Source organism: Streptomyces sp. NPDC002788 (assembly GCF_053592115.1).
Genome location: NZ_JBSFVB010000021.1, coordinates 1 through 55532 on the forward strand (window position 1 = coordinate 1; position 55532 = coordinate 55532).

Below are 55532 nucleotides of genomic sequence, written 5' to 3' on the forward strand. Positions count from 1 at the left end.
GCGGCGGCCGAGCGCCGACTCCTTGGCGCCCTGCTTGAAGTCCGCGAAGACCTTCTCGCGGACCTCGGGCGACGCCTCGATCGGGCCCGGGCCCGTGACCACCGCCCCTCTTGGCCGCCACCGTGCGTGCCTCAGCGGCGGTCCCCGTCCAGCGGCTCCAGATCCTCGTCCTCGTCCAGGTCGGTGTCGAGCTCGTCCTCCAGGTCCTCCCCCTCGTCGTCATCGTCGTCTTCGAGGTCGTCGAAGACGGCACTGACGTCGAAGCGGCAGACCACCTGCTGCGGATCGACCTGCTCGAACGGCGCCTCCAGCCACTCGCCGGGCTCGGCCGGTTCGTCCGCCGCCGTCACCCAGAGCGTGGAATCGCCCTCCTCCAGCCCGAACTCCTTGTGCCGGGAAGCGATCTCGTCGGGCTCGAACTCGCCGAAGAGCAGGCCGAGCGCGCCGTGGACCGTCCCGGAGGCCGGGGAGCCTTCGTCGCCGTCGGCCGCCTCGATCCGCTGTGCCTGCGCCAGCAGCCGCTGCGGTTCGGCGACGGCGTAGTCGCGGCGGATCAGTACGCTCAGTGCGTTCGGTTCCTCGGGGCCCTTGTACGGGGGCAACGCGTCCTCTGTACCGGGGATCTCGAAGGGCGTGACCTCGTCATAACGGTCGTAGAGCAGTTCGTCGTACACCTCTGCGGCCGCGGCCAGCTGGTTGAACGCCTCGTAGACGGCCGGGTCGTCCTCCCCCGACCTGCGTTCGACCGCGGCCAGGTGGCGGTCGAGCGCGGTCTTGACCGCCTCGGCGGCGGCGCGTACCTCGGCAGCGGTGGGCTGCGCAGCATCAGACATAGTGCAGACGCTATCCGTACCAGGCCCCAGCCCGCACAATAGATGCGATGCCGGAATACGAATTTGTCGACGTGTACGTACCTCGCGGGGTCTCCCGCAAGGAGACGGCACGTCTGCTGACGGACCATGCGGAGTACGGACACTGGGAGTTGCACCGTCTGAGCCTGCTGCGCGACGGCAGCCGCAAGGTGCGGTTGCGCCGACGGATCATCCGCCAGGTGCGGGCCACGTGGTGAGCTGAGACGGCGCACCGGAGAAGGCACATACGGGAGCGGGCCCCGCGTCGACGGGGCCCGCTCCGTGCACCTCGGGCTCGTATGGCCGGCGGTGTCAGGCCGAGGCGCGCGCCTTGCGGTACAGAATCGCGCCCGCCAGCAGAGCGCCCGCACCGGCCGGGATGGCGAGGCCGAGCGGCAGCTCGCTGCCCGTGCTCGCGAGCTGGGCGTCGCCCTTGGTCTCGGTGATGAAGTTGGCGCCCGGCTGGTTGCCGTGCGAGGAGCCGCCCGGCGGGTCGACGTGCGCGCCGGGCGGCGTGCCCGGGGTACCCGGACGGCCAGGCCCCTCCGGGTTGCCGGGATCGCCCGGGTTACCGGGATCCCCCGGGTTACCGGGGTTGCCGGGGTTGCCGGGATCCCCCGGGTTACCGGGGTTACCGGGACCACCCGGACCGCCCGGACCGCCCGGGTTGCCCGGGTTGCCCGGGTTGCCCGGCTGCCCGGGCGTCTCGCCGCCGCCGGGCGGGTTCGTGGGGTGACCGCCGGAGCCGCCGTTACCGCAGTCGTTGCCGGTGCTGGGGTTGCCGATGCCGATGATGTCGACGCTGTTGCCGCAGACGTTCACCGGGGCGTGGATCGGGGCCTGGATGTGGTTGCCCGATCCGACGCCGGGCGAGTCGGCGGCGTGGCCGCCCGCGTGCGAGCCGCCGTGGCCGCCTGAACCGCCGGACCCCCCCGGCGACGATCCACCGCCCTGGTTGGCGCAGGAGTTGCCCATCGAGGGGTTGAGCACGCCGATGACGTTGACCGTGTTCCCGCAGACGTTGACCGGCGCGTGCACCGGCGCCTGCACCGAGTTCCCGGACAGCACGCCGGGCGATCGCGAAGCGGAACCCTGTGCGCCCGAGTCGGCGTGCGCGGAGCCGCCCGCGGCGGCGATCACGCCGGTCGCGGCCGCCACGGTCATGAGACCCTTGCGGGTGACTTGTCGCATTCTTGAATACCTGCCTTCGACCCTGTTTCGAATTCTTCTCGAATTCCCCGAAAGAAGCGTTCGGTCCCGGAGCGCATGGCACGCGCTCCGGGACCGGTGGCTTTGAACTCCCTCTTACAGAGAGGGGAGCGTCACTTGTTGACGCAGGTGTTGCCGAAGGCGGGGTTCAGCAGCCCGATCACGGAGACCGTGTTGCCGCAGGCGTTCACCGGGACGTGAACGGGCACCTGAATGACGTTGCCGGACACGACACCCGGGGAGTGCGCGGCGACACCATGGGCACCCGAGTCGGCGACGGCCATGCCCGCGCCCGCGAGGACCAGCCCACCGGTGGCAGCCGCAGCAGCGACGACCTTCTTGATCATTATTCCTCCTAGTTGGCAAAGCGACCCATCTTGCGATCGCATTACCTGTAACGAGGAGGGAGTAATGAGGCTACGAGCTTATCGTCGCATTCACTCTTCTCAGTCGATCTCGCACGCGTGACCGAATGCTGGTGATTCGGGGCGGATGGTTTCAGGACGCGTCGATGAACCGGTCGAGCACCCGCACGCCGAACTTCAGGCCCTCCACCGGAACCCGCTCGTCCACGCCGTGGAACATGCCGGCGAAGTCCAGCTCCGGGGGCAGCTTCAGCGGCGCGAAGCCGAAGCCCCGGATGCCCAGGTCGTCGAAGGACTTCGCGTCCGTCCCGCCGGAGAGCATGTAGGGGATCGCCTTGGCGGTCGGGTCCTCGGCCAGCAGCGAGGACTGCATCGCCTCCACGAGCGCCCCGTCGAAGGTGGTCTCGACGGCCTTGTCGGCGTGGACGTCCTCGCGCCGCACCTTGGGGCCGAGGATGCGGTCGAGATCGGCGAGGAACTCGTCCTCGAACCCGGGCAGGAACCGGCCGTCGACGTGGGCGGTCGCCTCGCCCGGGATGACGTTGACCTTGTAGCCGGCACCGAGCTGCGTGGGATTGGCCGTGTTGCTCAGGGTCGCGCCGATGAGCTTGGCGATGCCGCCGAGCTTGGCCAGGGTCGACTCCATGTCCTCAGGGTCGAGCTCCGTGCCGAACGCGTCACCGAGCTCGTCGAGGAAGGCGCGGGTGGTCTTGGTGACCCGTACCGGGAACTTGTGCCGGCCCAGCCTCGCGACGGCCTCCGACAGCTCGGTGATCGCGTTGTCCCGGTGGATCATCGACCCGTGCCCGGCCGTGCCGGCCACGGTGAGCTTCATCCAGTGCATGCCCTTCTCGGCCGTCTGGATCAGGTACAGCCGCCGCTCCTCGCTCACGGTGAACGAGAATCCGCCCACCTCGCTGATCGCCTCGGTGACACCCTCGAAGAGGTCCCGGTGGTTGTCGACGAGGTGGCGGGCCCCGTACGTGCCGCCCGCCTCCTCGTCGGCGAGGAACGCGAGGACGATGTCGCGCGGGGGCTTGCGTCCGCTGCGCAGCCGGTCGCGTACGACCGCGAGGGTCATCGCGTCCATGTCCTTCATGTCGACGGCCCCGCGGCCCCACACGCATCCGTCGGCGATCTCGCCGGAGAAGGGGTGGTGGGTCCAGTCGTCCGCGTTGGCCGGTACGACGTCGGTGTGGCCGTGGATGAGGAGCGCGGGCCGGGAGGGGTCCTCGCCCTCGATCCGGGCCACGGTCGAGGCGCGGCCCGGGTGGGACTCGAAGATCCGCGGTTCGAGCCCGACCTCGGCGAGCTTCTCGGCGACGTACTCGGCCGCCTTGCGCTCGCCCGGACCCGAGTGGTCGCCGTAGTTGCTGGTGTCGATCTGGATCAGCTCGCGGCAGAGGTCCACGACCTCGTCCTCGCCGGTGACGCTCCTGGCCGTGTCCGTCTCGCTCACGTGCTTCCTCCCGGTGTCACTGCTGGTGGGTCCCCCTCATCCTCCCTCTCCCCGGCCCGCTCCCCAAGAGCGCTCCCGGCCCGTCACCCGGCGTTCACGCCCTGCCGGGGTGTCGGCGGGGGGTGATCGGCCACCCCGGAAAGCCTGGTAATGTTTACGTCGTCGCCGCGGGGAGAACCCACGCGACAGACACCTTGTCCGGGTGGCGGAATGGCAGACGCGCTAGCTTGAGGTGCTAGTGCCCTTTATCGGGCGTGGGGGTTCAAGTCCCCCCTCGGACACATGAAGCTGAGGGCCGTGACCGCGAGGTCACGGCCCTCAGGCGTTGCCGTGGAAAGGTGACCATGACCAGGCGTTCCTGCCTCTGCGGACTCCCCGCGGCCTACGAGGCATGTTGCGGCCGCTACCACTCCGGGTCCGCCGCCGCACCGACCGCCGAGGCCCTGATGCGGTCGCGGTACTGCGCCTTCGTGAAGGGGGACCCCGAGTACCTGCTGCGGACGTGGCATCCGCGGACGCGGCCCGGGACGCTGGAGCTGGATCCGGGGACGCGGTGGACCGGGCTGGAGATCCTGGGCACCAGTGAGGGGTCCGCCTTCCACTCCCTCGGAACCGTGGAGTTCCGCGCCTCGTACCGGGGCGGATCGCTGCACGAGCGGAGCCGGTTCGAGCGGGTCGACGGGGCCTGGGTGTACGTCGACGGGGAGTTCCTGCCGTAGCTATGGCGCCAGGATGTCCAGTTCCTGGAGGGCGCCGACCGTGATCTCGCGGGTCAGTTCCTCGGCGCGGGTCGCGTCACCGGCGCGTACCGCCTCCGCGACCTGGACATGCAGGGTGACGGCGGCCGGATCGGGATCCTCGAACATCACGTCGTGATGCGTGCGGCCGGCCAGGACCTCGGCGACGACATCGCCGAGGCGGGCGAACATCTCGTTGCCGGAGGCGTCGAGGATGACGCGGTGGAAGGCCATGTCGTGGACGAGGTAGCCCTCCAGCTTGTGGCCGCGCGAGTGGGCGACCATGCCGAGGGCGCACTCGGTGAGAGCGGCGCACTGCTCGGACGTGGCGTGCCGGGCGGCGAGGCCGGCCGCGACCGGTTCGATCGCCGAGCGCAGCACCGTGAGGGAGCGCAGTTGCTGCGGGCGATCGGCACCGGCCAGGCGCCAGCGGATGACCTGCGGGTCGTAGACGTTCCACTCGGACTTCGGGCGAACCGTGACGCCGACGCGACGGCGGGACTCCACCAGGTGCATGGACTCCAGAACGCGGACCGCCTCGCGCATCACGGAGCGTGACACGTCGAAACGCTGGGCGAGCTCGTCCGTGCGCAGGACGCTGCCCGGCGGGTACTCCCCCGCGGTGATCGCGGGGCCGAGGGTGTCCAGTACACGGCCGTGCAGCCCCCGGCCCGGTGTGCTCATGCACTCAGCGTACGGGGTAGATCACGGAGACGAAAAGTCAGACTTAATCGCCACAGGCTCTTGAATTAGTCCTACCTAATGGGTTTCAGTTGCGTCGACATCACGTGTCGACGAAGACAGCAGACAGTGAGGCAGCGATGAACACCCCCCACGTCGTCGTGGTCATGGGCGTCGCCGGCACCGGCAAGACGACCATCGGTCCCCTGCTCGCGGCCCGGCTCGGCGTTCCGTACGCCGAGGGCGACGACTTCCACCCGCCGGCCAACATCGTCAAGATGTCGGCCGGTACGCCGCTCACCGACGAGGACCGCCTGCCCTGGCTGGACGCCATCGGTGACTGGGCGCACGGGCGGGCCGGGATCGGCGGGGTGGTCAGCTGCTCGGCGCTGAAGCGGTCGTACCGCGACCGGCTGCGGATCGCCGCACCCGGCGTGGTCTTCGTGCACCTCACGGGCGACCGCGCGCTGATCGAGGACCGGATGTCGCACCGGCAGGGGCACTTCATGCCCACGGCGCTGCTCGACTCCCAGTTCGCCACGCTCCAGCCGCTGGAGGCGGACGAGGCCGGGGTCGGTGTGGATGTCGCGGGCAGCCCGGAGGAGATCACCGAGCGGGCGGCGCACGCCCTGGAGCACCTCCCCGAGCCCGTCCTGTAGCCCCTGCCGGCCCCGTCTCCCCCCTCTCCCCTCGACACAAGGGAACCCACCGTGACCAGACTCAGCGTCGAGATGCTGGCAGCGGACGCACCCGAGCCGATCACCTCGGCCGGCCACGCTCAGCTGGGCATCGCCGTCCTGGCGGGCATCGCCGTCATCGTCCTGCTCATCACCAAGTTCAAGCTGCACGCCTTCCTGGCGTTGACCATCGGGTCGCTGGCGCTCGGCGCGATCGCCGGGGCGCCTCTGGACAAGGTCCTCACCAGCTTCAGCGCCGGCCTCGGCACCACGGTCGCCGGCGTCGGCGTGCTGATCGCCCTCGGAGCGATCCTGGGCAAGATGCTCGCCGACTCCGGGGGCGCCGACCAGATCGTCGACACCGTCCTCGCGAAGGCCGGCGGGCGGTCCATGCCGTGGGCGATGGTGCTCATCGCCTCGGTGATCGGGCTGCCGCTGTTCTTCGAGGTCGGCATCGTGCTGCTGATCCCGGTGGTTCTGATGGTCGCCAAGCGCGGCAACTACTCGCTGATGCGCATCGGCATCCCGGCGCTCGCGGGCCTGTCCGTGATGCACGGCCTCGTGCCGCCGCACCCCGGTCCGCTGGTCGCGATCGACGCGGTCAAGGCCGACCTCGGGGTGACGCTGGCCCTCGGTGTCCTCGTCGCCATACCCACGGTGATCATCGCCGGGCCGGTGTTCTCCAAGTACGCGGCCCGCTGGGTGGACGTCCCCGCCCCGGACCGGATGATTCCGCAGCGCGCCTCGGAGGAGCTCGACAAGCGGCCCGGCTTCGGCGCCACGCTGTTCACGGTCCTGCTCCCGGTGATCCTGATGCTGGCCAAGGCGCTGGTCGACATCGTCGTGGACGACCCCGAGAACCTGATCCAGCGCGTCTTCGACGTCGTCGGCGCGCCGATGATCGCCCTGCTCGCCTCGGTGCTGGTCGGCATCTTCACGCTGCTGCGGCCGGCCGGGTTCTCCAAGGAGCGCATCTCGCCGCTCGTCGAGAAGAGCCTCGGGCCGATCGCGGGCATCCTGCTGATCGTCGGCGCGGGCGGCGGCTTCAAGCAGACGCTGATCGACACCGGGGTGGGGCAGATGGTCCTGGACATCTCCAGGGACTGGGCGGTCCCCGCACTGCTGCTCGCCTGGCTGATCGCGGTGGCGATCCGGCTGGCGACCGGTTCGGCGACGGTGGCGACGGTCTCGGCCGCCGGTCTGGTCGCCCCGCTCGCGGCCGACATGTCGACCACGCACGCGGCCCTGCTGGTCCTCGCCATCGGTGCCGGCTCGCTGTTCTTCAGCCATGTCAACGACGCCGGGTTCTGGATGGTGAAGGAGTACTTCGGGCTGAGCGTCGGTCAGAACATCAAGAGCTGGTCGGTCATGGAGACGATCATCTCGGTGGTCGCCGGCGGCATCGTCCTGCTGCTGTCCCTCGTGATCTAGGAGTGTCGCTGCGATGACGGCTCACCCTCTCTTCGACATCGGCGGCCGTACGGCCCTGGTCACCGGCTCCAGCCGGGGCATCGGACTCGCCCTGGCGCGCGGTCTGGCGGAGGCCGGCTGCACGGTCGTCCTGAACGGACGCGCCGATGACCGGCTCGCCGAGGCGGCCGCCGGTCTGCCGGGCGACCGGGTGCACACGGCGGCGTTCGACGTGACCGACGGAGCCTCGGTGGCCTCGGGGGTCGCCGAGGTCGAGGAGCGGGTGGGCCCGCTCGACATCCTCGTCAACAACGCGGGCATGCAACTGCGCGCCCCGCTGCTGGAGTTCACCGACTCCGACTGGCACCGGATCCTGGGCACCAACCTGACCAGTGCCTTCCTGGTCGGACGGGAGGTCGCGCGAGGGATGACGGAACGCGGCCACGGGAAGATCATCAATATCTGTTCGCTGCAGAGCGAGGTGGTACGGCCCGGGATCGCGCCGTACGCAGCCACCAAGGGCGCGCTGAAGATGCTCACCAAGGGCATGTGCGCGGACTGGGGGCCGTACGGGGTGCAGGTCAACGGGCTGGGCCCGGGTTACATCGAGACGGAGCTGACCCGGCCCCTGGTCGAGGACGAGGAGTTCAGCGCCTGGGTGCGCGGGCGTACGCCGGCCGGGCGCTGGGGGCGTACGCAGGACCTGGTGGGCGGGGTGCTGTTCCTCGCCTCCCCCGCCGCGGACTTCGTCAGCGGGCAGGTGCTGTACGTCGACGGCGGTATGACGAGCGTGCTGTGACCACCGCGGAGGCTGTGATGCTGGGTTGCGTGATCCATGGTCAGGGCGACCTGCGGGTGGCCACGTTGCCGGTTCCGGAGCCCGGGCCGGGGCAGGTGCTGGTCGCCGTGCGGTACGGCGGGGTGTGCGGGTCCGATCTGCACTACTGGCGGCACGGCGGGGTCGGCGACTTCCGGCTCCGCGAGCCGATGGTGCTGGGACACGAGGTCGTCGGGACCGTGCTCGGGTACGGTGCCGGCGCGTCCGGGCCCGCGCCGGGTGCCGCCGTCGCGGTGCATCCGGCGAGCCCGTGCGGGGTGTGCCCGCAGTGCTCGGACGGGCGGCGGAACGTCTGCCGGGACACGCGGTACCTCGGCAGTGCGGCGCGCTTTCCGCATGTGCAGGGAGGTTTCGCGGCTCGGATGGTCGTGCCGTGCGAGCAGCTGCGGGCCCTGCCGGAGGGGCTCGGGCTGCGGCGGGCCGCGCTGGCCGAGCCGCTGTCCGTCGCGTTGCACGCGGTGCGCCGGGCCGGGGAGGTGGCCGGCCGGCATGTCCTGGTGACCGGCGCCGGGCCCATCGGGTGCCTGGTCGTCGCGGCGGCGAAGGCGGCCGGGGCCGCGCGGGTGACGGTCACGGATCTGCTGCCCGAGCCGCTGGAGTACGGGCGGATCGCCGGGGCCGGGGCGGTCGTGCGGGCGGACGATCCCGACGACCGCGGCTGGCCGGCCGAAGTGGACGTGGCGATCGAGGCGTCCGGGGTGGCTGCGGGGCTCGACGCGTGTCTCCGGCGGGTGCGGCGGGGTGGGGTCGTCGTGCAGTTGGGCATGCTGCCGGCCGGGCACAGTCCGTTCGCGGGGAACTTGGTGGTGAGCCGGGAACTGGAGGTGCGCGGGGCGTTCCGGTTCGACGGGGAGTTCGACCAGGCGCTGGCTCTGCTGGCGGTGGAGCCGGGGTTGGACGGGCTGATCAGTGCGGTGGTTCCCGTGGCGGAGGCCGAGGCCGCCTTTGCTCTGGCCGCTGATCGGAGCCGGTCGTGCAAGGTGCTGTTGGATTTCGCCCCGGCGCCGTAGGGGTTGTCGGTCGCGGGCGGGTGCGGGTGCGTGGTGGCTGGTCGCGCGGTTCCCCGCGCCCCCGAGGGCGTGCACCTACGGGCGCCACAGCGGGTGCTCTCGGTCCGCCCAGTCCCGGCTCACCCTGCCCGTGCGCATGCCTCTCCTGGACTCCGGGTCCGCCAGGGCCATGCCGATGTGGCCCGCCAGGACGATGCCGATGGTGAGGGCCAGCCAGTCGTGGACGAAGGTCGCGCTGGTGCGCCAGAGGAGCGGGGTGAGGTGGGTGAACCACATCATCAGGCCGGTGCCGAGCATGACGAGGGTGGCTCCGGCGATCCAGGAGGCGTAGAGCTTCTGGCCCGCGTTGAACTTGCCCGCGGGGCGGGACGCGGGGCGCTTGTCGCGGCGCAGGGCGGCGCGCAGCCAGGTGCGGTCGTGCGGGTGGAAGCGGTTGAGGTGGCCGAGGTCGGCACGGAAGACGCGGGACGCGAGGCCCGCCAGGACGGGAACGGGCAGAGCCAGTCCCGACCACTGGTGCAGGGTGACGATCAGGGCGCGGCGCCCCACGAGTTCGGCGAGCTGGGGGACGTAGAGGCAGGCCGCCGTGACGACGCAGACGCCCATGAGCGCGGCCGTGGTGCGGTGGACCCAGCGCTGCACCCTGCTGAAGCGCCGGATCCCGACCGTCATTGACGGCGTGTCAGCTCGTAGGCTCATCGTCCCGTCCGTTCGAGCGGCCCACCCAGGCGTCGATGTCGTAGCCGCGTTCCTCCCAGTAGCCCGGCCGGACCTCGTCGGTGACGGTGATGCCGGAGAGCCACTTGGCGGACTTGTAGAAGTACATGGGTGCCACGTAGAGGCGGACCGGGCCGCCGTGGGAGTGGCCGAGGTCTTTGTCCTGCATGCGCAGGGCGACCAGGACGTCCGCGCGGCGGGCCTGGTCGAGGGTGAGGCTCTCGGTGTAGGTGCCGTCGAAGCAGGTGAAGCGGATCGCCCGGGCCGTGCGGCGGACCCCGGCCGCGTCCAGGAGCCGGGACAGGCGTACGCCCTCGAAGGGGGTGTCGGGGACGCGCCAGCCGGTGACGCACTGGACGTCGCGGACCAAACGGGTCTGCGGGAGGGCCTTGAGGGCGGCCAGGGTGTAGGTGGTGGGGCGGTCGACCAGGCCGTCGATCGTGAGGCGGTAGGTGTCGGCGTCCTTGCGGGGGACGGACGAGGCGACCGAGTAGTAGCGGAAGCCGCCGCCGTTCGGGAGCAGGCCGGTCAGGCCCGTCGGGTCCTTGTCGGCGGCGCTGCCGAGGAAGCCCTCCAGGCCGCGTTGCAGAGGGGGCGCGGCGACGATGCCGACGGCGCCCAGCGCGAGGGTGCCGAGGAAGACGCGGCGGCCGACCGGGGTGCCCCGTTCCTCCGGGTGGTCTTCGCTCACACCCCTGTGTACGTCCTCGTTCACGTACTCATTCGAACACCCGCGGCCCGTTCAGGACAGGGATCGCGGGTGCTCGTCAGAGTTCCGTAACCACTTCTTACGTGGGCGGGGTCAGGACGACGCCGCCTTGTCGAGCTGGAACGCCTCGTTGCCCTGCCCGATCCGGGCGTGCTTCTCGGGCGCGCGGGCGCGCAGCACCAGGCCGAGGACCAGGCCGGCGACCAGGGCGAGGCCGATGATGCCGGGCAGCACCCAGCTCAGCGAGGAGCCGGGGCCGACGCCGACCAGCACCTCGAAGTCCTTCACCGTGTAGCCGGCGATCACGAGCAGCGCGATCCCCGCGAGCGCGGAGGTGACCAGACGCCAGGCCTGGGCGCCCGCGGCGCCGCGGCGGACGAAGAAGACGACGACCGACAGGGAGGCCGCCGCCATCAGGACGATCACGCCGAGGGCGCCGATGTTGCCGAGCCAGGTGAACAGGTGCAGGACGGGCGCGGTCGGGTCGCCGACCGGCTTGTCGTCGGCGATCGCGAAGGCGATCACGACCACCACGGCCACCGCGGTCTGGAGCAGCGATCCGGTACCGGGGGCGCCGCTGCCGCCGCTGGTGCGCCCGAAGGCGGCGGGCAGCAGGCCCTCGCGGCCCATGGCGAATGCGTAGCGGGCGACGACGTTGTGGAAGCTGAGGAGCGCGGCGAACATGCCGGTGACGAACAGGACGTGCAGGACGTCGGTGAACGTGCCGCCGAGGCGGGACTCGGTGAGGAAGAACAGCAGTCCGGCGCTCTGCTGCTGGGCCGTGCCGACGACGGCCGTGGGACCGGTGGCGACGGTGAGGGCCCAGCTGCTCAGCGCGAAGAAGACGGCGACCCCGCCGACGGCGAGGAACATCACGCGCGGCACCAGGACGTGCGGGCGGCTGGTCTCCTCCGCGTAGACGGGGGCCTGCTCGAAGCCGAGGAACGCGGCGACGCAGAAGCACAGGGCGGTACCGACGCCCGCGCCGGTCAGGGTGTCGGGGTTGAACGCGTGCAGCGACAGGCCCTCCTTGCCCGGGTCGGCGAGGGCGGCGATGTCGAAGATCACGACGAGGAGCACCTCGATGACCAGCAGCACGCCGAGCACGCGCGCGTTGACGTCGATCTTCAGCCAGCCCAGCAGGCCGACGGCGAACGCGGCCACGAGGGCCGGTATCCACCAGGCGACCTCGATCTCGGCGTAGGTGGCGAGGAGCCCGGAGACCTCGAAGCCGAAGATGCCGTAGATGCCGGCCTGGAGCGCGTTGTAGGCGACGAGGGCGACCAGGGCGGCGCCCGCGCCGGCGGTGCCGCCCAGGCCGCGGGAGATGTACGCGTAGAAGGCGCCCGCGTTGTGGACGTGGCGGCTCATCTCGGCGTAACCGATGCTGAACAGGACCAGAACGACGCCGAGGACGACGAAGAGCAACGGCTGGCCGACGATGCCCATCACCGCGAATGTCGTGGGCATGACACCCGCGACGACCATGAGCGGGGCGGTCGCGGCGAGGACGGAGAGCAGCAGGCCGCCAGTGCCGAGCCGGTCGGCGCGCAGCGCGCGCTCCCGCCCCTTGAACGTACTGATGCCGCCGGCGGCGGATGTGCTCGTGCTCGAACTGTCCGTGGTCATCGGGAGAGCGTCCTCACTTCTGGAATCCGTAGGGGTCAGGCCGTGCCGAGCGCGCCGGCGCGGGCGGCGGCGAAGGCGGTGTGCGGGTCGCGGTCCGGGTACGACCAGGGCGCCGGGGTGGCGTGGCGGCCGATCCGGTGGAACAGGGCGGCGGCCTCGGCACCCCGCCCCTCGCAGAACTTGGCGTGCGCGAGGTAGTTCAGGTCGATCAGCCGCCGCGGGTGTCCCTCCAGCTCCCACTCCAGCCACCAGTCGAAGGCGGCCTTCATCACCTGCCGGGCGCGGCGGCCGGTCCAGTGGCCCGAGGCGGCCGGGTCGGCCGGTTGGTGCCCGGCGGCGGCCAGCACGCGGTAGCGCTCGGCGTGGGCGATGACGGGCAGGATCGCGAGCGGGGAGTCGGCGGGTGCCTGTTCGGCGGCCCAGTTGGCGAAGTCGTAGACCTCGTGCAGCGGGTCGGGGCCGGCCTCCGTGCGGCGTCCGGCGAGCCGGGTGACCATCAGATGGTGGGCGTGGTGGTGGTCGGCGTACCGGACGCGGACCTGCTCGAAGGTCCGCACCGCGTCCGCGTCGGTTCCGACCGCGCACTCCAGCATGAGCAGGCCGAGCCAGGGCGTGGGGTCGGCGGGGGCCAGGGCGGCGGCGTCCTGGCAGGCCTCGCGGGCGCGGACCGGCTTGCCCTTGCCCTGCAGCACGCGCCGGACCCGGGCGAGGGCGAGGAGGACCGAGGCGTCGGCGGATTCCGGCTCGGCGAGCAGCCACTCCCGCGCCCAGGCGGCGCTGTAGGAATCCCGCGCGAGGACCGAGACCCGGTGGCCGCGCCGGTCCCAGTCGTCGCCCGTGTGGAGCAGCAGGGAGCGGGCGTTCTGCCAGCGGCCCTGCGCCAGCGCGGAGCGGGCGGCCGCGAGCTCGGCGTCGTCGAGGGCCTCGTCGAAGGCCTGCGCCGGGCGTCTGCGGCCGCGGCCGAGGGGAGGCGGGGGTGGGGGCACCGCGGGAACTTCCTCACGCGCTCTTCTTGTGTTTCGACTCACGGCGGTCGATGGGGCGCGCGTTGCGCACTGACATGAACCGATCACGGAAAGCCAACCCCCCGCCAACGGTTGGCGTCAAGGGCCGCCGGCGCGTTACACGCGTCAACTGGTGTTATTCGTGAGGGTCTCGTGACCGGACGGTGGCTCCGAGAACCCGGCCAGCGCGATCCGATTTATCCGTTTCACCCCTTTGTGACGTGCGTCATGGCGCGGCCCGGGACCGCCCCCGACGATGGCAGGACGTGTGGGCGCGCCGGGCGGAGCAGGCCGGTACAGTCGGCCCTCACGCAACCGTGACCCGACCTGATCATCGAGGTACACCGCGTGTCGGTTCCAGTCCTGGCGCTCGCTCTGAGCGCAGCCTGCTGTCTGGGCTTCGGCTTCGTCCTGCAGCAGAACGCGGCCCAGCGGGCCCCGCTGAGCGACTTCCTCTCCTTCCGGCTGCTGATCGACCTCGTGAAGGTGCCTCGCTGGCTCGGCGGCATCGCGCTGATGGTGGTCGGCATGGCCCTGGGCGCCGCCGCGCTGGGGCAGGGTGAGCTGTCGCTGGTGGAACCGCTGCTGGCGACGAACCTGCTGTTCGCGCTCGCACTGTCCCGAAGGCAGACCCGGCAGCCACTGGGCCGCCAGGGCTGGGCGGGCCTGCTGCTGCTGGCGGGCGGGGTGACGGCGTTCATCGTGGCGGGCCGGCCGCAGGGCGGCGCCGCGACGGCCGACCCGGTACGGCAGTGGCTGATCATCGGAGCGATGATCGGGCTCGCCCTGCTGCTCACGACTCACGGCAAGCGGTCCCGGCTGAGCTCCGGTCCGGTCCTGCTGGCGCTGGCCGCCGGGCTGCTGTACGGAGTGCAGGACGCCCTGACCCGGGTGAGCGGACAGAAGTTCACCGAGGGCGGCTTCGCCGAGTTGATGACCGGCTGGCAGCCGTACGCGGTCCTCGCCTTGGGCGTCACGGGGCTCGTCCTCGTGCAGAGCGCCTTCGAGACCGCGTCCCTGCGCAAGTCGCTGCCCGCCCTGACGGCGGCCCAGCCGCTGGCGGGGATCATCTGCGGCGTCGGCTTCCTGGGCGACCGGCTGCGCACCGACGCGGTGGCGCTCGGCTGGGAGGCCGGTGGCCTGCTGGCCGTGGTCGTCGGGATCGTGCTGCTGGGCCTGCACCCGGCGATGCCGACCGGGACGGCGACCGAGCGGGCACGGCCCGGTTCCGCCGCGGTGAGCCCGGCGTCACCCTGACGGGCAGAGCCCCCCACCGCGTCCGGCGATACCGCGACCACGGGTGGGCTCCCCGGCGGTGAGCCGGGCGTCACCCTGACGGGCAGAGCCCCCACCGCGCCCCGGGTCCTGCTTGGATGAGGCCATGAGCGCTGCTGACGAGATCCTCGACATCGTCGACGAGAACGACCAGATCATCGGGCAGTCCCCACGGGGCGAGGCCTACGCCGCGGGGCTGCGGCACCGCTGCGTGTTCATCCAGGCCCGGGACGCCGAGGGCCGGATCTTCGTGCACCGGCGGACGCCCACCAAGCTGGTCTTCCCCTCCCTCCACGACATGTTCGTCGGCGGAGTCGTCGGCGCGGGCGAGTCCTACGACACGGCGGCGCTGCGCGAGGCCGAGGAGGAACTGGGGGTGAGCGGCCTGCCGAGCCCGCGTCACCTCTTCAAGTTCCTCTACGACGACGGCGCCGGCCGGAGCTGGTGGTCGGCGGTGTACGAGGTCCGCTGCGAGCTGCCCGTACAGCCGCAGGCCGAGGAGGTGGCCTGGTACGACTTCCTGCGCGAGGACGAGGTGGAGCGGCGCCTGGACGACTGGGAGTGGGTGCCGGACGGGCTGGCGGCGTACGAGCGGCTCAAGGCGTTCCGGTCGGGGGGCTGAGCAGGGTGTCGCGGAGGGGGCGCTCCCTGCCGCGGACTCGTGCAGCGTCTCGACGGCCGCGTCGACGACCTCCGGGTCGCACCGAAGAGCCCGGGCTCCCGTGCGCACGGGTCCCGGAGCGCGCCGAAGTACGCCGGCCAGAACCCGGGCAGGTCCGGCTGGTGCTCGGCCGGGGCGATGCCGTGGCCGGGCCCTGCTCACCCGGCCGGTGACGAGGGGACCTCCATGCCCGGAAACCGTGGCCGGGGGGACTGTCGACGCCGGCGAGCGGCTCACGGGTAGGGTCGCGCACGTGATCGAGTTCGTACGGAACGTCCGGTTGTGGTTCGCACCCGCGGAAGTCCGGCAGGACGGGGAGACGCCCGACTACCGGTTCTCGCTGGCCAACGAGCGCACCTTCCTGGCCTGGCTGCGCACCGCGCTCGCGCTGATCGGCGGGGGCTTCGCCGTGGACCAGTTCCTGCCGGACCTGCGCTGGGGCTGGCGGGTCGGGCTGGCGCTCGCGCTGCTGGCCGCGGGCGTGCTGTGCTCGCTGCGGGCGGTCAACCACTGGGTGCGCTGCGAGCGGGCCATGCGGCGGGGTGAGGACCTGCCGGTTTCCCGGTTCCCGGCGCTGCTCGGCCTCGTCGTCGCGGTGGTGGCCGTCGCCATGGTGCTCGTGGTGCTCGTGGGGTGGGAGGGGTGAGCATGCCGACGGCCCCGCCACGGGACCCCGACCGCGATCCCGGACTGCAGCCGGAGCGGACCCGGCTCGCGTGGCGCCGTACGACGCTGTCCGGCACGGTCGCCGCCGTGCTCGCCGTGAAGACCGTGCTGCACGGCGGGGCATCGACCCCCGGGATTCTCGCCTGCGCCCTGTGCTGTATGCTCTGGCTGGGCTTCCTCGGCGTCGCCCACCGCAGGATCCGCACCCTCGCGGCCACCCCCAGCCCCGCGGCGTTCGCGCCCCGGTACGCCACGGCGGCGGCGCTGTGCACGGTGGCGATGGCGGTGTGCGGGGCGGCACTCGTGCTCTAGGTCCTCATGGGCCGTCGCGCTCCCAGTCCACCGTCACGACGATCTTGCCGCGCGTGCGGCCCTCCTGGTTCAGCCGATACGCGTCCGCCGCCCGCTCCAGCGGGAACGTCGCGTCGACGTGCACGCTCACCACGCCCTGCTCGGCCAGTTCGGACAGCCGCTGGAGGTCCTCGGCGTCCGGGCGGACGAAGTAGTAGCGGCCGCCGTAGTTCACGACTTCGTGGTCGGCGATCGACACCAGACGGCCCTCGGGGGCCAGCAGGTTCGCCGAGACCTTCAGCGCGTCCCCGCCGACGGTGTCGAACACCGCGTCCACGCCCTCGGGCGCCAGCCCCCGCACCCGCTCGCCCAGGCCCTCGCCGTACGTCACCGGCTCCCCGCCGAGGCTCCGGACGAAGTCGTGGTTGGACTCGCTCGCCGTGCCGATCACCCGGGCGCCGAGGTGGCTGCCGAATTGCACGGCGAGGGAGCCGACGCCGCCGGCCGCGGCGTGCACCAGGACGGTCTCGCCCCTCTTCACCTCGAGCACCTTGCGCAGCACCTGGTAGGCGGTGAGTCCGACCAGGGGCAGTCCGGCCGCCTCCTCGAAGGAGAGGTTGCGCGGCTTGCGGGCGAGTGTGCGCAGGGGTGCGGCCACGTACTCGGCGAGGGTGCCGCGGGAGAGGAAGTCCTCGCGCACGTATCCGATGACCTCGTCCCCGACGTCGAACTCCGAGACGGCCACGCCGGGCCGCACGACGACGCCCGAGACGTCCCAGCCGGGCACCACGGGGAAGACGGGGGCGATAAGGCCGTCGAGGTGGCCCTCGCGCGCCTTCCAGTCGACGGGGTTCACGGCCGCCGCCCGTACCTTCACCAGCACCGCGTCCGGACCGACCTCGGGATCGCGCACCTCCCCGAACGCCAGCACCTCGGGTCCGCCGTACCGTGAGTAGCTGATGGCCTTCATGGGTCCGACCTTCCGGGCTCCCCGGGCGGCACGCAAGCCGGATGGCCTGAACGAACCGGCCGGAACCTCCCCGGCGCCCCGCGGCGGGGCGCGTCGGCCTATCGTGGCTCCGATCACGTTTCGGCCCTGCTCTGGACGACATACCGACCGGTCGGCATCATGAGTCGGGAACCGTTCACCTGCCTGCCCGTAGGAGCGACGCATGAGCCCCGATCACCCGCCCGGACTCGATCTCGACCGGTTGCGCGGCCTGCTCGGCCGCGAGCGGCCCGGCCTGGTGAACGGCCCGTTGTCCGGCCGGCTGATCGAGGGCGGACGGTCGAACCTCACCTACGCGGTCTCCGACGGCACCGCGCAGTGGGTCGTACGACGGCCCCCGCTCGGCCACGTCCTGGCCACCGCGCACGACATGAAGCGCGAGCACCGGGTGATCAGCGCGCTGCACCCGACCGCCGTGCCGGTGCCGCGCCCGGTGCTGCTGTGCGAGGACGAGGAGGTGCTCGGGGCGCCGTTCTACGTCATGGAGTACGTGGAGGGCACCCCGTACCGCACCGCCGACCAGCTCGTCCCGCTAGGACCGGAGCGGACCCGGGGCGCGGTGCTGAACCTGGTCGACGCGCTGGTCGAGCTGCACGCGGTCGACCCGGGCGAGGTGGGTCTCGGGGACTTCGGCAGGCCCGAGGGTTTCCTGGACCGGCAGCTGCGGCGCTGGGGCAAGCAGCTGGACGCCTCCCGCAACCGGGACCTGGACGGCATCGACGAGTTGCACGCCGCGCTCGGGCGCGAGCTGCCCCGCTCCCCCGCCCCGGCCGTCGTGCACGGCGACTACCGGCTCGACAACGTGCTGATCGGCGAGGACGACTCGATCCGGGCGATCCTCGACTGGGAGATGTCCACGTTGGGCGACCCGCTCACCGACCTCGGCCTGCTGGTGATGTACAGCATGCCGCTCGGCATGCCCGAGTCCCCCGTCTCCACCACCGCCGAGGCGCCCGGGCATCCGGCGCCGTCCGAACTCATCGAGCGGTACGCCGCGCGCTCGGGGCGCGACGTCTGCGCGGTCTCCTGGTACACGGCGTTCGCCTGGTTCAAGCTCGCCGTGATCCTGGAGGGCATCCACTACCGCTACACGCTCGGCCAGACGGTCGGGCGCGGTTTCGACCGCATCGGCGACCTCGTGCCCGTCTTCGTCCGGCACGGACTGACCACGCTCAACGAAGGCCTCCAGGAGGGCTGATCCGTATGGACTTCGCTTTCGACGCGCGCACCGAAGAGCTGCGCGCCACACTCCTCGCCTTCATGGACGAGTACGTCTATCCGGCCGAGGCCGTCGCCCACGAGCAGCGCGCCGGGCTGGCCTCGCCGTGGGAGACCGTGCCCGTGGTGGAGGAACTGAAGGCCGAGGCCCGCAGGCAGGGCCTGTGGAACCTGTTCCTGCCGGACTCCGAGTACGGGGCCGGGCTCACCAACCTCCAGTACGCGCCGCTCGCCGAGATCATGGGCCGCTCCCCGCAGCTGGCGCCGACGGTGACGAACTGTGCGGCGCCGGACACCGGCAACATGGAGGTGCTGACCCAGTTCGGCGACGAGCGGCAGCGCAAGCAGTGGCTGGAGCCGCTGCTGGCCGGCGAGATCCGCTCGGCGTTCGCGATGACCGAGCCGGAGGTGGCCTCCTCGGACGCCACGAACATCACGACGCTCATCGAGCGGGACGGCGACGAGTACGTCATCACCGGCCGCAAGTGGTACATCTCCGGGGCGATGCACCCCGACTGCAAGATCTTCATCGTCATGGGCAAGACCGACCCGGAGGGGCCGGACATCCGCCGCCAGCAGTCCATGGTGCTGGTCCCCCGGGACACCCCGGGTGTCACGATCAAGCGCGCCATGCGGGTCTTCGGCTACGAGGACCACTACCACGGCGGCCACGCCGAGGTGATCTTCGACCACGCGCGCGTGCCGGTGTCGAACCTGGTGGGCGAGGAGGGCGGCGGTTTCGCCATCGCCCAGGCCCGGCTCGGTCCCGGCCGGATCCACCACTGCATGCGGCTGATCGGCATGGCGGAGCGGGCGATCGAGCTGATGTGCGAGCGGGCGGCGTCCCGTACGGCCTTCGGCAAGGCGCTGGCCCAGCAGGGCGTGGTCCACAACTGGATCGCGGACGCGCGGGTCACCGTCGAGCAGTTGCGGCTGCTGGTGCTGAAGACGGCCTGGCTGATGGACACGGTCGGCAACCGGGGCGCCCACACGGAGATCCAGGCCATCAAGATCGCCACGCCGCGGGCGGTCGTCGACATCCTCGACCGGGCGATCCAGCTGCACGGCGCGGGTGGGGTGAGCCAGGACTTCCCGCTGGCCGAGCTGTACGCCGGGGCGCGGACGCTGATGATCGCGGACGGGCCGGACGAGGTGCATCAGCGCTCGCTGGCGCGTCGGGAGCTGAAGCGGTACGTGTGACGCAGCCGGGCGGCGGAGGGTTTTCGCCCCCGCCGCCCCTGCCCTTCCCCTCTGCAGGGGCTCCGCCCATCGGCCCCGCAGGGTGCTCCGCCCCTGGAGCCCTGTTCGCCCCGAACGGCCTCGTCCTCGAACGCCGGACGGGCTGGATACGGCTCAGCCCCGCATTTCGAGCCGTTACGGGCGCAGAGCTCGTAGCAGCAGGTCAGCCAGGTGGTCGGCCACCTGCTGCGGGCTCAGCGGACCCTCAGGGCGGTACCACGTCGACAGGTGGTGGACCGAGCCGAAGTGGTAGTCGACGACGAGGTCCGCCGGGGTCGCCCTGGAGAAGACGCCCGACTCCTGGCCCTCCTCGACGAGCGCACGGAAACGCTCGTGGTAGCGGCGGCGTTCCGCGCGGACCTGCTTGTCCTTCTCGGGGCTCAGATGGTGCATCGACCGCCAGAAGATCATCGCGTCGTCGAGGTTGTCGATGGTCGTCACGACCACGTCCGCCGCCGCGGCCCGCAGTCGCTTCTCGACCGGCTCGTCGGCGCCCGCGACGGCGTCCAGCCGCTCCTGCTGGATGCGCAGCACGCGCGCGTACACCTCGTGCAGCAGGTCGTCCTTGGAGCCGAAGTAGTGGTAGAGCGCCCCCTTGGTGACGCCGGCCGCCTCGACGATCTCCTGCACCGAGGTGCGGTCATAGCCCTGCTCGGCGAAGAGCCGGGTGGCGGCGGCCAGGAGCCGCTGAGGCACGGGGGTGCCGTCCGAGTCCGTGGTCCTGGGCACTGCCGCCACCTGCCTTTCCGTCCTGCTGTCAGTTGCCTTGCGTCCGGGAACGCAGTTCCCGACGGAGGATCTTCCCACTGGCCGTCTTCGGCAAGTCGGGCAGGATCTCCACCTGGCGCGGGTATTTGTAGGCGGCCAGTCTCTCCTTGCAGTAGGCGGCGAGCGCGTCAGGGTCCGTCTCGGCATCCGGGCGCAGGCTGATGTACGCCTTGACGGTCTCCCCGCGATACCCGTCGGGCACGCCCACGACGGCGGCCTCGCGCACCGCCGGATGCGTGTACAGCACGTCCTCGACCTCGCGCGGCCACACCTTGAAGCCGGACGCGTTGATCATGTCCTTCTTGCGGTCGACGACGTACAGCCAGCCCCGCTCGTCCATGAAGCCGATGTCGCCGGTGCGCAGTTCGGCGCCGGGGAAGGTCTCAGCGGTGGCGTCGGGGCGCCGCCAGTAGCCGGGCACGACCTGGGGGCCCCGGACGACGATCTCGCCCTGCTCGCCGAAGGGGACTTCTTCGCCGGCCTCGCCGACGATCCGCACGACCGTGTCGGGGCCGGGCAGACCCACGGCGAGGGTCCCGGAGACCGGGTCGACGGGCGCCTCCAGGCCGGGGGGCACCGAGGCGCAGGGCGCGGTGCACTCGGTCAGCCCGTAGCCGTTGCGGATGTAGGGCCCGAAGCCGGCCCGGAACTTCTCCACCAGCGCGGGCGGCAACGGGGCGCCGCCGGAGGAGATCACCCGGAAGGAGGAGAAGTGGCCGGGGGTGACGGACGGGTGGGCGGCCAGCGCCATGAAGGCCGTGGACGGGCCGACGGTGTAGTGCGGGCGGTGCTCGGCGAACGCGTCGAGCACCACGCCCGCCTCGAAGCGGTAGGCCAGCACGAGCGTGCCCCCGCTGTTCAGGCAGGCACCGAACTGGCAGACCATGCCGGTGATGTGGAACAGCGGCGCCAGCGCGAAGTACACGGGCCGCTCGGGCAGCCCCAGGCCGGTCCGCTGCCGCTCGGCGTTGTGCATGATGTTGCCGTGCGTGTTGGTGGCACCCTTGGGTGTGCCGCTCGTGCCCGAGGTGTAACTGATCAGCGCGATGTCACAGGGTCCGGGGTCGCGGTCCCCGGGCGCCTTGTGCCCGGCCCGCGCCACGGTCACCAGGTCGTCGGCGTCCGGGGCCTGCGCCAGGCGCTCGAAGGCCAGCACACGCCCGTCGCCGCGTGCCTGGAAGTCGAGTTCGCATCCGGTGAGCACGATCCGCACGGGCGAGTCGGCCGCCGTCTCGCGCAGGTACGACTCCCAGGCCCGGTCCGAGCAGATCAGGGCGGCCACCTCGCCGTCCCGCAGGACGTGGGCCACCTCGCCCGACTTGTACATCGGGTTGACGGGCACGACGACCGCACCCGCCTTCCACGCCCCGAGCACGGCGAGCACGAAGTGCGGGGAGTTCTGCAGCAGCACCGCGACCCGGTCACCGCGCTCCAGGCCGCGCGCCGCGAGGTGACCGGCGACGGAGTCGCTGAGCTCGTCGGCCTCCCGGTAGGTGAGACGGCCGTCGAAGTAGGCCAGGAAGTCGCTCTCGGGCGTCTCGGCGACGACCCGGCGCAGGGCGTGCACGAGGGATTCGGCGGGGCTGATCGGGCCCTTCTGCGCCTCGCTGAGCAGGTCGAGCCAGGGCTTGGCCGCGTAACGGGACTCGGTCACCGGGTCCCCTCCCACTGCCGCTGGATGCGGTTCATGCCGGACAGCCACCGGTCGGGGTCACCGGCCCGGGCCTGGTGGTACGCGGCGACCTCGGGGTGCGGCAGGATCAGGAACCGGTCCTCCTCGATGCCCTTGAGCAGGGCGTCCGCCACGGCCTCCGGCTCGATCGCGGTCGGCCGCAGCACCAGGTCGCCCGCGCTGCCGGTGGCGGCCAGCATGTCGGTGCGCACGCCCTGCGGGCAGATCGCGTGCACCTTCACGCCCCGGTGCCGGTACGTCAGCGACAGCCACTCGGCGAAGGCGAGCGCCCCGTGCTTGGTGACGGCGTAGGGCGCGGCCCCGATCATCGTGAGCAGTCCGGCGGCGGACACGGTGGACACGAACCGCCCGCTCCCGCGCTCCAGCCAGGCGGGCAGCAGCGCGTGTGCGGCCCGGACGTGCGCCATGACGTTGACCTCCCAGGAGGCGGCCCAGGCCGTCTCGTCCAACGGCCCGTCGGCGTCGCCGCCTTCGAAGGCGACACCGGCGTTGGCGCAGTAGACGTCGACCGCACCGCCGAGCGCGTCCCGGGCGTCACCGACGACCGCGGAGGCGTCGCCGGGCACGGCGATGCCTCCCACCTCGTCCGCGACGTGCTCGGCCCGCTCGGCGTCCAGGTCGTTGACGACGACCCGGGCCCCCTCGGCGGCGAAGCGCCGGGCGAGCGCGGCTCCGATCCCGCCACCGGCCCCCGTGACAACGACTCCAGCCCCTCGAAAGGCTCCCACCATCGGTCTCCTTGGACGCGGCTCGGCAATGCCGCCAGACTAACCGGTCGGTATGCACCAGGGAAGGGGTACCGGCAGCGCCCCGACGGGCGCGGGCCGGCGGGACCACGGGGGCGCGAGGAGCCACAGGCGGTCCGCAGCCTCCCCACTGCCCGACGGAGCGCATACCGTGCCCCTGCCGGCCGTCCCCGCTCAAGGAGGTCACCGCATGCGCCCCTCAAGACGAGCCGTACTCACGGCGGCCACGGCGGCAGCCGTGTCGGCCGCGCCCACCGCCGCCGCAGCCCGCCACCACGGGCAGCCGCGCACCGGCTTCGAACGCCTCGCGGCGGACGGCTACACCCTGCTCGACGGCCAGAAGGCCGGGATCGTCACCAACCCCACCGGCATCACCCGCGATGCCCGCCACATCGTCGACGTCATGCACGCGGACGACCGGGTCGGCCTCACCGCCGTCTTCGGCCCCGAGCACGGATTCCGCGGCACCGCCCAGGCCGGCGGCTCCGAGGGCCGCTACGACGATCCGGCGACCGGCCTGCCCGTCTACGACACGTACCTCAAGAGCGGCCGTCCGCTCGCCGACGTCTTCACCGCGTCGGGGGTGGACACGGTCGTCTTCGACATCCAGGACGTCGGCGCCCGCTTCTACACGTACATCTGGACCCTGTACGACTGCATGGAGGCCGCGCAGCTCGCCGGCAAGCGGTTCGTGGTCCTGGACCGGCCGAACCCGGTGACCGGCCGGGCCGCCCTGGGGCCCGTGCTGCACAAGGAGTTCGCCACGTTCGTCGGGCGGCAGCCCGTCGCCCAGGCCCACGGCATGACCGTCGCGGAGCTGGCGCGGCTGTTCAACGGCGAGTTCCTCAACCAGCCCGTACCGCTGGAGACCGTGACGATGTCGGGCTGGAAGCGCTCGGAGTTCTACGACGCCTCGGGGCTGCCCTGGGTGCCGCCGAGCCCGAACATGCCGACCCCGGCGACGGCCCTGGTGTACTCGGGGACGTGCCTGTTCGAGGGGACGAACCTGTCGGAGGGGCGCGGCACGACCCGGCCGTTCGAACTGCTGGGCGCGGAAGGCGTCGACGGGAGCTGGGCCGCCGAGGCGAACGGACTCGGCCTGCCGGGGGTGCGCTTCAGGGAGGCGTACTTCGCGCCCACCTTCTCGAAGTTCCAGGGGAAGACGATCGGCGGTGTGCAGGTCCATGTGCGGGACCGGGCCGCCTTCGATCCGGTGCGGACGGGGATCGCGCTGCTGGTGACCGCCAAGCGGGTGTGGAGCGGTTTCGCCTGGCGCCCGGACAACTGGATCGACAAGCTCACCGGCTCCACCCGCGTGCGCAAGATGATCGACGCGGGCGCGGACACCGACGAGGTCGTGGCGGGTTGGCAGGAGGAACTGGCCGCCTTCCGGGCGGTGCGGCGGAGGTACCTCCTCTACCGCTGAGCACGGCCGCCGAGCGCTGGATGCGCCCGTGACGTATGGCCAATCCCGCCCGTTGGCAGGACGATACGCCCACGGCGCGGCGTCACCCGGGGGACAAGGGGGCCTGTCATGGCGGATCCGGCGATGAGCGTGGCTCCCTACTGGGAGCTGGTCTTCGACGCGGACGGGGACCCGGCGGGCGGCCGGCGCGACCGGCTGCTCGCCGGGGTGACCGAACACAGGGTGCGCGACCTGGTCGTCTTCGCGCACGGCTGGAACAACGACCGTTCGAGCGCGACCCGCCTCTACGACCGCTTCCTCGCGCCCCTCCCACGGATCGCCCCGGCGGCCCGGATCGGCTACGTGGGGGTGCTGTGGCCGGCGATGCGGTTCTCCGACGAACCGATCCCCGACTTCCCTCGGGCCGTGCCGGCCGACGCACCCGGACGGCCGGTGCTGGACGAGGACACGCGGCACGCGCTGCTGGAGACCTTCCCGGGCCGGGCGATCCTGGTCGACCAGATCGCCCGGCTGCTGGAGCAGCAGCCGCCGGAGGAGGCCGAGCTGGAGGAGTTCGGGCGGCTGGTGCGGCTGCTGGTGGAGGTGGTGGCGCCCGGGCCGCAGGCGCTGTTCGCGGCGGACACGGTGGCGGAGGGTGTGCCGCAGAGCGAGCCGGAGATGTTCGCCGGGTCCTCGGCGGCGGCCTGCGAGCAGTTCGCGCGGGCGCTGGCGGAGCCCGAAGTCTCCGGCGGACAGCAGCGGTTCAGGCTGCCGAACCCCTGGGACGGGGCGCACGAACTGCTGCGGCAGGCGACGTACTACGCGATGAAACGGCGCGCGGGAACCGTCGGGGAGCGCGGTCTCGGACGGGTCGTCGGGCAACTCGCGGCGGCGGCGCCTGGCGTGCGGGTCCACCTCGTGGGGCACAGCTTCGGCGCGCGGCTCGTGTCGTTCGCGCTGCGGGGGCTCCCCGAGGGCGTGCGCACGGTGAAGTCGGTGACGCTGCTCCAAGGGGCGTTCTCGCACTACGCGTTCGCGGCCCGGCTGCCGCACGACGCCCGCGCGGGAGGGGTGCTCCAGGGGCAGCAGAACCGCGTCGACGGTCCCCTGGTGTGCTGTCACTCCCGGCACGACGCGGCGCTGGGCACGATGTACCCGCTTGCCTCGCGCGTCGCGGGCGACAGCCGGTCGGCCGCGGGCCTCGGCCTGGGGCGGGTCCTGGGCGCCGAGTGGGGCGCGATGGGCTACGGCGGGGTGCGGGCGGTGCCGGGCACGCACGCGTACACCCTCGCCGAGGCCCTGCGGACGCCATTGCCCGTCTCGGGGTGCGTGAACGTCGACGCGGCGGCGGTGGTCAGACGCGGCGGGCCGCCGGCCGGCGCGCACAGCGACATCCTGCACGAGGAGCTGGTCCGGCTGGTGCAGGTGGCGGGCCGCGTCCGCTGACCCGCCGCCCGCCTCGGGTCAGCGGTGGGAGGTGAACTCCACGACCTGCTGGTAGGTCGGCCGGTTCTGCCAGCTGATCTTGCCGTGCTTGATGCCGCCGAGCGTGCGGTGGTTGATCGAGTCGGCACACCACTGGTCGCCCGCCGCGCACACGTCGTCGCCGGGGTAGACCTGGGCCGCGGTCTTGCCGGCCGCCTCCTTCAGGGTGCTGACGAGGGTGTCCCGGCAGGCGCCGAGGCTGCCGTCGCCGCAGTACTTCCGGGCCAGGGGCCCCTTCACCTGCTCACCGAGCACGGCCCGGAGGTCCTTGTCGACGTAGCTCCACCAGCCGTACTGGAAGGAGCTTCCGGCGTGTGAGCCGGTCGGGCCGTGTGCGGCCGAGGGGGACTCGTCGATGGGCAGGTTGGCGGTCATGGCCGCGTAGAGCTCGCTGCCGAGGCCCGGTTCGAATTCGGCCTTGACCAGCAGCGGCCACCAGGCGTCCAGGATGCGGATCGCGTCGGCGTCGGCGTACTGCTTGGAGCCGGCCGAGGTCTCCGTACGCTTGCCGCCGGCCGCGACCCAGGCCTGGAGCTTGCTCGCGGCCGCGGCGGCGGTGGGGTCGGTGACCGGCGCGCTGTTGACGACCTTCAGCAGCTCGGGCAGGACGTCCTCCGCCCGCAGATCGGTGACCCCGGCATCCGCCATGGCCTTGACCAGTGAGGCCCGGGTCACCCCGCCCTGCTGGACCAGCTTCTTCACCCGGTTCTCGAGGAGGTTGCCGCGGTGCACGGAGCCGTTGCCCCAGGGCGCGGTCGTGTAGTCCTTGGCCTGCTTGTTGTTCCAGGAGATGTAGTAGTCCTGGTCGATGGAGTGGGGGTGGGCGGAGGGCGGGGTGTAGTCGGCCGTGTTGGTCGCCGGGTTCCAGCCCCGCCACTCGTGGGCGGGCCGCGCCCACACCGGGAACTCGGCGTCGACGCCGTTCGCGCGCACCGGGTTGTCGCCGCTGTTGTAGTACGCCGTGTGCTCGGAGTCCGCGTAGAACCAGTTGAACGTGTAGTTGATGTGCTGCACCGCCTTCTGGAACGACTCCGGGCCCTTGACGTAGCCCGGGTCGTTCAGCATCTGGAAGCCGATGATGGAGTCGGCCTCGTGCATGAAGGACGAGCGCAGGGTGGTGTAGGCGACCTTCTTGCCGCCGACCGTGGCGCGGTACTCGACGGGGCCGTACTTCGTGCGCCACGCGCGCATGGTGTAAGAACCGGCCGCGGTGCCGTCGGCGACGGTCGGCTTCCAGGCGTTCTTCTGCTCGACCTTCTCCATCGGCGTGCAGGTGCCGCGGTACAGGTAGTGGTAGTCGTCCTGGCACAGCTCGACGGCGTACGTGTCGATGATGTCCTGGCCGGAGGTCGTGGCGCTCCACGCGTAGTCCTGGCCGCGGCCGAGCTCGACGTAGAAGCTCAGGCCGGCGAAGGAGGCACCCCGGGCGCTGATGCCCGGGCCCTGGATCTCCTGGAGCAGCAGCAGTTGCGGGGCGAAGTAGCCGGTCTGCGGGCCGAACACGGCGACGGGGTGACCGCTGGCGGTGTGCTCGCCGCTGACCACCAGGGCGTTGGACATGCCACGCTTGGCGGACGACAGGGCCGCCTTAGCGGCCTGCCCGGAGGCGCCGGTCGCACTGGCCGTGGTGGCGCTGCCGGTGCGGTCGTACACGAGCGGCTCCGGTTCCACCGAGCCGGCGTCGGGCAGGGCCGCGCCCTGCGGGTCGTCCGGCTTGGTCCCGTAGGGGAAGCTGCCGTCGTGCTGGGTGAGGACGGCCTCCGGGTCGTTGCGCATCCGGAAGGACTCCCAGACCTTGGTGCCCTCGGCGACGCCGTACTTCTCCTGGGCGGCCAGCAGCGACAGGGCGTTGCTCACCTCGCCGCCCCCGCCGGAGCCGAACAGGGCGCCGACGACGGAGGCCAGCGCGACCAGGTCGGTGATCTTGAAGTGCTCGATCTTCCCGGCGTTGGTGACCGAGTCCTTGTGCCCGGTGAGGACGTACTCGCCGGGGAAGTACCGGCCGCTGTCGGAGGCATCGATGTAGGCGTTGATGCCGTCGAGGTAGGCCTTGGCGTCGGCGAGGGCCAGCTTGCCGCGCTCGCCGTTGGTGGCGATGGCGTTGTCGATCTGCGCTTGGAGGTCGGCCTCGGTGTAGGGCGCGTGCCGCCAGAACTGCTGTTCCAGGCCCTGGTTGGAGGGCGCGCCGCCCGCGAAGGAGGTCAGCTGTCCGCGCCCGACGTGCCGGAACACGTCCATCAGCCACAGCCGGTCCTGGGCGGCCGCGTAGCCCGCACCGAACTCCGTGCCGTATCGAGTGGTACCGGTGATGTGCGGCACACCGGTCTTCTTGTCCCGGACGATCGTCACGTCACTGCGCCCGGCGGGCTTGACGCTGGAGGCGACCTGATCGGCGGGGACCCCGAAGGACGCGTCGTTGAAAAAGTTGTTGATCTTGTCATTGGTGAGGCCGGTGTAGCCCTTGGCGAGGCCGGCATAGGGCCCGAGCTGGTCCTCGGCATGCGGGGGCTGGGTGCCGAAGGCCTGGTTCAGGAGGATCTGGGCGAGGGTGGCGTTGCCGTTCTGACCGGGCGGAAGGATGTCCGAACACTGGTTGCCGCAGTGGTCGTTCGCGGCGGCCGTGACCTGCGCGGCTTCCGTTTCCGAGGCCGCCGCCGGGGCAAGCGGTGACAAAAGACCTGCGATCAGGGCGCATACCGAAGCGGTCTTCAGGAACCCGGGGATTCCGCTGGGAGTTCTCGTTCTGTCGACAACGGTGCGTGGGGTACGCCGGGGCATGGGGGGCTCCTCCCGAGGGGTGGGCGGGATGTTACCGCCGGTATCCCCGCGATTGAAGATGAACAAGCGTCACTTTTTGGAGTCAGCACAACAGGCACACGGACCACGGCAGTCGACTCACGGGCCTCTTCGGACGGCTTATGGAGGCCATTTGAAATCGGATGGAGCCGATTCGCTTGTCGATACGTCTATTCGGCGACGTCCGTACGACGACGCCGAAGTGGCCGATTACAGGTGCAGGTGTGACGGAGGTGCAGGACGATGGCCGGTTTCCGGAGTCTGGCGAGACAGGTCCGTGATCCGCGGTGCGATCTGGCCTTGCGGCGGTACTCGCTGCGCAAGTGCCTTGAGAGGTTCGCCCCTTACGGGCACAGGGCCACCTGGGACCATTTGTGCTCCCGGGCGGGGTTCGGTCCCGAGGACCGCTCCCCCGACCCGGTGCGGCTCGTGGCCGCGCTGGACGAACTGGAGGAGGCACGGGCGGTCTGGCTGGCCTACGAGGTCGAGTTCGCCGAACGCCGCAAGAAGGAGAAGCACGACGGACTGCGCAGGCCGGGCAGTGTGGACGACTGGCACCGGCTGACCTGGGGCGGTTTCGGCGTGGCGTGGTGCGACGATCCGGCGGTCCACCCCCGTGAACCGCTGGCCGAGGTACTGCGCCGGCTGATCGCCGCGCTGGAGCGCGAGCCGGGCTCGGAATGCCCGGTGTGTGACGGGCGGCAGCTCGCCTGGAAGTACGGCCTGGACCACGAGCCCTCGGCGGGACCGGTCTGCGCGGACTGCGGAATCCTGGTGCCGCGTCCCGTGCTCACGTCCGAAGCCCTGGCGGACGCCAGGCGGGCGAGGTTGCTGGTGTCGGCTTGACGGATGCGGGTGCGCGGGGGGTGCGCCGGGGATGCCGCACCCCCACTGTCAGTGGTGGCCGGCACCATCGTCGACATGGTGCAGGTGTGTCTGAACGGTTCGCGGGCGGCCGCCGACGGTGTGGCCGTGCCGCTGACGCCCGAGTCCATGGCCGACTCCGCCGCCGATGCCGTCGCGGCCGGGGCCACGGACATCCACGTCCACCCCAAGACACCGTGCGGAAGGGACACGTTGTCGCCGAGGGTGCTCGCCGAGACGCTGTCGGCGATTCGCGCGCGCGTGCCGGTGCCGGTGGGCGTGACCACCGGGGCGTGGGCCGAGCCGGACCCCGAGGCCCGGCTGGAGCGGATCCGCGGCTGGACCGTCCTGCCCGACCACGCCTCGGTCAACTGGCATGAGCCGGGGGCGGAGAAGGTCGCCGCCCTGCTCATGGACCTCGGGGTGGGAGTGGAGGCCGGCATCTGGTCCGGCACCGACGGGGCGCAGCGGTTCGCGTCCTCACCGCTCGGGCCGAGGGTGCTGAGGGTCCTGGCCGAGGTGACGGACACGGTCCCTTCGAGCGCCGCGGCGTCCGCCCGGGCCTTGTTGTCCGACCTCGGGCCCGCGCACGGGCGTCCCGTGCTGCTGCACGGGGAGGACGGGGGTGCCTGGCCGGTGCTGCGCCTCGCGGGCGGGCTGGGCTTGGCCACGCGGGTCGGACTGGAGGATGTGCTGCGTCTGCCGGATGGACGACTGGCCGGGTCCAACGCGGAGTTGGTCGCGGCGGCGATGGCGGAGTACGGGGCTGGATAGGTGCTCGGCGATGTCGCTGAGGCCGGGGGTTCCGCAGCCCGCCGGAACGGGGTGCCTCCCCCGCGCTCTCGGCTTCGCCGCAGCAGGGGGGATCGGGGATCCCCACACCCGCCCGTACCGCCCCAGCGGCACGATCGCCGGCAGCCGGCGACACAAGCGCAGTTGCGGCGCCGGCCACGACGCGCCCGCGCCCGCCGTACTGCCGTACTGCCGTACCGCGGAAGAGGACGTGTCGGGGGTGTCCGCCCGCGGCGGTCGGCGCGTCGACGGGGGTGAGTCGGTTGCCCGAGCCCATCGCGCCGTTCCCAGGAGGGACACCCCCGGCGCGGCCCCGGACCCCACCCGGCGTCAGGCGCAACGCGCACCCCCACCCACGTCGCCGCAGGCCGCCGCGGGCGACCGCGGGCACACGGTGACCGCCCGCTACACGCCACCGTTGCGTTCGACCATCAGGCGGGAGCCCGCCCGGCGTTCGCCGAAGGCGTCGCCCGGGTTGGACAGGACGCATGTGTCCAGGGAGAGACAGCCGCAGCCGATGCAGTCGGTGAGGTGGTCCCGCAGACGGTTCAGCTGCTTGATGCGCTCGTCCAGCTCCGAACGCCACGTCTCGGACAGCTGCGCCCAGTCCTCCCGCGTGGGCGTCCGCTCCTCGGGAAGTTGCGCCAGCGCCTCGCGAATCGTCGCCAGCGGGATGCCGACGCGCTGCGCGGCGCGGATGAACGCGACCCGCCGCAGCGTGTCACGCGAGTACCGGCGCTGATTGCCCGACGTCCGGCGACTGCTGATCAGGCCCTTGGACTCGTAGAAGTGCAGGGCGGACACCGCGGCCCCGCTGCGCGCCGACAGCTGGCCGACCGTGAGTTCGTGGATCTGCTCTGAAATCCGGGGCACCCCTCGAACCTTACCCAGTCCGTTGACAGAGCCCCCCGCGGCCGACCATGCTAAGCAGTCGCTTAGAGACGCGATGCGCACGCGCAGACTCCCGCACACGAGAGGCCTGGACGACATGGCAGAGCCGAGGATCTTCACGTCCGTCGACGACCTGAAGTCGGCGGTGGGCGAACACCTGGGGTACACCGACTGGCTGGAGATCGACCAGAAGCGGATCGACCTCTTCGCGGAGGCCACCGGCGACCACCAGTGGATCCACGTCGATCCCGAGAAGGCCGCCACGGGCCCCTTCGGCACCACCATCGCGCACGGTTACCTGACCCTGTCGCTGCTCCCCCTCTTCGGCCCGCAGCTGATCACGGTCGAGGGGGTGAGGATGGGCGTCAACTACGGCACGAACAAGGTCCGATTCCCGGCCCCCGTCCCCGTCGGCTCCCGTCTGCGCGCCACCGCGACGATCACGGGCGTCGACGACGTACCGGGCGGCGTCCAGGTGACGATCGCCTTCACCGTGGAACGCGAGGGCGGCGACAAGCCCGTGTGCGTCGCCGAGTCCGTCTCGCGCTACTACCTCTGACGCACGGCCCCCGAGGCCGCCGCGCCCACCATCCGCAGCACGAGGTCGGCGTACAACTCACCGACCTCCTCCGGCGTCCGGGGCCCGTCGACGTTGAACCACCGTGCCACGTCGATGCAGAGCGACAGCACGGCCAGCGTCGTCCCGTGCACGTCGATGACCTCGAACTCGCCCGAGCGCACGCCCTCCTCGATGATCCCGCGCACCTCCGCGTCGACCAGACGCCGCAGCGCGAGGATCTCGGCGCGGGCGTCGGGCCCGAGCGAGTCGAGTTCGTACTGCACGACCCGCGCGGTGGTCCGCCCGCCCGCGTGCCAGCGCACGAAGGAGCTCACCGCATCGGCGAGCCGATCTGTCGCGCTGCCCTCGCGGCGAGACGCGGTGCGCAGGATCTCCAGGGCCTTCTCGTGCCCGATCCTGCTGATGCGGTGCAGCAGTTCTTCCTTGGTCTTGTAGTGGATGTAGAGCGCGGCCGGGCTCATCCCGGCACGACCCGCGATGTCCCGGGTCGTCGTGGCGTGGTAGCCGCGCTCGGCGAAGGCCTCCACCGCGGCGATCAGCAGCCGCCGCGCCGCGTCGGGCGTGACCTCGCCCCACGCCTGCGCCTCGCCGCCGGCCGTCTCCTCCGCCGTACTCATCACTCGCCCCTCTCCACCGACAGGGGCACCACCATACCGCCGAAGGTGAGCGGGCGCTTAGTGCGGCAGCTCAGTGCTTGTCGAAAGAGGTGTACGAGGACGCCGCCCCCTCCTGCCGGTCCCGGATCACCTTGGCGAGGGTGAAGGAGGAGGTGACCAGGTACAGCACGGCGATGGCGAGGAAGGCCCGCACCCAGGCGTCGGCGCTCAGCTGGTAGATGCCGATCGCGGTGGCCGCCATGGCGACGGCGAAGGAGGCGACGGCCTGACCGTAGAAGGCGGCCGTGTTCTGCGGCTTGCTGCCCGGTGTGTCACTCATGGGGCCAGCTTCGGCCGAGGTGGCCCGCGCCACATCCGCCGAAGTACTCAGGGGCGTACTCAGAACGCCGAGACCCCCGTCAGCGCCCGCCCGATGACCAGCTTCTGGATCTGGCTCGTGCCCTCGTAGAGGGTCATCACGCGGGCGTCGCGCAGCAGCTTGCCCGCCGGGTACTCGTCGATGTAGCCGTACCCGCCGAAAACCTGCAGCGCGTTGTTCGCGGCGCGGACGGCCGCCTCCGAGGCGAACAGCTTGGCCTTGGACGACTCGACGGCGAACGACTGCCCCCGGTCTATCAGGTCGGCGACCCGCCAGGTCAGCAGCCGGGCGGCGTCGACGTCCACGGCGATGTCGCTGAGCAGCTCCTGGACCAGCTGATGGCGGGCGATGGTCTTCCCGAACTGCTCACGCTCACCCGCGTACCGCACGGCCGCGTCCAGAGCCGCCTGGGCTATGCCCACGCACCCCGCCGCAACGGACATCCGGCCCTTGGCGAGGGCCGACATCGCGACGGAGAAACCCTTGCCCTCCTCCCCCAGCATCGCGGAAGCCGGCACGCGCACGTCCTCCAGGACGATCTCGGCGGTGGCCTGGCCGCGCAGCCCCAGCTTGCCATGGATCGTGCGGCGGGTCAGGCCGGGCGTGTCCGTAGGGACGAGGAAGGCGGAGACGCCCTTGTGGCCGGGGGCGTCCGTGGAGCGGGCGAAGAGCAGGACGACATCGGCCCAGGTGCCGTTGGTGATGAAGATCTTGGTGCCGTTGACGACGTAGTCGGCGCCGTCCCGTACGGCCCGGGTCGCGAGGTTGCCCGCGTCCGAGCCGGTTCCGGGCTCGGTCAGGCCGAAGCAGCCGACCGACTCACCGGATGTCAGCCCGGGCAGCCAGCGCCGCTTCTGCTCCTCGTTCCCCCAGGCGGCGACGGTCTTGGCGACCAGCCCCAGCGAGACGGAGACGATGCCGCGCACGGACGAGTCGCCCCGGCCGAGCTCCTCCGTGACCAGGCAGTACGCGAGGTGGTCGCCGCCGCAGCCGCCGTACTCCTCGTCGATCGTCAACCCCAGGAACCCGACCTCGCCCAGCTTCTTGACGATCGCGCGGTCGACCTCCTCGGCGCGGTCCCAGCCGACGGCGTTCGGGGTGATCTCCCGCTCCACGAAGTCCCGCGCGAGCTGCCGGACGGCGCTCTGCTCCTCGCTGAGCTCCAGGTTCACCACGAGTCACCCCACTTGAAAACCGTACATTTAAATTAGCGCTGCTAGTTTTGGGTCCAGCCCTACTATGTGCGCCATGGCCCGACCGCGCAAGCCCCTGCTCAGCACCGACCGGATCGTCGAGACGGCCCGCGCGCTCGTGGACGCGGAGGGCCTCGCCGCCGTCTCCACGCGACGGCTCGCCGCCGAACTGGGGGTCAGCGGGCCCTCGCTGTACAACCACTTCCGCACCAAGGACGAGATCCTGGAGGCGGTCGCCGACTCGGTGAGCGGACAGGTGGACCTGTCGATGTTCCAGGACGGCCGGGACTGGCGGACGGCGCTGCACGACTGGGCCGTCTCCTACCGGGCCGCGCTGCGCGACCACCCGAACATCGTCCCGGTGCTGGCCCGCGGGCCGGGCCGCCGCCCGGCCGGCCTGCGCCTCGCGGACGCCGTCTACGGCGCGATGGTCGAGGCGGGCTGGCCGCCGGCGCAGGCCACGTCCATCGGCGCGCTCATGCGGTACTTCGTGATGGGCTCCGCGCTCGGCTCCTTCGCCGGGGGCTTCGTGGACGACGCGAGCGCCTACGACCCGGCCGACTACCCGTATCTCCAGCAGGCCCACCTGCTCGCGGAGAAGCAGGAGAAGATCGACGAGCGCGCCTTCGAGACCGGGCTGACGGCTCTGCTGGACGGGCTGGCCGGGCAGTACGAACGCGTACGGCGGAGCGCGTAGGAGCACCTCGGCGGGACACTTCGGCGACGACCGAAGTGTCCGTGCTCCATGCTGGGGGCATGACGCCGAGAGACCCGCAGGCCACGGCCCTGGCCCGGCTCGCCGCGCTGTTCGCGGACGGGACCCGGGCCGCGTGCCTGCTCGCGCTGCTCGACGGGCGGGCGTGGACCGCGAGCGAGCTGGCGCGGCACGCGGGGGTCGCCGCGTCGACGCTGAGTGAGCACCTCGGAAGGCTCGTCGCGGGCGGGCTGCTCGCCGAGGAGCGGCAGGGCCGGCACCGGTACGTCCGGCTGGCCGACGCGCGGGTCGCGCAGCTGGTGGAGGACCTGGCGGCGCAGGTTTCCCCGGGCACGGCCGTGCGGCCGCGGAGCCTGCGGGAGTCGAGCGCCGGTTCGGCGATGGCCCGGGGTCGCACCTGCTACGACCATCTCGCCGGGCGGCTCGGCATCGCCGTCACCGACGCGCTGACGGCGCGCGGGCTGTTGCTGCGGGAGACCGGGTTCGCGCTCACCGACGCGGGGCTGGCGTGGTTCGCGTCGGCCGGGATCGGACTCGAACCGCGCGGCCGGCGTCCCCTGGCCCGGGCCTGTCTCGACTGGACCGAACGCCGTCCCCATCTCGCGGGCGTCGCGGGCGCGGCCCTGTGCCGGCACGCCCTGGTCACGGGGTGGTGCGTGCGCATCGGCTCCGAGCGGGCCGTGAAGGTGACGGAGACCGGTGAACGGGCCCTCTTCGACCTGCTGGGCGTCGAGTCGGCGGCGCTGCGCTGACTCCCCCCAGGGCTCACGGCCCCGTCCGAAATCCGCGAGCTTGCCGGCCTGTCACCGCCTAGCCTCAGGAGCATGATGAACGACTCCCCGTCCCGCCCCGCCCGTCGAGCCGAGCTGCTGGCCGCCGGTGCGGCCGCGGTCACCGTCGTGTTGTGGGCTTCCGCCTTCGTCTCGATCCGCAGCGCGGGGGACGCGTACTCGCCGGGCGCGCTGGCGCTCGGGCGGCTGCTGGCGGGGGTGCTGACGCTGGGGGTGATCTGCCTGCTGCGGCGGGAGACCTGGCCGCCGCGCTCGGCCTGGCGCGGGATCGCGATATCGGGCCTGCTGTGGTTCGGCTTCTACATGGTCGCCCTCAACTGGGGCGAGCAGCAGGTCGACGCGGGGACGGCGGCCCTGATCGTGAACACCGGGCCGATCCTCATCGCGCTGCTCGGGGCCCGGCTGCTCGGTGACCCGATGCCGCCGAGGCTGCTGGCGGGGATGGCGGTGTCGTTCGCCGGTGCGGTGACCGTGGGCCTGTCGATGTCCGGCGAGGGTGGCGCCTCGGTGCTCGGCGTGGTGCTGTGCCTGCTGGCGGCGGTCGCGTACGCCGGTGGTGTCGTGGCGCAGAAGCCGGCGCTTGGCACGGCGAGCCCGCTGCAGGTGACGACGTTCGGCTGCCTGGTCGGCGCGGTGGTGTGCCTGCCGTTCGCCGGGCAGCTCGTCCAGGAGGCCGCCGACGCGCCGGCTTCCGCGACGCTCAACATGGTGTACCTGGGCGTCTTCCCGACCGCCCTCGCCTTCACCACGTGGGCGTACGCGCTGTCCCGGACGACCGCGAGCCGGATGGGCGCGACGACGTACGCGGCCCCGGCGCTGGTCGTCCTGATGTCCTGGCTGTTCCTCGGCGAGGTGCCGGGACTGCTCACGCTGGTCGGCGGTGTGCTGTGCCTGGCCGGCGTGGCGGTGTCCCGGTCGCGGTCGCGGGCTGCGGCTCCGGCCGGCGCTCCGGGAGCGGTCGCGGAGCCCCGGCCCGAGCGGACTTCGGACTCAGCCCGCTGACTCGGCCTCCGCCCCGACCTCGGGTGCGGCCTTCGATCCCACCGAACGCGCCCGGTTCGCAAGGACCTTGATCGAGAGCAGGGCGATCACCGAGAGCGCGATGATGTAGCCGGACACCGCCATCGACGTGCCGGTCGCCTCCAGCAGCAGCACCATGACGAAGGGCGCGAGTCCGCCGCCGGCGACGGCCGCGATCTGGTAGCCGAGCGAGGCGCCGGTGTAGCGCATCTCGGGGGTGAACAGCTCGGCGAACAGGGCGGCCTGAGGGCCGTACATGATGCTCAGGAAGCAGCTGGCGACGAACGTGCCGACCGCGAGCCACAGCAGCGAGCCGGTGTCGATCAGCAGGAAGAGCGGCACGGCCCACAGGGCGATGCCGGCCGCTCCGAAGGCGTAGATCCGGATACGGCCGATGCGGTCGGAGAGCGCGGCGGCGGCCGGGATCAGCACGAGCTGGGTGAGGCTGACGCAGAGCGAGACGGTGAGCACCGGGCCCTTGGCCATGTCCAGCTCGCGGGTCGTGTAGTCGAGGACGCCGGTGATGAGGATGTAGAAGGTCGCGGTGTTCACGGCGAAGGAGCCGCCGGCCAGGAGGACCGTGCCGAGGTGTCCGCGCAGGATGGTGCGCAGCGGCGAGCTCTCCTCGGACTTCTCCTTCTCGGCGAGCGCCCGTTCGGCCTCCCGGAAGGCCGGGGTCTCCTCGACTCGGGTGTGGATGTACCAGGCGAGGGCGAGGACCAGCAGACCGACCAGGAACGGCACGCGCCAGCCCCAGGCGGCGAACGCCGAGTCGGTGGTGAGCGCGCCGGCCAGCAGGAAGACGGTGTTGGCGGTGACCACGCCGATGGGGACGCCGAGCTGGACGACGCTGCCGTAGACGCCGCGCTTGCCCTCCGGGGCGTACTCGGTGGCCAGCAGCATCGCGCCGCCCCACTGGGCGCCGACGGCGACGCCCTGGGCCACGCGGAGCAGGACGAGCAGGATCGGGGCGGCCACACCGATCGTCTCGTACGTCGGGAGCAGGCCGATGCCGGTGGTGGCCACGCCCATCAGGGCGAGCGCGAGGACCAGCATCGGCTTGCGGCCGCGTTTGTCACCGAGGTGCCCGGCGACGATGCCGCCGAGGGGACGGGCGAGGAAGCCGACGGCGAAGGTGGCGAAGGAGGCCAGGACGCCGGCGGTGGAACTGCCGGCGGGGAAGTAGAGGTCGCCGAGGACGAGAGCGGCGGCGATGCCGAAGACGAAGTAGTCGTACCACTCGACGGCCGAGGCGAGCGCCGCCGCGGTGGCCACCCTGCGGCGGTTGCCGAGGGCGGGCGTGGTGGTGGCGGGCTGAGCGGAAGGTGCCGTGTCCATGCGGTGCACGCTCCGGTGGGTGCGGGGGCGGAACGGGGGGTGGCGCGAGTTCCGGGGAACATACTGACCGGACGGTATGACCGTCAACAGGTCGCGCACCAGGACTTTTGCCTGTACGGGGCACTCAGTGGGCGGGCGGGCATGCCCGCGGCCCCGGCCTCGCGGGGAGGCCGGGGTGGAGAGGGCGGGGCGGGGACGGGCTAGAAGACGACCAGTGCGCGGCCGCCCTTGCCGGCCAGCATGTTCTCGAAGGCCGCCGGGATGCCGTCGAGGGAGATGCGTTCCGTCACCAGGGCGCTCAGGTCGAGGCGGCCCGCCCGGACGTGCTCGGCCAGGACCGGAAGGTCCACAGCTGGTTCGGAGTTGCCGTAGACGCAGCCTGAGAGGGTGCGGCCCCAGTGGAAGATCTCCAGGGCGTTGAAGGTGACCTGCTGGTCCTTGCCGCCGATGCCGACGACCGTGGTGCGGCCGCCGCGCCGGGTGGAGTCCCAGGCCGTGCGGATGGTCACCGCGCGGCCGGCGCACTCGACGGCGACGTCGACACCCTGCCTGCCGGTCAGTCCGCGGATCTCGCGGGAGGTGGTGTCGGAGGCGACGAGGTAGTCGGTGGCTCCGGCCGTCCGGGCGAGTCCCTCCTTCTCCGGGGAGACGTCCACGGCGATGATCTTCGAGGCGCCCGCGATCCGAGCCGCCTGGAGGGCCGCGAGTCCCACTCCCCCGACGCCGAACACCGCCACCGTCTCGCCCTGCCGGACGCGGGCCGAGTGGTGGACGGCGCCGTAGCCGGTGAGGACGGCGCAGCCGAGGAGGGCAGCGTCGGTGAGCGGGACGCCGTCCGGGGCGGGCAGGACGCAGGACGCGGAGACGACCGTCTCCTCGGCGAACGCGGCGACGTTCAGGCCGGGGTGGAGGCCGGTGCCCTCGGTGGTGCGGGCGTAGACGTCGGCGGCGCCGCTGAGGGCGTTGGCACACAGCCAGACCTCGCCGAGCGAGCAGGCGTGGCAGGAGCCGCAGGACGGGGCCCAGTTGAGGACGACCCCGTCGCCGGGCGCGACGTGGGTGACGCCCTCGCCCACGGCGACGACCGTGCCGGCGCCCTCGTGACCGAGGACGGCGGGGACGGGCACGCGCATGGTGCCGTTGGACAGGGACAGGTCGGAGTGGCAGACCCCGGCGGCGGCGAGCCGGACGCGGACCTGGCCGGGCCCTGGGTCGGGCAGGTCGATGCCGGTGATCTCCAGCGGGGAGCCGACGGCGGGCAGGACGGCGGCGCGGACAGCCATGACGGAAGGGACTCCCCTGGGGCTAGAACTGGAGGGACTTGGTCTGGAGGTACTCGGCGAGGCCGTGCACGCCGAGTTCGCGGCCCACGCCCGACTGCTTGTAGCCGCCGAAGGGGGCGAGGGGGTTGAAGCGGCCGCCGTTGATGTCGACCTGGCCGGTCTCCATCCGGCGGGCGAACGCCACCGCCTCGGCCTCGCCCCCGGCCCAGACGGCGCCGGCCAGGCCGTAGACCGTGCCGTTGGCGATCCGCAGGGCGTCCTCCTCGTCCTCGTACCGGAGGATCGACAGGACCGGGCCGAAGATCTCCTCCTGCGCGATGGTCATGTCCGGGGTGACGTCGGCGAAGACGGTCGGGCTGACGAAGTAGCCCTTCTCGCGCGGGGCTTCGGGGCCGCCGGCGACGAGGCGGGCGCCTTCCGCGACGCCCTTCTCGATGTAGCCGCGCACCCGCGCCTGCTGCTTGGCGTTGACGACGGGGCCGATGCGCTCGCCGTACTTGGCGGCGGCGGTGGCGGCGAGCCCGACCGCCTCGTCGTACTGGTCGCGGTGCACCAGCATCCGCGTCCAGGCGCTGCACGTCTGACCGGAGTTGGACATGACGTTGGCGACGCCGACGTTGACCGCCTTGGCGAGGTCGGCGGTCGGGAGGATGACGTTGGCGGACTTGCCGCCGAGTTCGAGGGCGACCTTCTTGATCTGCCCGGCGGCGATCGCGGCGATCCGACGGCCGACGGCGGTGGAGCCGGTGAAGGAGACCAGGTCGATGCCGGGGTGCTCGGCGAGGGCCTGGCCGGCGACCGGGCCGAGGCCGGTGACCAGGTTGAAGACGCCCGCCGGGATGCCGGCCTCGTGCACGGCATCCGCGAACAGGCGTGCGACCAGCGGGGTGTCCTCGGCGGGCTTCACGACGACCGTACAGCCCGCCGCGAGGGCCGGGGCGACCTTGGCGACGATCTGGTGCAGCGGGTAGTTCCAGGGCGTGATCGCGGCCACGACACCGACCGGCTCGTGATGCACGACGGAGTTGCCGATCTTCTCCTCGAAGGCGTACGTCGCCGCCAGCTCGGCGTAGGAGCCCGCGACCGCGATCGGCACGGCCGCGTGGACGGCCTGCGAGAACTTCAGGGGCGAGCCGAGTTCGGCCGTGACGGTCTCGGCGATCTCGTCCGCCCGGGCCACGAGCCCGTCCCGGAGGGCGGACAGGCGCGCCGCGCGCTCGGCGGGCGGGGTCGCGGCCCACTCCGGGAGGGCGGCACGGGCGGCCCGTACGGCGGCGTCGACGTCCTCGGCGGTGCCGGCCGGCACCGTGCCGATGACCTGCTCGTCGACCGGGTTCACGACCTCGATCACGTCCTGGCCGGCGGCCGGGCGCCAGGCGCCCCCGATGTACATGCCGTCGTATGCCTTCATCGCGCTTCCTCCGGGGCGGGGCGTCGTCGTCCGGAACATAAACTAGCGACGATAGTTTTCCGGCGCCAGACGTCCCGGGGTCCGGGCCATCACAGCACGGCCGGGGGCCCGTCCGGGTGTGCGGCTCCTCACTCCTCCAGGCCGGGCAGGCGCGACGGGTGCGGGCAGATGCGGTCGCCGGGCTGGTCGAAGACGAAGAGGTGGGCGGGGTCGACGAGGAGCGGCACCCGCATTCCGTGGCGGAGGGCGAGGCCGGGAGTGGTGCGGACGATGACTTGCCCGCCCCGCCCTACGCCGTGTCAGATATCGCTCTTGCGGCGCAGCGGCACCCCGCGCCGGCGGGCCCTTCGCGCCTCCCGGCCTTCTTCGCCCGCCCCCTCCGGTTCCCGCGGCGACCGCACAGCCGCCCCGCAGGACAGCAGCAACAGCCCCCCGAGCATCACGAACGGCGCCGCGACGCCCGCGACTCCGGCGACGAGTCCGGCCGCGGCGGGCGCGGCGACCTGCCCGAGCCGGTTGCCGGTCAGGCGCAGCGCGAGGGCGGTGGAGCGGGCGTCGTCGGGGGCGGCCTGGACGACCGTCGTCATGGACAGCGGCTGGCCGACACCGAGGCAGAAGCCGAGCGCGACCAGCAGCAGGCCGAGCGCCCACACCGGCAAGGGCAGGGCGATGCCCGCGCACAGCACGGCCGCCAGCAGGCACGTCACGGTGAGCAGCAGGGTCCGGCCGAGCAGCCGCAGCAGGGGCGTCAGCACCAGGCGGCAGGCGATCGTGGCCGCCGCTCGCAGACTGAGCAGGACGCCGATCACGGAGGGCGCGATGCCCCGTTGCTCGCCCACCACCGGCAGGTAGGCGGTGAGGATGTCGGTCGCGGACAGCACGGCGAGGCTGATGAGGATGCCCGCCGGCACCCCCCGGGTGCGCAGGATGCGCCGGACCGGGACCCGGTCACCCTTGTCCGCGTGGGAGGGGGACGTCGTACGGCGGTGCTCGATGCGCCACAGCGAGGTGAATGCGACGGCCGCGGTGGCGCCCGCCGCGATCAGGGCGACGGCGCTGGTGCCCGCCATGTCCGCGCGGCCGATCAGGGCGCCCGCGGCGACGGGGCCGACCAGCTGGCCGAGCGCCGCGCCGATGGTGAAGTGGCCGAAGTTGCGGTCCTGTTCGTGCGGCTCGGACTGGCGGGCGACGAGGGACTGGGCGCCGATGACGAAGCAGAGATGCCCGAGGCCCATCACCCCGCTCCACAGCGCCATCGTCCACAGGGAGTTCGCGACGCCGCTGAGCGTGCAGCCGCCGGAGATGAGGACCACGCCGAAGGGCAGCAGAGGCGCGCACCGGCCGTGGTCGGTACGGCGACCCAGGGGCACGGCCGCGAACAGGGGCAGGAGCGCGTACACACCGGCGATCACACCGACGGCCCGTTCGTCCGCGCCCAGCGCGAGGGCCCGGTAGGAGACGGCGGGCCGGGCCATCGACACCGCCCCCTGCGCGAAGCTGAAGGCGATGACGAGGCGGAGCAGCCAGCCGCGGTTCCCACCGGGCCTCACGGTGTCCTCCATGGAGTGAGCCGGACGAGCGGTCAGATGATGCCGAACAGCATGCCCGCCCCCAGGATGACCAGGCAGGTGAGGGCGGCCCACTTCACGACGAACTTGGTGTGGTCGCCGAACTCCACCTTGGCCATGCCGACCAGGACGTACACGGCCGGGACGAGCGGGCTGGACATGTGCAGCGGCTGGCCGACCAGGGAGGCGCGGGCCATCTCCAGCGGGGAGACACCGTGCGCGGCACCCGCCTCGGCGAGGACCGGCAGGACGCCGAAGTAGAAGCCGTCGTTCGACATGAAGTAGGTGAGCGGCAGGCTCAGGATGCCGGTGACGAGGGCCATGTGCGGGCCCATGCTGCCGGGGATGACGTCCACCATCCACTTGGCCATGTGGTCGACCATGCCGGTGCCCTGGAGGACGCCGGTGAAGACGGCGGCGGCGAAGACCATGCCGGAGACGTTCAGGACGTTGTCGGCGTGGGCGGCGATCCGGGCCTTCTGGTCGGGGATGTGCGGGAAGTTCACGGAGAGGACGAGCGCGGCACCGAGCAGGAACAGCACCGGGATCGGCAGCCACTCCATGATCATGGCGGTGAGCAGGCCCACCGTGAGCAGCGCGTTGAACCAGTAGAGCTTGGGGCGCAGGGTGGGCCGGTTCGGGTCGAGGCCCTGGAAGCCGTCGTCGTCCCCAAGGTCCCCGGCGTCCTCGGAGGCGTCCGTGCCGGAGCCGGCGCCGCCGGTGGAGCCACCGCCGGCCGGGAGGCGCTTGCGCATGTCGACCTTGCCGTCGCCGGAGCCGCCGGCACCCACCAGGACCGTCTCGGTCTCCTTCTCCTCCTCCAGCACCTCGTCCAGCGTCAGCACGCCCAGCCGCCGGCGCTCGCGCACACCGAGCACGTAGGACAGGACGAAGACGAAGAGCAGACCGACCAGGAGTGCCGGGATCATCGGGACGAAGATGTCGCTGGCGTCCAGCTTCAGCGCGGTCGCGGCACGGGCGGTCGGGCCGCCCCAGGGGAGGGTGTTCATCACGCCGTTGGCCATGGCGGCGACACCGGTCATCACGACCAGGCTCATCTTCAGGCGCTTGTACAGCGGGTACATCGCCGAGACGGTGATCATGAAGGTGGTGGAGCCGTCGCCGTCCAGCGACACGATCGCGGCGAGCACGGCGGTGCCGACGACGATCCGCATCGGGTCGGCTTTGCAGAATTTGAGGATCCCGCGGACGATCGGGTCGAAGAGACCGACGTCGATCATCACACCGAAGTAGACGATCGCGAACATGAGCATCGCCGCGGTGGGGGCGAGGCTCGTCACGCCGTCGATGACGTAGTCGCCGAGCTTGGCGCCCTTGCCGACGAACACGCAGAACAGCGCGGGAATCAACACGAGCGCCGCGATCGGCGACATCTTCTTCATCATGATCAGGACCAGGAAGGTCGCGATCATGGCGAAGCCGAGGATGGTCAGCATGAGTGGATACCTAACGTTCGCCCTTGAACATCCCACCAGGGCCGGCGGTGTCCGAGACGTTAGGTCCCGTCAAGCAGCGTTAACAAGACGTTGACGTGCGAGCAATAAGCGCGAAACTGCTGGTCACGGCTTTGCTCAGGTCAGCGTGGTGAGCTTTTCGGTCACGGAGTCCGATCCTGGGGCAGTCGCGGGGCGACGTCCACGGGCACACCGTTGAGGACCGCGTTGCCCGACAGAGGGTCGAGCAGACGGCCGTCGAGGAGCTGGTTGACGTTGACGCCGGGGTCGGTGGAGGCGTGGCTGAGGCGGGTACCGGGGCGGTCGTGGCCCCAGCCGTGCGGCAGGCTCACCACTCCCCGGCGGACCGCGTCGGTGACCTCGGCCGGCGCGGTGACCTCTCCCCCGGCGCCCTTCACGCGCACGGCCGCCCCGTCCTCGACGCCCAGCCGTTCGGCGTCCGCGGGGTGGATCTGCAGGGTGCAGCGGTTGGAACCGCCGGTGAGGGCGGGCACGTTGTGCATCCAGCTGTTGTTCGAGCGGAGGTGCCGGCGGCCGACCAGGACGAGCCCCTCGGGGCGTTCGGCCAGGGCCGCGCGCAGGCGGGGCAGGTCGTCGGCGATCGGCCCGGGCAGCAGCTCCACATTGCCGCTCCGGGTCTTCAGCGTCTGGGGCAGGCGGGGCCTGAGCGGGCCGAGGTCGATGCCGTGCGGATGCGCGAGCAACTTCTCCAGGGTCAGCCCGTCCGGTCGTACGCCGAAGCCGTCGCCGTAGGGACCGAGGCGCAGCATCATGTCCAGCCGCCGCTCGGGGCCGGTGTCGCCGGTGAGTTGCGCGGCGAGCTCGCGGGGGTCGCGGTCGTACACCGGGGAGTGCGGTTCCTTGACGGCCTTGCCGAGTGTCTGGCCGATGACCATCTGGTCGACGGCGGCGGGGTCGGCCCCCTGCTTCCCCGAGCGTGCGGCCTCGCTCGACCAGGGGAGAGCTGGATCCGTGACGGCGAGGATCAGCCGGGCCAGGATCTCCGTCTCCGCCATGCGGCCCGGCTCCAGCGGGATCGCGGGGCGGGTGTAGCGGACCTGGTTGCGTACGGCGAGGGTGTTGAAGGCGAAGTCGTGGTGGGGGCTCTGGGAGGGCGGGGGCGGGGGCAGGACCACGTGGGCGTGGCGCGAGGTCTCGTTGAGGTACGGGTCGACGCTGACCATGAAGTCGAGCGAGTCGAGGGCCTTGTCGAGCCGGTCGCCGTCGGGCGCGGAGAGGACGGGGTTGGCGGCGACGGCGAGGAGCGCGCGCACCGGTTCGCCTTCTTCGGTGGCGGTGTCGATCTCCTCGGCGAGGGCGGAGAGGGGCAGCTCACCCTTCGCCTCGGGATGCCGGCTCACCCGGGAGTGCCAGCGCCCGAGGGCGAAGCCCCGGCCGGGTCCGGCGGGGCGCGGGGTCCTGTCGGTGGCGGCCTGCGGGAAGAGCGCGCCGCCGGGGCGGTCGAGGTTGCCGGTGAGGATGTTCAGCACGTCGACAAGCCAGCTGGCGAGCGTGCCGTGCGGGACGGTGCAGCTGCCGATACGGCCGTAGACGGCGGCGGTGGGGGCGGCGGCGAGGTCACGGGCCAGGGCACGGATGACGCCGGCCTCGACGTCACAGGCCTCGGCGACGGCCTCGGGGGTGAACTCCCGCAGGGCGGCGGACAGTTCCTCGACGCCCTGCACATGCGGGGTCGGCTCGACGAGCCCCTCGGCGAAGAGCACCTGGACCATCGCCGCCAGCAGCAGCGCGTCGGTGCCGGGCCGCACCGCGATGTGCCGGTCGGCGAGCTCGGCGGTGCGCGTGCGCCGGGGGTCGATCACCACGAGGGTGCCGCCGCGGGCCTTGAGCGCCTTGAGCTTGCCCGGGAAGTCGGGGGCGGTGCACAGACTGCCGTTGGACTCCAGCGGGTTGGCGCCGATGAGGAGCAGATGGCCGGTGCGGTCCAGGTCGGGTACGGGGATGGCGTTGGCGTCGCCGTAGAGCAGTCCGCTGGAGACGTGCTTGGGCATCTGGTCGACCGTCGATGCGGTGAAGACGCTGCGGGTGCCGAGCGCCGCGAGCAGCACGGGCGGGTAGAGGGCGCCGGCCATGGTGTGCACGTTGGGGTTGCCCAGGACGACGCCGACCGCGTTCGGGCCGTGGCGCTCCACGATCGGGCGGATACCGGCGGCGACCGCGTCGAAGGCCTCCTCCCAGGTGGCCTCGCGCAGCTCGCCGTCCCTGCGCACGAGCGGAGTGCGCAGCCGGTCGGGGTCGGAGTCGACGGCTCCGAAGGAGGCGCCCTTGGGGCAGATGAACCCCTGGCTGAACACGTCGTCGTGGTCGCCGCGGGCGCGGGTGACGCGCGTTCCCTCGATGGTGAGGGTCAGGCCGCAGGTGGCTTCGCACAGGGGGCAGATACGCAGGGCGGTGCGGGACACGGGTCCTCCCGGGGCGGCGGCTACGGTGACGCGCGGACGCACCCGAGCATACCGACCGGTATGCCGGGCGGGGAGGGTCATCTCGCGGTGAGGTCAGTCGAGTACGCGGGCGAGATAGGCCCGCAGCATCTTCCGGGCCTCCTCGATGATCTTCGGATCGCCCTCCGGCGTAACCCGGAACGCCAGGTGCACGAGGGTGTCGGCGGTTTCGACGGCGATGAGGAACACCCGGCGCAGATCCTCGTCCGGCTCGCGGCGGAGATAGCCGGAGAGCAGCTCGGTGAGGCGGTCGGCGACGCGGTGGTTGGGTTCGCCCCGGCGGGCGCCGACCGGGATCTGGTTGCCGAAGTCGACCAGGGAGAAGCCGGGCGCGGTCCGCTTCATCTCCAGGTACTCGTCGAGCACGGCGTCCATGGCCGTACGCCAGTCCCCGTCCTCACCGGCACCCTCGAGGCGCTGGACGACGCGCACGGAGTACCGCTCGAGGTTGCGCTGCGCCAGCGCGTCGACCATCTGGCGTTTGTTGCCGAAGAAGCGGTAGACCGAGCCGATGGGGACGCCGGCCAGCTGGGCGACGGAGCGGGTGCTCAAGGCGTCGTAGCCGACCTCGTCGAGAAGGTCGGCGCAGGCGTCGAGGATCCTGGTCAGGCGTTCGACGCTGCGCCGCTGCACGGGCGCACGACGGAGCGATGTCGCGTGGGGCACGGGCTTCATGATGCCCCTCCGGCGCGATCCGGTGAACCTCGGCCCCCGGTCGGCGACCGGGGGGCCGTCGTCCGCGACCGCGCCGTCTGCCCGTCGGCCGGGCCCTTCCCCCTGGTCACCTCGTTCTCGGCGGTCGGGTCCTGCCCGGCGGTCGGTTCCTGCTCGCCGGTCGCGTCGTACCCGGCGGTCGGGTCCTGCTCGGCGGTCGTGTCCTGCGACGGGTCCTTCCCGGCCGTCCCGTCCGGGGGCGCGCCCGGGCCGGGCTGCGACGCGGTGATGTCGGCCGTGCTCTCCACCGGTTCGCCGTCCACGACCCACACGGTGCCGTCGTCGGCGTAGAGGCGGGCCGTGACGTGGTGGGTGCCGCGCGGGACGAGATCCGCGGCCAGCCGGTACTCGGGGGCGCGGAGCCGGGCGACGAGGCGGCCGTCGACGTAGAGGTGCGCGAGGCCGCGCCCGGTCGCCGCCCGCGCCACCGCACCGGCCGGCGAGAAGCGGAAGTTCCGGACGGTCAGGCGTACGCCCCACGCGCCGCCCGCGCCGGGCTGCACCTCGACACCGACGTCAGGGGCGCCCTTCTGCGCCACCTCCCGATAGGGCCGCCCCTCCGGATCCCGGTCCTCCAGGAGCTTGCCCACCGGCGTGGGCGACACCCCGCTTTCCCGGGCATCACTGGAGCCGCAGCCCACGGATCCGGCCCCGACGAGGACACAGACCGCGAGCACGGCGAGAGGTCCCCGTGTCCACGACATGCCGGCGAGCGTAGAACACACATCCGGACCGGCGGATCGTCCTCAAGTCGGGTTCAAGTCATCCGCCGAGAGGAGGGCTCGTGTCCCTCTTGCGCCGGGGAAATCGCAATCCTACGGTGCTACATAGGAATCGAATCGCAAGGGAGCGGCACACATGGGCGCGGACGCGCGGAAGACCGCCGAAGGGCTGACCTACCTCTCCGGCTTCGGCAACGAGCACAGCTCCGAGGCCGTCCCGGGCGCACTGCCCGAGGGCCGCAACTCGCCTCAGCGGGCGCCGCTCGGGCTGTACGCGGAGCAGCTGAGCGGGACGGCCTTCACCGAGCCGCGGTCCCACAACCGCCGCTCCTGGCTGTACCGGATCCGCCCGTCGGCCGCGCACCCGGCGTTCACCCGGACCCACAACGGCTCGATCCGCACCGCCCCCTTCACCCAGACCGTGCCCGACCCCAACCGCCTGCGCTGGAATCCACTGCCCGACCCGGGGCCCGAAACCGACTTCCTGGCGGGCCTGTGGACCCTGGGCGGCAACGGCGACGCCACCCAGCGCACCGGCATCGCCGTGCACCTCTACACCGCCAACGCCTCCATGGACCGGGTGTTCAGCGACGCCGACGGCGAACTGCTGATCGTCCCGGAGCGCGGCGGGCTGCTGCTGCGCACGGAGTTCGGACTCCTCCATGTGGAGCCGGGCCACGTGGCGCTCATCCCCCGGGGGGTCCGCTTCCGTGTGGAGTTGCTGGACGGGTCCGCCCGCGGCTATGTGTGCGAGAACTACGGCGCGCCCTTCCGCCTCCCGGACCTGGGCCCTATCGGCGCCAACGGCCTGGCCAACCCACGGGACTTCTGCGCCCCGGTCGCCGCCTACGAGGACGTCGAGGGCCCGGTGGAGGTGGTGAACAAGTTCTGCGGAAACCTGTGGACGGCCACTTACGACCACTCCCCGCTCGATGTCGTCGCCTGGCACGGCAACCATGTGCCGTACGTCTACGACCTGCGCCGGTTCAATGTGCTCGGCACCATCACCTACGACCACCCGGACCCGTCGATCTTCACGGTGCTCACGTCTCCGTCGGACACCCCGGGCCTGGCCGGCGTCGACTTCGTGGTGTTCGCGCCACGCTGGCTGGTGGGCGAGGACACGTTCCGGCCGCCGTACTTCCACCGGAACGTGATGACCGAGTACATGGGCCTGATCGAAGGCGCCTACGACGCCAAGGCGGAGGGTTTCGTGCCGGGCGGCGGCTCGCTGCACAACATGATGTCGGCGCACGGCCCGGACCGTGAGACCTTCGACCGGGCGAGCGCCGCCGAGCTGAAGCCGCAGAAGATCGACGACGGCCTGGCCTTCATGTTCGAGACGCGCTGGCCCCTGACCCTGACCCCGCACGCGGCTCGGGCGGAACACCTCCAGCGGCACTACGACGACGTCTGGCAGGGCTTGGAGCGGCACTTCCGCCCCTTGCACTGATCATTTCCTACCGGTACGGATGGCCCGTGACCTCTTTCGCCCCGGACTCGATCGTCCTGAGCCGCAAGCTGCCGCTCTGGTATCAGGTGTCGCAGTCGCTGCGCGCCTCGATCCTCGGCCGCTCGCCCCAGGACCCGCTGCGCCTGCCCACCGAGGAGCAGTTGGCCGGGCACTACGGGGTGAGCGTGCTGACCATGCGGCAGGCGCTGAAGGAACTGGAGGAAGAGGGACTGATCTCGCGCCACCGCCGGCGGGGCACGTTCATCGAGCCGGACGCGCGCAGGGGTTCCCCCGTGCGGCTGCTCGGCTCGGTGGACGCGATCGTGGCCCAGCAGTCCGGGATGACGACGGAGCTGCTGGCCCACGGCACGGTCCCCGTACCGGGTGAACTCGCCGAGTTCTTCCCGGACGTGGCGGAGGTGTCGACGTACCACCGGCTGCGCAGCGACGAGAAGACGGGTGAGCCGACGAACCACGCGCGAAATTACGTCCGTCCCGAACTGGCCGCGCGGATCGACCTGGAGGACCTCGTGCGGTGGCCGATGACCAAGGTGCTGAGGGATGTCGTGGGGGCGGACATCAGCCGTATCACGGACACGGTGGAGGCGCGGCTGGCCGACCCGGAGACGGCGCGGCTGCTGCACGTTCCCTTGTTGAGCCCGATCCTGCATTACACCGGCGTCACGTACGACGCCGAGGGGCGGCCCCTGGATGTGGCCGTCATTCACTATCGGGGCGACCGGTTCTCCTTCACCGTGACGCTGGACGCCACGTGAGCACCGCGCGGGCCGGTGGGGGCCGGTCGCGCCGTTCCCCGCGCCCTTGAGGGGCGCTGGACACGTCGTACGATGCGGGGCGTGACGCACGACGACGCTCCGCTGCTGGCGGACCTCATGCCGTGGTCCGTCGCACCGCCGCGGCTCGGCCGGGGCTGGCCGGCGGGCCCCGACGCGGCGTCCCTGAGGGCCCGCTGGGACGCTTTGGTGAAGGCCGAGGGGCCCGACCGCGAGGCCCTGTTCGAGCCGAGCCGCTCGCGCACACTGCACACGGCGGTCGGCCAGTTGCCCGGCCGGACCGGCAGCGGCAGCGGCACGCAGAAGCTGGCCCGTGCCTCGGGGCCCTGCCCGGAGCCGGTGCGCGTGCTGTCCGCCCCCTTCGACGAGCAGTGGCTCATCCCCGACCAGCGGCTGATCGACGCGGCCCGCCCGGAGCTGTGGCGGGTGGCGGACGAGCGGCAGATCTTCGTGGTGGAGGCCCCCATGAGCCTCGCCTTTCCCGTCCTCGTCACCTCGCTGCTCCCGCTGCTGCGCCCCGGCCGCGTCCGCCCGCTGTTCCGGCGCCCGGGCGGCCTGGAACCGAACCTGGCCCCCGGCCTGCTGGAGCACCTGGGCAGCCGCCTGGGCAGCACCCCCGCACCGCTCGACGTCCTTGCCTGGATCACGGCCACGGCCCGTCCGGACCTCACCGTCCCGCTCACCGGGGACGCCGACGAGTGGGAGCGGGGCCTGGAGTTCGGCCACCGGTTGCTGTGGCTGCTGCGCCGCGACGGGGAACGCCCGAAACTGCCCGGCGGCCGCCGCCCTTACGTCCGCGCCCCGCTGCCGTCCCGCCCCCTGACCTTGCGCTACGACCGGGACGAGGAGGCGCTGCTCCTGGACGAGGGACGCATCTCCCCGGTGCCACCGGATGCCTGGGACTTCGAGGCGGGCGGAGTCCGCGTCCTGGAGCGGTGGTTCGCGGCGCGCGTCGCGGAGCCCGAGCCGGGCACCCTGGAGGCGATCCGCCCGACCGTCTGGCCGCAGACCTGGACCTCGGAACTGCTGGAGCTGATCACGGTCCTGGCGCTGCTCGCCGAACTGCGCCCCCTGAAGGAGCCGACGATCCCCGACCCGGTCACCACGGCGGAGCTCACCGAGGCCGGTGTCCTCCCGGTGCCGGCTGCCGCCCGGCGCCCGGCCTCGGTCCTGGACGGCCCCGAGGAGGGCCCGGAGGGCCAACTCGCGCTGCTTTAGGGGCCCTTGCGCTATGCCCGCCCGGGTAGCGCGGCGGCACCGGACCACGCGACCTGATCGGACGCTCATGGTGCAAGGACCCCTTAGGGCTCGCAGAAGAACAACATGCGGGCGAGTGAAGCGCTGACCTGCGGAGTCAAGTCGCAGAACCCACAAGTTAATTCTCTGCGAGCCCTTAGCGCAGGCCGGGGTCGAAGGCGTCCAGCACGCGGTCCAGCGCCCGCCTGAACACCGCCTCCAGGTCGACCGGCCCGCTCTGCTCCATGAAGGCCGCGGCCAGCCGCGGATACGCTCCGGTGGCCACCTGGCTGCCCAGGTAGGCCATGCGGACCGCGTTCTCCTCCTCCACCGACCACGGCACGGAGCGGGTGCGCTCGACGGTCGCGATGTCGTTGCCCGTGTACGTCGTGACGACGCCGTTGAGCAGCGCGATCAGTTCCGTCTTCGCGCTGAACGGCAGATCGAGCGGTTCGAGGCAGGCCAGGCAGTGCTCCAGGTAGCGCAGGGTGTTGGGGCTGAAGCCGAACACCCCTGACATCAGACGCGGCACCCAGGTGTGGCGGTACATGATGGCGCGCGTCTCCTCCGCGTTGCGGAGCATGTCGGCACGCCAATCGCCCGTGGGCTCGAACAACTCGTGCTCGGCACCGACGGCGTCCACCATCAGTTCGTACAGGTCCTCCTTGCGGGGGACGTAGTTGTACAGCGACATCGTGCCGCAGCCCAGTTCCGCCGCGACATGCCGCATGGACACCGCGTCCAGCCCTTCGGCGTCGGCGATCCGCACCGCCGCCGCCGCGATGTCGGCGCGGGTGAACGCCGGTTTCGGCCCACGGCCGGTGCGCTCGGGGCGCGCCCAGATCACTTCGGGTACGGCCGCTCGGCCCGCCATCGATCATCACCTCGGCCACCATCCTAGTTACGTACAGCGTACGTAGTGCGCTGTACCTGCGCCTGACGGAGGCCACGACCGGGACGACCGACGAGAAGGAGCGTGCCGCATGAGCATGCTGGCGTACGACGCGAGCGCGATGCTGGGCCGCCAGCTGCTGCGGACGCGGAACAACCCCGGACTTCTGATCCTCACCCAGACGATGCCGGTCAGCATGCTGCTGTTCTTCGGCTACGTCTTCGGCAGCGCGCTGGCGATGCCGGGCGAGGCCCGGTCGTTCCTGGTGCCGGGCTTGCTGGTGGGGACCGCCGGGGGCGGGATCATGACCGGCATGTTCCAGGCGGCCCAGGACACGCACCGGGGCGTGACGGACCGATTCCGGACGCTGCCGATGAGCCGGGCGGCCGTACCGCTGGGGCAGGCCGCCGCGGACGTGGTGGTCACGGCCGCCGGGACGGTGCCGTTCCTGCTGGTCGGCCTCGCGGTGGGCTGGCGGGTCGACGGCAGCGTGTTCGAAGCGGCCGGGGCCCTCGGGCTGTTGCTGCTGTTCCGCTTCGCCTGCACCTGGGCCGGCATCTACCTCGGCCTGCTCACCCGCAACGAGGAGGCCGCCGGTCAGCTCGGCGGGGCGACGTTCCTGCTGCCGTTGCTGTCCAGTGCCTACATACCGACGAGCGGGCTGCCGGGCTGGCTGCGGACGGTCGCCGAGTGGAATCCGATCAGCGCGGTGGCGACGGCCCTGCGCGACCTCTTCGGCAACGCGCCGGTGCCCGACGGGGCGGCGTGGCCGGTGGCCCACCCCGTCACGGGGTCGATCCTGTGGTGCGCTGTGCTGCTCGGGGTGTTCGTGCCGCTGGCCGTTCGTCAGCACGCGCGCGGGGAGCGGTGAGCGGGCGGCCGGAACACCGGAGCCGGGCACAGCCCCCAGTCACTGCCGGGCGGGGATGAGGCACCGACAGGGGGCGTGCCGCGCTCGGGAACACACCTGGCGCCGCTGCGGCCGCGGGGATGACGGACGACGAGTGCGCGGCGGACGCCGGGGGCGGTGTGACCGCCCGAGCGCGGGCCCCTACCTGCTGCCGAACAGGGAGCGGCGCAGCCGACGCAGCGGCGCGAAGAGCGAGACGCGACGCACGCGCGCACCCCTGCCGCTGCGGTCCTGCGGCTGACGCGCGGTCAGTTCTCGCATGAGCGAGGTCGCCTCGGCCGTCTCCCGCTGCGGGACGGCAGGCCCCGCCAGCACCGAGAGGTGGCGGTCGAGGCGCGAACTGGTCGCGCTGCTCCCGCAGGTGATCGCAGGGACCCTGGCCCTGCTGCGCACTGTTATCTGTTCCATGTCACTCCCCACCCGTACGAGTCCACCCGGCCCGGGCAGGTTAACCCTATCGCCCCGTCCGGGCACACGTGTATCGCGCTCACAGGATTCACCTTCCCCATAAGGGGGTTGACGATGTATCTCCGATCACTCTCCGAATCCGACAGATTTCAGGGCGAGTTGGACTATAGGCGGGGTAGAGGGCTGCGGCGATCCCCCGGCGGGCTCGACGGTTACGGCCAGTGATGTCGCCGAGGTGCCCAGACCCGTTGCGACCAGGGGCGTGTCGCCCTTGAGGAGCCCCAGGGAGCGTGGTTGCGCGCCCGGGCGCATGAGCCACAACTGGTGCACGCGGCCGCCCGGCGGGGTCCCGAATCCGCCGAGGGTGACCACCGCGCTCCCCTCCGTGGCGGAAGCGATCACTCCGATGGTGCGGCCCCGGGCGTCCCGGCCGCTGCTCGCACGGGCGTCCGGAGCCGCCAGAACGTGGGCGATCTCACGTGACCGGTCCCGCTCGGCGGTCAGTTCGTTCTGGGTCCGGTTCGCCTGCACCGCGAACAACGAGGCGACGACGAGGGCCGCGGCGGCGGTGGCCGTGGCGAAGGGCACGAACAGCGGGATCCGGCGCCGCGCCCGCTGCCGCGGCGGTGGCTGGGCGCCCCACACGTGCGGCGGCAGTCGCGTCGCACGCGGGGGGGCCGCCGCACGCGTCTCGCGCGGTGGCGGGTCCTGCGGAGTGGCCCGTACGGCGGCCATGACCCGGTCGCGCATCGCGGCCGGGGCCGGGGCGGCCGTGGACCAGGCGAGCCGGACGGCGTCCTCGCACAGGGCGCGCACCTCAGCGGCGCACCGGTCGCAGCCCTTCAGGTGCTTCTCGAAGCGGACCCGCTCCAAGGGCTCCAGGGCGTCGAGCGCGTAGGGCGCGGCGAGCGAGTGCCGGTCCTCGCGGCGGAACAGGCTCATGCCACCCCTCCCAGGCACTCGCGCATGCGGGTCAGCCCGTCGCGCATCCGGGTCTTGACCGTGCCCAGCGGCACGGAGAGCTGCTCGGCCACCTCACGGTAGGTGTAGCCCTCGTAGTAGGCGAGGGTGACCGACTGGCGCTGGAGGACGGTGAGCCGGTCCAGGCAGCGGCGCACCCACTCGCGTTCCAGGCCGGCCTCGACCTCCTCGGTGACGTGGTCGAAGGCCGGCTGGTTCGCGCGGAGCGCCTCGCGCTGCTCGCGTTCCCCGGCCGCGCGGGCGCTGCGCACCCGGTCGACGGCACGGCGGTGGGCGAGGGTGAGGACCCAGGACATGGCGCTGCCCCGTCCCGGGTCGAACCTGGCGGCGGACCGCCACAGGTCGAGCAGCACTTCCTGAGCCACCTCCTCCGACTGGGCGGGGTCGCGCACCACACGCCGTACGAGTCCGAACACCGGGCCGGACACCAGTCCGTACAGCTCTTCGAAGGCCGTCTGGTCCCCTCCTGCCACGAGCCGCAGCAGCTCGTCCGCCTCCACTCGGTCCCCCTCTCCGAGGCCGCACCGGGCCTGTCCCCTCACACGAGGCATTCGCAACGCACACACCTCCGGACGGAGTTACGGATCGACGCGGCGAAAACGCGGGTCACGCGCGATGAAACAACTCCCCCGACCCGCCGTATGAACGTTTGAGATTCGACCAATCCGCTTAGCCGACCGCTCCGAATGGCGTGTGTCAGGCAAGTTGGCACGGAGGACGGACGGCATGACACCTATCTCCAGGAACGGTGCGGGACGCAGGAGCATCGCGACCGCGGTCTGTGGCGCGCTGGCCGCCGGCGGGCTGGCGGCCGCCGGTGTGACCGCGCTGGAACCTGAGGCGGCCTCCGCCTCCAGCCACCGCGAGGCCCCGCTGATCTCGGGGACCCCGCAGTACGACAACACCGATGTGTACGCGTTCGTCAGCCCGGACAAGCCGGACACGACGACCATCATCGCGAACTGGATCCCGTTCGAGGAACCGGCCGGCGGGCCGAACTTCTTCACGTTCGCCGAGGACGCGCAGTACGACCTGCGCATCGACCGGGACGGCGACGCGCGGGAAGACCTGGTTTTCCGGTACACGTTCAGGACGCACACGAAGAACGACAAGACGTTCCTGTACAACACCGGTCCGGTCGAGAGCCTCGACGACCCCGACCTCAACATCACGCAGACGTACGACCTCGAGCTGATCAAGCTGCGCAACCTGAAGGCGGTGTCGAAGACCAAGGTCGCCGAAGACGTGCCGGTGGCGCCGTCCAACGTCGGCAAGGCGTCGATGCCGGACTACGGCACCCTGCGCGAGCAGGCGGTCCACAAGCTCGCCGGGGGCGCCCAGACGTTCGCCGGGCAGGCCGACGACCCGTTCTTCCTGGACCTGCGGGTCTTCGACCTGCTGTACGGCGGGAACCTCTCCGAGGTCGGCAACGACACCCTCAAGGGCTACAACGTCAACTCGATCGCCCTGCAGGTCCCCAACAGCTTCATCGCCGAGTCGCACGACCAGCCGGTCG

The 55532-nt window shown here is 71.9% G+C and carries 55 protein-coding genes, 1 tRNA gene and 1 pseudogene (1 of these 57 running past the window's edge); 26 read left to right on the forward strand and 31 right to left on the reverse strand.

Features of this window, described 5'->3' with window-relative positions; genetic code table 11:
- Positions 1-131 precede the first annotated feature (131 nt).
- Complete coding sequence (locus tag ACWD1U_RS31400; RefSeq protein ID WP_451112646.1) at positions 132-833, reverse strand: hypothetical protein; 702 nt, start codon at positions 831-833, stop codon at positions 132-134.
- 47 nt (positions 834-880) lie between these two features.
- Between ACWD1U_RS31400 and ACWD1U_RS31405 the strand changes: the two genes are divergently transcribed.
- Positions 881-1069 carry a DUF5703 family protein gene (locus tag ACWD1U_RS31405; protein WP_010045410.1) on the forward strand — a complete coding sequence of 63 codons (189 nt, stop codon included), beginning with the start codon at positions 881-883 and terminating at the stop codon, positions 1067-1069.
- A 94-nt stretch (positions 1070-1163) separates the two neighbouring features.
- On the opposite strand, the gene ACWD1U_RS31410 is transcribed toward ACWD1U_RS31405, so the two are convergent.
- From ACWD1U_RS31410 to ACWD1U_RS31420, 3 genes are all read right to left on the reverse strand, one after another.
- Complete coding sequence (locus ACWD1U_RS31410; RefSeq protein WP_451112648.1) at positions 1164-2042, reverse strand: chaplin; 879 nt, start codon at positions 2040-2042, stop codon at positions 1164-1166.
- A 131-nt stretch (positions 2043-2173) separates the two neighbouring features.
- The gene (chpH, locus tag ACWD1U_RS31415; RefSeq protein ID WP_451112650.1) at positions 2174-2407 is read right to left on the reverse strand and encodes a chaplin ChpH; all 234 of its coding nucleotides are present in this window, start codon (positions 2405-2407) and stop codon (positions 2174-2176) included.
- 151 nt (positions 2408-2558) lie between these two features.
- The gene (locus tag ACWD1U_RS31420; RefSeq protein ID WP_451112652.1) at positions 2559-3884 is read right to left on the reverse strand and encodes a M20/M25/M40 family metallo-hydrolase; all 1326 of its coding nucleotides are present in this window, start codon (positions 3882-3884) and stop codon (positions 2559-2561) included.
- A gap of 196 nt (positions 3885-4080) precedes the next feature.
- On the opposite strand from ACWD1U_RS31420, the gene ACWD1U_RS31425 reads away from it, so the two are divergent.
- Both ACWD1U_RS31425 and ACWD1U_RS31430 read left to right on the forward strand, forming a co-directional pair.
- A tRNA-Leu gene (locus ACWD1U_RS31425) sits at positions 4081-4165 on the forward strand.
- Between the two features lie 63 nt (positions 4166-4228).
- A complete protein-coding gene (locus ACWD1U_RS31430) occupies positions 4229-4603 on the forward strand; it encodes a YchJ family protein (protein ID WP_451112654.1) in 375 nt (124 codons plus the stop codon).
- Here ACWD1U_RS31430 and ACWD1U_RS31435 read toward each other — a convergent pair whose 3' ends face one another.
- Positions 4604-5305, reverse strand: coding sequence for a FadR/GntR family transcriptional regulator (locus ACWD1U_RS31435; RefSeq protein WP_451112656.1), 702 nt, complete (start codon positions 5303-5305; stop codon positions 4604-4606). It lies immediately after the preceding gene.
- 137 nt (positions 5306-5442) lie between these two features.
- On the opposite strand from ACWD1U_RS31435, the gene ACWD1U_RS31440 reads away from it, so the two are divergent.
- Genes ACWD1U_RS31440 through ACWD1U_RS31455 form a run of 4 tightly spaced genes read left to right on the forward strand, consistent with a single transcriptional unit; the run spans position 5443 to position 9237 of the window.
- A complete protein-coding gene (locus ACWD1U_RS31440) occupies positions 5443-5961 on the forward strand; it encodes a gluconokinase (RefSeq protein WP_451112658.1) in 519 nt (172 codons plus the stop codon).
- 51 nt (positions 5962-6012) lie between these two features.
- A complete protein-coding gene (locus ACWD1U_RS31445; protein WP_451112660.1) occupies positions 6013-7410 on the forward strand; it encodes a GntT/GntP/DsdX family permease in 1398 nt (465 codons plus the stop codon).
- Positions 7411-7423: 13 nt separating this feature from the next.
- Positions 7424-8188: an SDR family oxidoreductase gene (locus tag ACWD1U_RS31450; protein ID WP_451112661.1), complete on the forward strand. Its 765-nt coding sequence runs from the start codon at positions 7424-7426 to the stop codon at positions 8186-8188.
- A 17-nt stretch (positions 8189-8205) separates the two neighbouring features.
- Positions 8206-9237, forward strand: a complete 1032-nt coding sequence (locus ACWD1U_RS31455; protein WP_451112853.1) for an L-idonate 5-dehydrogenase — start codon at positions 8206-8208, stop codon at positions 9235-9237.
- Positions 9238-9312: 75 nt separating this feature from the next.
- Here the strand turns inward: ACWD1U_RS31455 and ACWD1U_RS31460 are convergent, their stop codons facing one another.
- The 4 genes from ACWD1U_RS31460 to ACWD1U_RS31475 all read right to left on the reverse strand — a co-directional run bounded on the left by ACWD1U_RS31460 (position 9313) and on the right by ACWD1U_RS31475 (position 13278).
- Positions 9313-9936 (reverse strand): cytochrome b/b6 domain-containing protein, encoded by a 624-nt coding sequence (locus tag ACWD1U_RS31460; protein ID WP_451112663.1) that lies wholly within the window; start codon positions 9934-9936, stop codon positions 9313-9315.
- The gene (locus ACWD1U_RS31465; protein ID WP_451112665.1) at positions 9920-10645 is read right to left on the reverse strand and encodes a molybdopterin-dependent oxidoreductase; all 726 of its coding nucleotides are present in this window, start codon (positions 10643-10645) and stop codon (positions 9920-9922) included. Before ACWD1U_RS31465 ends, ACWD1U_RS31460 begins: the two co-directional genes overlap by 17 nt.
- 111 nt (positions 10646-10756) lie before the next feature.
- Entirely contained in the window at positions 10757-12292 is a 1536-nt protein-coding gene (locus ACWD1U_RS31470) for an APC family permease (RefSeq protein ID WP_451112667.1), read from the reverse strand.
- A gap of 35 nt (positions 12293-12327) precedes the next feature.
- The gene (locus ACWD1U_RS31475) at positions 12328-13278 is read right to left on the reverse strand and encodes a hypothetical protein (protein ID WP_451112669.1); all 951 of its coding nucleotides are present in this window, start codon (positions 13276-13278) and stop codon (positions 12328-12330) included.
- A 366-nt stretch (positions 13279-13644) separates the two neighbouring features.
- Here ACWD1U_RS31475 and ACWD1U_RS31480 point away from each other — a divergent pair, with 366 nt between their 5' ends.
- From ACWD1U_RS31480 to ACWD1U_RS31495, 4 genes are all read left to right on the forward strand, one after another.
- On the forward strand, positions 13645-14553 hold the full coding sequence (locus ACWD1U_RS31480) for a DMT family transporter (RefSeq protein ID WP_451112671.1): 909 nt from the start codon (positions 13645-13647) through the stop codon (positions 14551-14553).
- Positions 14554-14677: 124 nt separating this feature from the next.
- Entirely contained in the window at positions 14678-15193 is a 516-nt protein-coding gene (locus ACWD1U_RS31485; protein ID WP_451112673.1) for an NUDIX hydrolase, read from the forward strand.
- Positions 15194-15485: 292 nt separating this feature from the next.
- Positions 15486-15878, forward strand: a complete 393-nt coding sequence (locus tag ACWD1U_RS31490) for a YidH family protein (RefSeq protein WP_451112675.1) — start codon at positions 15486-15488, stop codon at positions 15876-15878.
- Between the two features lie 2 nt (positions 15879-15880).
- The gene (locus tag ACWD1U_RS31495; RefSeq protein WP_451112855.1) at positions 15881-16210 is read left to right on the forward strand and encodes a DUF202 domain-containing protein; all 330 of its coding nucleotides are present in this window, start codon (positions 15881-15883) and stop codon (positions 16208-16210) included.
- Positions 16211-16214: 4 nt separating this feature from the next.
- Here ACWD1U_RS31495 and ACWD1U_RS31500 read toward each other — a convergent pair whose 3' ends face one another.
- Positions 16215-17159 (reverse strand): NADP-dependent oxidoreductase, encoded by a 945-nt coding sequence (locus ACWD1U_RS31500; protein WP_451112677.1) that lies wholly within the window; start codon positions 17157-17159, stop codon positions 16215-16217.
- Between the two features lie 202 nt (positions 17160-17361).
- On the opposite strand from ACWD1U_RS31500, the gene ACWD1U_RS31505 reads away from it, so the two are divergent.
- On the forward strand, positions 17362-18396 hold the full coding sequence (locus ACWD1U_RS31505; RefSeq protein ID WP_451112678.1) for a phosphotransferase family protein: 1035 nt from the start codon (positions 17362-17364) through the stop codon (positions 18394-18396).
- A gap of 5 nt (positions 18397-18401) precedes the next feature.
- On the forward strand, positions 18402-19616 hold the full coding sequence (locus ACWD1U_RS31510) for an acyl-CoA dehydrogenase family protein (protein ID WP_451112680.1): 1215 nt from the start codon (positions 18402-18404) through the stop codon (positions 19614-19616).
- Between the two features lie 174 nt (positions 19617-19790).
- Here the strand turns inward: ACWD1U_RS31510 and ACWD1U_RS31515 are convergent, their stop codons facing one another.
- Genes ACWD1U_RS31515 through ACWD1U_RS31525 form a run of 3 tightly spaced genes read right to left on the reverse strand, consistent with a single transcriptional unit; the run spans position 19791 to position 22847 of the window.
- Positions 19791-20384: a TetR/AcrR family transcriptional regulator gene (locus ACWD1U_RS31515; protein WP_451112682.1), complete on the reverse strand. Its 594-nt coding sequence runs from the start codon at positions 20382-20384 to the stop codon at positions 19791-19793.
- A 28-nt stretch (positions 20385-20412) separates the two neighbouring features.
- A complete protein-coding gene (locus tag ACWD1U_RS31520) occupies positions 20413-22077 on the reverse strand; it encodes a class I adenylate-forming enzyme family protein (protein WP_451112684.1) in 1665 nt (554 codons plus the stop codon).
- Positions 22074-22847 carry an SDR family oxidoreductase gene (locus tag ACWD1U_RS31525; RefSeq protein WP_451112685.1) on the reverse strand — a complete coding sequence of 258 codons (774 nt, stop codon included), beginning with the start codon at positions 22845-22847 and terminating at the stop codon, positions 22074-22076. The genes ACWD1U_RS31520 and ACWD1U_RS31525 overlap by 4 nt, the downstream gene beginning before the upstream one ends.
- 205 nt (positions 22848-23052) lie before the next feature.
- Here ACWD1U_RS31525 and ACWD1U_RS31530 point away from each other — a divergent pair, with 205 nt between their 5' ends.
- Entirely contained in the window at positions 23053-24288 is a 1236-nt protein-coding gene (locus tag ACWD1U_RS31530; RefSeq protein WP_451112687.1) for an exo-beta-N-acetylmuramidase NamZ family protein, read from the forward strand.
- Between the two features lie 108 nt (positions 24289-24396).
- Positions 24397-25713 (forward strand): serine-threonine protein kinase, encoded by a 1317-nt coding sequence (locus ACWD1U_RS31535; protein ID WP_451112688.1) that lies wholly within the window; start codon positions 24397-24399, stop codon positions 25711-25713.
- Positions 25714-25731: 18 nt separating this feature from the next.
- Here the strand turns inward: ACWD1U_RS31535 and ACWD1U_RS31540 are convergent, their stop codons facing one another.
- Positions 25732-28530 (reverse strand): penicillin acylase family protein, encoded by a 2799-nt coding sequence (locus ACWD1U_RS31540; RefSeq protein WP_451112689.1) that lies wholly within the window; start codon positions 28528-28530, stop codon positions 25732-25734.
- Between the two features lie 261 nt (positions 28531-28791).
- On the opposite strand from ACWD1U_RS31540, the gene ACWD1U_RS31545 reads away from it, so the two are divergent.
- Positions 28792-29394: a hypothetical protein gene (locus ACWD1U_RS31545; protein WP_451112691.1), complete on the forward strand. Its 603-nt coding sequence runs from the start codon at positions 28792-28794 to the stop codon at positions 29392-29394.
- Positions 29395-29469: 75 nt separating this feature from the next.
- Positions 29470-30186 carry a 3-keto-5-aminohexanoate cleavage protein gene (locus ACWD1U_RS31550; protein ID WP_451112857.1) on the forward strand — a complete coding sequence of 239 codons (717 nt, stop codon included), beginning with the start codon at positions 29470-29472 and terminating at the stop codon, positions 30184-30186.
- 423 nt (positions 30187-30609) lie between these two features.
- Here ACWD1U_RS31550 and soxR read toward each other — a convergent pair whose 3' ends face one another.
- Positions 30610-31077 (reverse strand): redox-sensitive transcriptional activator SoxR, encoded by a 468-nt coding sequence (gene soxR / locus ACWD1U_RS31555; RefSeq protein WP_451112693.1) that lies wholly within the window; start codon positions 31075-31077, stop codon positions 30610-30612.
- Positions 31078-31192: 115 nt separating this feature from the next.
- Here soxR and ACWD1U_RS31560 point away from each other — a divergent pair, with 115 nt between their 5' ends.
- Positions 31193-31654, forward strand: coding sequence for a MaoC family dehydratase (locus ACWD1U_RS31560; protein WP_451112694.1), 462 nt, complete (start codon positions 31193-31195; stop codon positions 31652-31654).
- Here ACWD1U_RS31560 and ACWD1U_RS31565 read toward each other — a convergent pair.
- From ACWD1U_RS31565 to ACWD1U_RS31575, 3 genes are all read right to left on the reverse strand, one after another.
- Entirely contained in the window at positions 31645-32292 is a 648-nt protein-coding gene (locus tag ACWD1U_RS31565; RefSeq protein ID WP_451112696.1) for a TetR/AcrR family transcriptional regulator, read from the reverse strand. The genes ACWD1U_RS31560 and ACWD1U_RS31565 overlap by 10 nt on opposite strands.
- 70 nt (positions 32293-32362) lie before the next feature.
- Positions 32363-32611, reverse strand: a complete 249-nt coding sequence (locus ACWD1U_RS31570) for a YiaA/YiaB family inner membrane protein (RefSeq protein ID WP_451112698.1) — start codon at positions 32609-32611, stop codon at positions 32363-32365.
- A gap of 59 nt (positions 32612-32670) precedes the next feature.
- Positions 32671-33822, reverse strand: a complete 1152-nt coding sequence (locus tag ACWD1U_RS31575; protein WP_451112700.1) for an acyl-CoA dehydrogenase family protein — start codon at positions 33820-33822, stop codon at positions 32671-32673.
- 76 nt (positions 33823-33898) lie between these two features.
- Here ACWD1U_RS31575 and ACWD1U_RS31580 point away from each other — a divergent pair, with 76 nt between their 5' ends.
- The 3 genes from ACWD1U_RS31580 (at position 33899) to ACWD1U_RS31590 (ending at position 36351) form a co-directional block, all read left to right on the forward strand.
- The gene (locus ACWD1U_RS31580; protein WP_451112702.1) at positions 33899-34540 is read left to right on the forward strand and encodes a TetR/AcrR family transcriptional regulator; all 642 of its coding nucleotides are present in this window, start codon (positions 33899-33901) and stop codon (positions 34538-34540) included.
- A 59-nt stretch (positions 34541-34599) separates the two neighbouring features.
- A complete protein-coding gene (locus ACWD1U_RS31585) occupies positions 34600-35310 on the forward strand; it encodes an ArsR/SmtB family transcription factor (protein WP_451112704.1) in 711 nt (236 codons plus the stop codon).
- A 72-nt stretch (positions 35311-35382) separates the two neighbouring features.
- Complete coding sequence (locus tag ACWD1U_RS31590) at positions 35383-36351, forward strand: DMT family transporter (RefSeq protein ID WP_451112706.1); 969 nt, start codon at positions 35383-35385, stop codon at positions 36349-36351.
- On the opposite strand, the gene ACWD1U_RS31595 is transcribed toward ACWD1U_RS31590, so the two are convergent.
- The 9 genes and pseudogenes from ACWD1U_RS31595 to ACWD1U_RS31635 form a co-directional block, all read right to left on the reverse strand.
- The gene (locus ACWD1U_RS31595) at positions 36340-37707 is read right to left on the reverse strand and encodes an MFS transporter (RefSeq protein ID WP_451112708.1); all 1368 of its coding nucleotides are present in this window, start codon (positions 37705-37707) and stop codon (positions 36340-36342) included. The genes ACWD1U_RS31590 and ACWD1U_RS31595 overlap by 12 nt on opposite strands.
- A 200-nt stretch (positions 37708-37907) precedes the next feature.
- Positions 37908-38990, reverse strand: coding sequence for a Zn-dependent alcohol dehydrogenase (locus ACWD1U_RS31600; RefSeq protein WP_451112710.1), 1083 nt, complete (start codon positions 38988-38990; stop codon positions 37908-37910).
- Between the two features lie 22 nt (positions 38991-39012).
- Positions 39013-40401 (reverse strand): aldehyde dehydrogenase family protein, encoded by a 1389-nt coding sequence (locus tag ACWD1U_RS31605; protein ID WP_451112712.1) that lies wholly within the window; start codon positions 40399-40401, stop codon positions 39013-39015.
- 128 nt (positions 40402-40529) lie between these two features.
- A pseudogene (locus ACWD1U_RS31610) lies at positions 40530-40682 on the reverse strand (sugar ABC transporter ATP-binding protein); the annotation flags it as partial.
- Between the two features lie 18 nt (positions 40683-40700).
- Complete coding sequence (locus ACWD1U_RS31615) at positions 40701-41951, reverse strand: MFS transporter (RefSeq protein ID WP_451112859.1); 1251 nt, start codon at positions 41949-41951, stop codon at positions 40701-40703.
- A 32-nt stretch (positions 41952-41983) separates the two neighbouring features.
- The gene (locus ACWD1U_RS31620) at positions 41984-43462 is read right to left on the reverse strand and encodes a CitMHS family transporter (protein WP_451112713.1); all 1479 of its coding nucleotides are present in this window, start codon (positions 43460-43462) and stop codon (positions 41984-41986) included.
- Positions 43463-43587: 125 nt separating this feature from the next.
- Positions 43588-45867 carry a molybdopterin oxidoreductase family protein gene (locus ACWD1U_RS31625; protein WP_451112715.1) on the reverse strand — a complete coding sequence of 760 codons (2280 nt, stop codon included), beginning with the start codon at positions 45865-45867 and terminating at the stop codon, positions 43588-43590.
- 93 nt (positions 45868-45960) lie between these two features.
- On the reverse strand, positions 45961-46581 hold the full coding sequence (locus ACWD1U_RS31630; protein WP_451112717.1) for a TetR family transcriptional regulator: 621 nt from the start codon (positions 46579-46581) through the stop codon (positions 45961-45963).
- Positions 46578-47324, reverse strand: coding sequence for a hypothetical protein (locus ACWD1U_RS31635; protein ID WP_451112719.1), 747 nt, complete (start codon positions 47322-47324; stop codon positions 46578-46580). Before ACWD1U_RS31635 ends, ACWD1U_RS31630 begins: the two co-directional genes overlap by 4 nt.
- A 154-nt stretch (positions 47325-47478) precedes the next feature.
- Here ACWD1U_RS31635 and hmgA point away from each other — a divergent pair, with 154 nt between their 5' ends.
- The 3 genes from hmgA (at position 47479) to ACWD1U_RS31650 (ending at position 50807) form a co-directional block, all read left to right on the forward strand.
- Positions 47479-48795 carry a homogentisate 1,2-dioxygenase gene (hmgA, locus tag ACWD1U_RS31640; protein ID WP_451112721.1) on the forward strand — a complete coding sequence of 439 codons (1317 nt, stop codon included), beginning with the start codon at positions 47479-47481 and terminating at the stop codon, positions 48793-48795.
- A gap of 26 nt (positions 48796-48821) precedes the next feature.
- Positions 48822-49571 carry a GntR family transcriptional regulator gene (locus ACWD1U_RS31645; protein WP_451112723.1) on the forward strand — a complete coding sequence of 250 codons (750 nt, stop codon included), beginning with the start codon at positions 48822-48824 and terminating at the stop codon, positions 49569-49571.
- 72 nt (positions 49572-49643) lie between these two features.
- On the forward strand, positions 49644-50807 hold the full coding sequence (locus ACWD1U_RS31650) for a type ISP restriction/modification enzyme (RefSeq protein ID WP_451112725.1): 1164 nt from the start codon (positions 49644-49646) through the stop codon (positions 50805-50807).
- 175 nt (positions 50808-50982) lie between these two features.
- Here the strand turns inward: ACWD1U_RS31650 and ACWD1U_RS31655 are convergent, their stop codons facing one another.
- Positions 50983-51699 (reverse strand): TetR/AcrR family transcriptional regulator, encoded by a 717-nt coding sequence (locus ACWD1U_RS31655; protein WP_451112727.1) that lies wholly within the window; start codon positions 51697-51699, stop codon positions 50983-50985.
- 109 nt (positions 51700-51808) lie between these two features.
- Between ACWD1U_RS31655 and ACWD1U_RS31660 the strand changes: the two genes are divergently transcribed.
- On the forward strand, positions 51809-52588 hold the full coding sequence (locus ACWD1U_RS31660; protein ID WP_451112729.1) for an ABC transporter permease: 780 nt from the start codon (positions 51809-51811) through the stop codon (positions 52586-52588).
- Between the two features lie 180 nt (positions 52589-52768).
- Here ACWD1U_RS31660 and ACWD1U_RS31665 read toward each other — a convergent pair whose 3' ends face one another.
- The 3 genes from ACWD1U_RS31665 to ACWD1U_RS31675 all read right to left on the reverse strand — a co-directional run bounded on the left by ACWD1U_RS31665 (position 52769) and on the right by ACWD1U_RS31675 (position 54516).
- Positions 52769-53035: a hypothetical protein gene (locus ACWD1U_RS31665; protein WP_451112731.1), complete on the reverse strand. Its 267-nt coding sequence runs from the start codon at positions 53033-53035 to the stop codon at positions 52769-52771.
- Between the two features lie 126 nt (positions 53036-53161).
- The gene (locus tag ACWD1U_RS31670; protein WP_451112733.1) at positions 53162-53977 is read right to left on the reverse strand and encodes an anti-sigma factor; all 816 of its coding nucleotides are present in this window, start codon (positions 53975-53977) and stop codon (positions 53162-53164) included.
- Positions 53974-54516: a sigma-70 family RNA polymerase sigma factor gene (locus ACWD1U_RS31675; protein ID WP_451112735.1), complete on the reverse strand. Its 543-nt coding sequence runs from the start codon at positions 54514-54516 to the stop codon at positions 53974-53976. Before ACWD1U_RS31675 ends, ACWD1U_RS31670 begins: the two co-directional genes overlap by 4 nt.
- 226 nt (positions 54517-54742) lie before the next feature.
- Between ACWD1U_RS31675 and ACWD1U_RS31680 the strand changes: the two genes are divergently transcribed.
- Positions 54743-55532: the 5' portion of a DUF4331 domain-containing protein gene (locus ACWD1U_RS31680; protein WP_451112736.1), read on the forward strand. It continues 743 nt past the right edge of the window; only the first 790 of its 1533 coding nucleotides appear in the window; its start codon is at positions 54743-54745; its stop codon lies off the right edge, out of view.

Coding starts and splice junctions, on each gene's coding strand:
- ACWD1U_RS31635 (WP_451112719.1), bottom strand. CDS start 47,324: ATGTCGTGGACACGGGGACCTCTCGCCGTGCTCGCGGTCTGTGTCCTC.
- ACWD1U_RS31485 (WP_451112673.1), top strand. CDS start 14,678: ATGAGCGCTGCTGACGAGATCCTCGACATCGTCGACGAGAACGACCAG.
- ACWD1U_RS31505 (WP_451112678.1), top strand. CDS start 17,362: ATGAGCCCCGATCACCCGCCCGGACTCGATCTCGACCGGTTGCGCGGC.
- ACWD1U_RS31600 (WP_451112710.1), bottom strand. CDS start 38,990: ATGGCTGTCCGCGCCGCCGTCCTGCCCGCCGTCGGCTCCCCGCTGGAG.
- ACWD1U_RS31565 (WP_451112696.1), bottom strand. CDS start 32,292: ATGAGTACGGCGGAGGAGACGGCCGGCGGCGAGGCGCAGGCGTGGGGC.
- ACWD1U_RS31630 (WP_451112717.1), bottom strand. CDS start 46,581: ATGAAGCCCGTGCCCCACGCGACATCGCTCCGTCGTGCGCCCGTGCAG.
- ACWD1U_RS31460 (WP_451112663.1), bottom strand. CDS start 9,936: ATGAGCCTACGAGCTGACACGCCGTCAATGACGGTCGGGATCCGGCGC.
- ACWD1U_RS31655 (WP_451112727.1), bottom strand. CDS start 51,699: ATGGCGGGCCGAGCGGCCGTACCCGAAGTGATCTGGGCGCGCCCCGAG.
- ACWD1U_RS31665 (WP_451112731.1), bottom strand. CDS start 53,035: ATGGAACAGATAACAGTGCGCAGCAGGGCCAGGGTCCCTGCGATCACC.
- ACWD1U_RS31590 (WP_451112706.1), top strand. CDS start 35,383: ATGATGAACGACTCCCCGTCCCGCCCCGCCCGTCGAGCCGAGCTGCTG.
- ACWD1U_RS31670 (WP_451112733.1), bottom strand. CDS start 53,977: ATGAGCCTGTTCCGCCGCGAGGACCGGCACTCGCTCGCCGCGCCCTAC.
- ACWD1U_RS31535 (WP_451112688.1), top strand. CDS start 24,397: ATGGCGGATCCGGCGATGAGCGTGGCTCCCTACTGGGAGCTGGTCTTC.
- ACWD1U_RS31605 (WP_451112712.1), bottom strand. CDS start 40,401: ATGAAGGCATACGACGGCATGTACATCGGGGGCGCCTGGCGCCCGGCC.
- ACWD1U_RS31510 (WP_451112680.1), top strand. CDS start 18,402: ATGGACTTCGCTTTCGACGCGCGCACCGAAGAGCTGCGCGCCACACTC.
- ACWD1U_RS31525 (WP_451112685.1), bottom strand. CDS start 22,847: ATGGTGGGAGCCTTTCGAGGGGCTGGAGTCGTTGTCACGGGGGCCGGT.
- ACWD1U_RS31440 (WP_451112658.1), top strand. CDS start 5,443: ATGAACACCCCCCACGTCGTCGTGGTCATGGGCGTCGCCGGCACCGGC.
- ACWD1U_RS31570 (WP_451112698.1), bottom strand. CDS start 32,611: ATGAGTGACACACCGGGCAGCAAGCCGCAGAACACGGCCGCCTTCTAC.
- ACWD1U_RS31660 (WP_451112729.1), top strand. CDS start 51,809: ATGAGCATGCTGGCGTACGACGCGAGCGCGATGCTGGGCCGCCAGCTG.
- ACWD1U_RS31540 (WP_451112689.1), bottom strand. CDS start 28,530: ATGCCCCGGCGTACCCCACGCACCGTTGTCGACAGAACGAGAACTCCC.
- ACWD1U_RS31430 (WP_451112654.1), top strand. CDS start 4,229: ATGACCAGGCGTTCCTGCCTCTGCGGACTCCCCGCGGCCTACGAGGCA.
- ACWD1U_RS31595 (WP_451112708.1), bottom strand. CDS start 37,707: ATGGACACGGCACCTTCCGCTCAGCCCGCCACCACCACGCCCGCCCTC.
- ACWD1U_RS31435 (WP_451112656.1), bottom strand. CDS start 5,305: ATGAGCACACCGGGCCGGGGGCTGCACGGCCGTGTACTGGACACCCTC.
- ACWD1U_RS31455 (WP_451112853.1), top strand. CDS start 8,206: ATGCTGGGTTGCGTGATCCATGGTCAGGGCGACCTGCGGGTGGCCACG.
- ACWD1U_RS31530 (WP_451112687.1), top strand. CDS start 23,053: ATGCGCCCCTCAAGACGAGCCGTACTCACGGCGGCCACGGCGGCAGCC.
- ACWD1U_RS31495 (WP_451112855.1), top strand. CDS start 15,881: ATGCCGACGGCCCCGCCACGGGACCCCGACCGCGATCCCGGACTGCAG.
- ACWD1U_RS31500 (WP_451112677.1), bottom strand. CDS start 17,159: ATGAAGGCCATCAGCTACTCACGGTACGGCGGACCCGAGGTGCTGGCG.
- chpH (WP_451112650.1), bottom strand. CDS start 2,407: ATGATCAAGAAGGTCGTCGCTGCTGCGGCTGCCACCGGTGGGCTGGTC.
- ACWD1U_RS31580 (WP_451112702.1), top strand. CDS start 33,899: ATGGCCCGACCGCGCAAGCCCCTGCTCAGCACCGACCGGATCGTCGAG.
- ACWD1U_RS31470 (WP_451112667.1), bottom strand. CDS start 12,292: ATGACCACGGACAGTTCGAGCACGAGCACATCCGCCGCCGGCGGCATC.
- ACWD1U_RS31405 (WP_010045410.1), top strand. CDS start 881: ATGCCGGAATACGAATTTGTCGACGTGTACGTACCTCGCGGGGTCTCC.
- ACWD1U_RS31410 (WP_451112648.1), bottom strand. CDS start 2,042: ATGCGACAAGTCACCCGCAAGGGTCTCATGACCGTGGCGGCCGCGACC.
- ACWD1U_RS31585 (WP_451112704.1), top strand. CDS start 34,600: ATGACGCCGAGAGACCCGCAGGCCACGGCCCTGGCCCGGCTCGCCGCG.
- ACWD1U_RS31450 (WP_451112661.1), top strand. CDS start 7,424: ATGACGGCTCACCCTCTCTTCGACATCGGCGGCCGTACGGCCCTGGTC.
- hmgA (WP_451112721.1), top strand. CDS start 47,479: ATGGGCGCGGACGCGCGGAAGACCGCCGAAGGGCTGACCTACCTCTCC.
- ACWD1U_RS31400 (WP_451112646.1), bottom strand. CDS start 833: ATGTCTGATGCTGCGCAGCCCACCGCTGCCGAGGTACGCGCCGCCGCC.
- ACWD1U_RS31560 (WP_451112694.1), top strand. CDS start 31,193: ATGGCAGAGCCGAGGATCTTCACGTCCGTCGACGACCTGAAGTCGGCG.
- ACWD1U_RS31545 (WP_451112691.1), top strand. CDS start 28,792: ATGGCCGGTTTCCGGAGTCTGGCGAGACAGGTCCGTGATCCGCGGTGC.
- ACWD1U_RS31650 (WP_451112725.1), top strand. CDS start 49,644: ATGCGGGGCGTGACGCACGACGACGCTCCGCTGCTGGCGGACCTCATG.
- ACWD1U_RS31550 (WP_451112857.1), top strand. CDS start 29,470: ATGGTGCAGGTGTGTCTGAACGGTTCGCGGGCGGCCGCCGACGGTGTG.